This is a genomic window from Bradyrhizobium sp. UFLA05-109 (assembly GCF_054185165.1).
The window spans coordinates 1-57,671 of the sequence record NZ_JBBIAR010000031.1 but is presented as its reverse complement, the minus strand read 5'-3'; the positions used below and the strand labels follow the sequence as shown (position 1 = coordinate 57,671).

Here is a 57,671-nt window from a genome sequence, read left to right as displayed (position 1 = left end):
GTTAACGCGGCAGGCTTGCACATCAGACCTTGGTCGTAGAAAATATAAGGAATATCAGCCTCTTGGCGCGGCTGTCGATTTTCGGCAGGGGGCCTTCCGGGATCGGCACATGCCGCAAAGATCGGCATGCACCAATGCTGCCAGGCTCGTACACCTTGGGGCAAGACTGGTACTGCATCGGCCATTGGCCGACTGACGCCGGAGGGACGTTTGGTCTACCGCCACACCATCGATGCTACGACTTACGTTTTCGGCAATCTGCGCGACCTCCTGGCCAAGGCGACACCGCCGCGCTCCGGTGACCGGCTGGCCGGGATCGCGGCTAGCAGTGCCGAAGAGATGATCGCGGCGCGAATGGCGCTTGCCGACCTTCCGCTTGGCCAATTCCTTCAGGAGGCCGTGATCCCCTATGAGACCGATGAGATCACGCGCCTCGTCATCGACACCCACGATGCAAAGGCCTTCGCGCCGGTGGCTGCGCTCACCGTCGGCGGCTTCCGCGACTGGCTGCTGTCGGACGCGGCGACGACGGAAGGTTTGCGAAAGCTGGCCCATGGCATCACGCCGGAGATGGCGGCCGCGGTGTCGAAGCTCATGCGCAACCAGGACCTGATCCTGGCAGCGCGCAAATGTGAGGTGATCACATCGTTCCGCAACACCATCGGCCTGAAGGGGCGGATGAGCACACGCCTCCAGCCGAACCATCCCTTCGACGATGCCAGGGGCATCACCGCCTCGATCCTCGACGGCATCCTACTCGGCGCGGGCGATGCCTGCATCGGCATCAACCCAGCGAGCGACGACCCCGCGACGATCGGCCGGTTGCTGCGGCTGCTGGACGAGATCATCGCGCGGCTGAACATCCCGACCCAGAGCTGTGTGCTCACCCATGTGACGACGACGCTGTCGCTGATCGGGCAGGGCGTTCCGGTCGACCTGGTATTCCAGTCGGTCGCCGGGACCGAGGCTGCCAACCGTAGCTTCGGCATAGATCTCGCTTTGCTCCGGGAAGCGAACGAGGCCGGGCTGTCGCTTGGACGCGGCACGGTCGGGCAGAACGTGATGTATTTCGAGACCGGCCAAGGCTCGGCGTTGTCGGCCAACGCGCATCACAGCGTCGACCAGCAGACCTGCGAGGCGCGTGCCTATGCCGTCGCCCGCGCGTATCAACCCCTGCTGGTCAACAGCGTGGTCGGCTTCATTGGCCCGGAATATCTCTATGACGGCAAGGAGATCATCCGTGCTGGGCTCGAGGATCATTTCTGCGGCAAGCTGCTCGGCCTGCCGCTCGGGGTCGACATCTGCTACACAAACCATGCCGAAGCCGACCAGGACGACATGGACAATCTCCTGACGCTGCTCGCTGCCGCCGGCGTCACCTTCATCATGGGGGTGCCGGGCGCCGACGACGTCATGCTGAACTATCAGTCGACCTCCTTCCATGATGCGCTCTATATCCGCGACGTCTTCGGCCTGCACCGCGCGCCGGAGTTCGACGACTGGCTGGCGAAGAGCGGGATTGCGGGTGCCGATTTCCGGCTTGCTCGTGATGCGGGGCTGCTACCCGATTTTGCCTCGCGCTTGATCGCCTGAGGCCGGGCCAATTTCGCATGATCGCGCACGATCTGCGTGAACCGAGGAAACCATTGGTGCGTCTTATGAATTAGGCCCATGCCACAATATTGAGGAATTTCGGGCCCAGCGTTACGTTATGTGTCTTGATGCCTATTCTGCACGGTTTGTAGGAAGTCGTTGGGGGAAGTTCGATGCGCGCTGAAAGCAATGGAACGGTCCGGCACATTCTCTGCGTCTTTCCGCGCTACACGTCGTCTTTCGGCACATTCGAACATGCCTATCCCCTGACGGACGGCGTCAAGGCGTTCATGCCGCCGCAGGGACTGCTCCTGATCTCCGCCTATCTGCCCAGGGAATGGCAGGTGAAGTTCGTCGACGAGAACCTCCGTCCGACGACGAGAGAGGAGTTCGAATGGGCGGAAGCGGTCTTCGTCAGCGGCATGCACATCCAGCGCCAGCAGATGAACGACATCTGCCGCCGCGCCCATGAGTTTGACCTGCCGGTCGCGCTCGGCGGCCCCTCGGTCAGCGCCTGCCCGGATTACTATCCATCCTTCGACTATCTCCATGTCGGCGAGCTTGGCGACGCCACCAACGAGCTGATCGCGATATTGTCGCGCGACGTTTCCCGTCCTGAGCATCAAATCGTGCTGACGACCAACGACCGCGTCCCGATGACCGAGTTTCCGATTCCCGCCTACGAGCTTGCGGAGGTGAAGAAGTATTTCCTCGGCAGCATCCAGTATTCCAGCGGCTGTCCCTATCAGTGCGAGTTCTGCGACATCCCCGGCCTCTACGGCCGCAATCCGCGCATCAAGACACCGCAGCAGATCATCGCCGAGCTCAATCGCCTGCGCGAATGCGGCATGACCGACACGGTGTATTTCGTCGATGACAATTTCATCGGCAACCGCAAGGCGGCGATGGATCTGCTGCCGCACCTGATCGAGTGGCAGAAGAAGACCGGCTATGTGATGCGGCTCGCCTGCGAGGCAACGCTCAACATCGCCAAGCGCCCCGAGATCCTCGAGAAGATGCGCGAGGCCTATTTCATCACCATCTTCTGCGGCATCGAGACACCCGATCCGGACGCGCTGAAGGCGATGCACAAGGACCACAACATGATGGTCCCGATTCTGGAGGGCGTGCGCACCATCAATTCCTATGGCATGGAGGTTGTCTCGGGCATCATCATGGGGCTCGACACCGACAAGCCGAACACCTCGGACGCGCTGCTTGCCTTCGTCGATGAGTCCCGGATTCCGCTGCTCACGATCAACCTGCTGCAGGCGCTGCCGAAGACGCCGCTGTGGGACCGGCTGGAGCGTGAGGGACGCCTGATCGAAGACGACGGCCGCGATTCCAACGTCAACTTCCTGTTGCCCTATGACGAAGTCGTCGCATCCTGGAAGCACGCGATGGGAGTCGCTTACGAGCCCGAGAAGGTCTACGCACGCTTCCAGTATCAATGCGACCACGTCTATGTGCACCGCCTCAAGATCCCTGTGCCTGCCGAGATGAAGACCTGGCCCAACATCCGGCGCGGTCTCGTCATGCTGCGCAACATCTTCTGGAAGGTCGGCGTGCTCGGCGACTACAGGCGCGTGTTCTGGAAGTTTGCGCTGGGCCGGATCAGGCACGGCGATCTCGAAGGCCTGATCGGCTGCACCATGATCGCGCATCATCTCATCACCTTTGCGCGCGCGGCATCGAGCGGCCAGCAGAACGCGTCGAACTACTCGCTTCGGCTGCGTGAGGCGTCGGTTCCCGCCGAATGATGCGACATGTCTAGCCCATCCGTCCCGAACCGCCCGACCCTGGACCTGCGGACGCTAACGCCTGCACGCGTCGCGCTCGGGCGCAGCGGGGCGAGCCTGCCGACCAGGCCGTTGCTCGACTTCACGCTCGATCACGCGCGCGCCCGCGACGCCGTGCATGCCACTTTCGATGCCGAGCGGATGATCGGCGAACTCGCTGAGTTCGGCGCTCCCGTCCTTGCGACGAAGAGCCGCGCCGCCGACCGCGGCGATTACCTGCGGCGGCCGGATCTCGGACGCCAGCTCGAACCGACTTGCGCCAAGCATCTCGCGGCGTGCGCCGCTGATCCCGGCCGGCTTGCGATCGTGATCGGCGACGGATTGTCGCCGACGGCGGTGCATGCGCACGCGGTTGGGCTGTTGCGCGCGCTGCTGCCGGACCTCGCCGATGCGCCGCATGTCGCGATCGGCCATATCATTGTTGCCTCAGGCGCCCGTGTCGCGCTGGGCGACGAGGTCGGCGCCATTCTCGGGTCGCGCATGGTCGTGATGCTGATTGGCGAGCGGCCGGGATTGTCGGCTCCCGACAGCCTCGGGGCTTACCTGACCTTTGCGCCCAAGCCTGGCCGTACCGACGCCGAGCGCAATTGCGTCTCCAACATCCACCGGGCTGGTCTCAGTTATCGTGAGGCAGCCTTCAAGATCGCCTGGCTGGTCCGCGCAGGCCTCTCGCGGGGCGTGACCGGCGTGGCGTTGAAGGACGAGAGCGGCGATCTCCCGCCGCGAATCGGCACAGCGCTGCCGGAATGAGCCATCAAGGGCCGAAATTGCCGCATCTTGATCGATTTTGTTGCCCAGCGCGCGCTTGCGAGGGGGCAGGCCGACCTGCTAAACCCCTCGCGGCGATTTCCCGCGCTTTTTCAAAGAGCAAGCCTCCCATCTGTATGGCGTTTTCAGGCCGATATGCGGGGCGCATAAGCTCACTAACCGAGCCGATTTAGGAACTGGACAAGGCATGCTCGAAAAGCACAGCGAGAGTGAGGTTCATGTCGACAAGGTCGAGCAGGGACCCTCGTCCTCCATCGCTTTTGGACTTGAACGCATCGGGCTGATCGCCGTTCGCGCGCCGGTCCTGTCCTGCATCATCCTGATCGCGCTGATAGTCGGTGCCGTCTTCGGCATCCAGCGGATCAAGATCGACGATTCGCTGTCGCAGCTGTTCCGCTCCAACACCCGCGAATTCCACCAGTACGAGGAAGTCACCAAGAAGTTCCCAGCGGAAGAATTCGACGTCCTTGTCGTGATCGAGGGCAAGAACCTGCTCGCGCGCGACAACCTGATGAAGCTGCGCGACTTCATCACCGACATGCAGCTCGTCGAAGGCACGCGCGGGCTCGTCTCGCTGTTCTCCGCACGCCAGGCGCCGGCGCCGGGCAAGCTGCCGGCCGCGCTGTTCCCGGCCGAACTGCCCGAGGGCGCCGCCTACGACAAGTTCATCGAAACCGTCAAAAGCAACGAGATCATCCGCGGCAAGCTGTTGTCGGAGGACGGCACCCTCGCTCTGGTCGTGCTCTCCCTCGATCCGGAGGTGGTTGCCTCCAGCAAGCTCGGCAAGGTCGTCGGCGATATCCGCGCGCTGATGAAGGAGGACCTCGGCGACACCGGCCTCAGCGTGCAGCTCTCCGGCGTGCCGGTGATGCAGCTCGAGATCCGCAACGCGGTCGAGCGCGACGGGCTGACCTACAACATCCTCGGCATTCTCGCCGGCTGCGTCATCGCCATCATCTTCTTCCGAAAAATCTCCTTCATGGTTGTCGCGGCGTTCCCGCCGATGATCGCGATCCTGCTGGCGCTGGGCGCGCTCGGCTGGGCCAATTTCAATCTGAACATGTTCCTGAACGTGATGACGCCGCTCATCATGGTCATCAGCTTCTCCGACTCCATGCAGCTCACCTTCGCGGCGCGCGACCGGCTGATCGCAGGGCAGGACAAGTTCACCGCGTTCAGGAACGCGGTACTGGTGGTGGGGCCGGCCTGCGTGCTGACGCACGGCACCGCCGGCATTTCCTTCATTGCGCTGCAATTCTCCGACTCCGACCTGATCCGCAAATTCGGCGAGGCGGGCCTCGCCGCCACCATCATCGCGCTGGTCACGGTGCTTTCGCTGGTGCCGGTGTTCGGCGTGCTGTTCGTGCGCAACGAGAAGATCTTTGCCGTCAAATTCCAGAGCGCGGACGCCGGCGTGCAGGCGCTGCGCAATTTCTGCTACTGGATCGCGGTGCGCATGGTGGGCCGGCCGGGCCTGTTCAGCCTGATCGCGGTGCTGTTCGTGGCGAGCCTCGGGGTGATCTACGCCAACCTCCAGCCGCGCTACCGCCTTGCCGACCAGGTGCCCGACAAGCGGCAGGCCGTCGCGGCCAGCAACCGGCTCGACGCCAAGCTGACCGGCGCCAATCCCGTCAACGTCCTGATCACCTTCCCCAAGGGTGAATCGCTCTATTCGCCGGAAACGCTGCAGACCATCGCCGAAGTCCACGAAACGGTCGAAAAGGCTGCCGGCGTAGGTAACGTCTGGTCGCTGGAGACGCTGCGTCGCTGGCTGACGGAAAAGGCGGGCAGCTCGGACGTCGCGACGTTGAAGGAATATGTGAACGTCATCCCAGAGCATCTGGTGCGACGATTCATCGACGCCGAGCAGGACGCGGTCGTGGTCGCAGGCCGCGTGCCGGACAAGGATTCCAGCCAGCTCCTGCCGATCGTCGACAAGCTCGACCAGGAGCTCGACGCAGTTCGCAAGAAGCATCCCGGCTACGAGGTCGCAGTGACCGGTCTTGCGGCGATCGCCGCCCGCAACTCGGCCAGCATGATCGAGAAGCTGAACCGCGGGCTCACCGTCGAATTCGCGCTGGTCGCGATCTTCATTGGCCTCGCCTTCCGCTCCTGGGTGGTGATGTTCGCGTGCATCCTGCCGGGCATTTTCCCGGTGGTGATGTCGGGAACGGTGCTGTGGGCGATGGGCGAGGGGCTGCAATTCGCCAGCGTCGTGGCACTGACCGTCTCATTCGGCCTCGGCCTCTCCGCGACCATCCACTTCCTCAATCGCCTCAGGCTGGAGAGCAAGCCCGGGGTCTCCTCGGCGCTTGCGGTCGAGCGCGCCACCGTGCTGGTCGGCCCTGCGCTGATCCTGACCACGGTGGTGCTCGCTTGCGGCCTCGTCGTGACCGTGTTCTCCGACCTGCCGTCGCTGCGCCTGTTCGGCTGGCTCAGCGCCTTCTCGATGGTCGCAGCGCTGGTAGCCGACCTCTTCATCCTGCGCCCAACGGCGATGTGGCTGATCAACCTGCACGAGAAGCTGCAAGGACCCGACAAGCGCGCGATCTGAGCGAGAGCGGCTAGCGAGCCTCTGGCTCACGCCTCGATCCGGACGATCCCGTACGGATTGAACTTGAAATCGTCCTCGCGGAACTTCGTCTGGTGCGAGACTTTGAGTACCGGAGTGTCACCCGCGAGGCGGAATGCGGGGCGAGGAGGCCGACGGCCTTGAGTTCTGCGGATGTGGTCCCTCCTATGAAAAACCCCCGGCTCGCGAGAGCCAGGGGCCATGTCGTCCACTCATCGGGTGAGTGAAGCGTTCAGCTCTTCACCATGGTGATGTTGACGCCGCGGATCTCGCCCTTGGAGCTGATCTGCACGGTTTGCTTGTTGCCGTTGGTGCGCAGCGTTAGGTTGGCGGCAAAACCGTTGGCCTCGACGAATACGTCGATCTGGCCGCCGCCTGCGGTGCCCTGCAGATTGCCGAAGATGTTGCGGCTGGCTTCGCTCCAATTGCCCGAAATGCGGTCGCCCTGGCTCGTCACGTCGCTGGTGAGGTCGAACTTGTAGCTGTCGCTGGCGCAGTGCAGTGCCTGCTTCAAGCCCAGACCGCTGGCCGCGACCTTGTAGTCTGCCTTGCAGCGGATGCGCTCGGTGGAGCCGTCGGACAGCGCCACCGTGCCGGTGCCCGACCACGCGCCGTCGAAGCCTGCAAAGGGTCCGGACGACTGAGCGTGGCTCGCCGAAACCGAGAAGAACAGCGCGGCGCCAATGCCTGCCGCCTTGATCGACAGTCCAGACCGTCCAAAGAATTTCATGTTCGAATATCCCGTTTTCTGAATGACGTTCGCTCCTAATAGAACGTCTCGCCGCATCGAAAGTTTAGTGTCCCCACCCGCTGGCAGGTTCAAACCATACCCCTGTGAGGTGTCAGAGCCGCGAACGATTGCGACCGTTTTCAACGTTCCCCGCATGGGTTTCAGCTGTGCCTATTCGATGACATATGCAAGGGCTTGCGATGCATGTCTGCAACAGGTCCACGGCAAAACACCGGCTGCCTGAATAATCTCATAGTATCAAACTCTTACATCTGCCAATCAGAGCCCTGCGAAGGCGCGATGTGGTGGACTTGGTGCCAATTTGGCCGCATTTACCAGTGCTTGTGATGTCTCCACTGCTGCGTGCTCCGCGGCAACGCCATCAGAACAATCCGTTCCGGTCGTCCGCCCTGTGCTGTCCGGGAACGGAGAGATTCTGCCGTCAGAATGAAGGACTACAATGCGTAAATTTCTCCTCGCTCTCACCCTGCTGTCGGCATCCCTTTCGACCGCGGCGTTCGCACAGCAGCCCCAGCAGGGGCGCGGCACGGCCGAAGAGCAGAAGGCCTGCACGCGTGACGTGCAGAAGTTCTGCCGTCCGGTCATCGACCAGGGCGATTTCACGATTCTGGCCTGCCTGAAGGAGAACCGGGCCAAGATCTCGCAGGCTTGCGACCAGGTCCTGAAGACCCACAACCAGTAAGCTTGTGCGCGGCCCGTGAGCGGTCACGGGCCCGCCTTTGCGGCGGCCGTGCTTCGTGAGGGCAGGGGACCCGCGAGACAGGTTGGTTTTGCCGGCATATTCCCCTATATGGGGGCCGCGACGGCTCGGCCGCGCGCCGAAGAAAAAAGCCTTCCTGTTCAGACGATTGTTAACCAGTCCCCGATGACCTCTGCGAGCGAATTGCGATCCGGCAAGGGTGACCGCGACGAGAATTTTCCCGTCGCGTCGTGGATCATTCATCCGCGTCACCGCGCGCTGATCCTCGCCTTCTACAATTTCGTCCGCACGGCCGACGACATCGCCGACCATGCGACGTTGCCGCCTGAAGAGAAGCTCGCCTATCTCGACCTGCTCGAGGCCGAGCTCAACGGCAACGGCGACTCGCAGGCCGAGGCCGTCATTCTCCGCCGTGCGTTGGCCGAGCGCGGTATGTCGCCGCGCCATGCGCTGGACGTGCTGATCGCGTTCCGCATGGACGTGACTAAGCTGCGCTACGAGACCTGGGACGAGGTCATCCACTACTGCCGCTATTCGGCGATGCCGGTTGGCCGCTTCATGCTCGACGTGCACGGCGAGGCGACCTCGACCTGGGTCGCTTCGGATGCGCTCTGCGCGGCGCTCCAGATCAACAATCATCTCCAGGACTGCGGCAAGGATTTTCGCGCGCTCAACCGCGTCTACCTGCCGCGCGATGCGCTGGCTGCCAGCGGCGCCTCGGTCGAGCAGCTCGGCGGCGATCATTCGCCGCCGCAGATGCTGGCCTGCCTCCAGGCGCTCGCCGCGCGCAACGAAGAGCTCCTGAACGAGAGCAAGTCGCTTTCCGCCGAGGTGCGGGACTTCCGGCTGGGCGTCGATATCTCGGTGATCCAGGCCTATGCGGACCGCATCGTGCGCCTGCTCAAGGTGCGCGATCCCCTGCGCGAGCGCGTGCATCTGAACAAGCTCGAGCTCCTCACCTTCAGCCTCGCCGGCATCGCCGGTGAAATTGGTCGTCGCGCCTTCGGACGCAGGCCAATCTCCAATCCGGGGCCGGCCCATGACGCTTGAGGCGACCTCGCCCGGCGCCAATTATGGCTCGACTGCATCCGGCAGCTCGTTCTATGCCGCGATGCGCATCCTGCCGCGCGACCAGCGCGAGGCGATGTTCCAGATCTACAGCTTCTGCCGCCAGGTCGACGACATCGCCGATTCCAACGGCCCGCGTGATGAACGCCTCGCCGCGCTTCAGGAATGGCGCAACGACATCGACGCGCTCTATCAGGGCCATCCGCCGGCGCGGCTTGCCGACTACGTCGCTTCCGTGAAGACCTTCGGGCTGAAGCGGGAGGATTTCCTCGCCATCGTCGACGGCATGGAGATGGACGTGCCGCAGGACATCCGCGCGCCCGACATGGCGGTCCTCGATCTTTACTGCGATCGCGTCGCGAGTGCCGTTGGACGCCTGTCGGTGCGGGTGTTCGGCATGCCGGAAGAGGATGGCATCCTGCTCGCCCATCATCTCGGCCGCGCGCTCCAGCTCACCAACATCCTGCGCGACATCGACGAGGACGCTGGCCTCGGCCGGCTCTATCTGCCTCGCGAAGGCCTGCTGCATGCCGGCATCACCTCCAACGATCCGACCCGCGTGATTGTCGAGCGCGCGCTGCCGAAGGTGTGCCTGCCGCTCGCCCAGCGCGCGAAAGCGCATTTCGAGAAGTCGGACGAGATCATGGCGCGCAACAAGCGCCGCGCGGTTCGTGCGCCGCGGATCATGTCGAAATACTATCACGCCATTCTGGACCTCCTGCTCGAACGCGGCTTTGCCGCGCCCCGCGCGCCGGTGCGTGTGTCCAAGGTCGCACGTATCGCCATCCTTCTCCGCTACGCTTTTTTCTGATGCAAAAGACAGCTCACATCATCGGTGCCGGCATTTCCGGCCTCTCTGCCGCCGTGCGGCTCGCCAATGCCGGCTTCAAGGTTGCCGTGCACGAGGCGACGCAGCAGGCCGGCGGCCGCTGCCGCTCCTATTTCGACGGCGCGACCAATCTCGTCATCGACAATGGCAACCATCTCCTGTTGTCAGGCAACCGTCACGCGCTCGCCTATGCACGCTCGATAGGCACCGAGGCGGGGCTGGTGGGTCCGGCGCGCGCGCAGTTTCCCTTCGTTGATCTGAAGACCGGGCAGCGCTGGCAGCTCGATCTCGGCGACAGCCGCCTGCCGGGTTGGGTGTTCGACGAGAGCCGTCGTGTCCCCGACACGGGATTGACCGACTATCTCAAGCTCGCGCCGCTGATCTGGGCGTCGGAGGAGACGCTGGTTGGTAAGTCGATCCCCTGCGAGGGCGTGCTATATCATCGCCTGGTGCAGCCGCTGTTGCTCGCGGCGCTCAACGTCGATCCACCCGAGGGCTCGGCGGGGCTTGCCGGTGCGATCGTGCGCGAGACGCTGCTCGCCGGCGGCCAGGCCTGCCGCCCGCTGATTGCGCGCGACGGCCTGAGCGCGGTGCTGATCGAGCCCGCGGTGAAGTTCCTGGCCGAGCGCGGCCATTCCGTGCAGCTCGGCCATGAGCTGCGCTCGTACGCGACCACGGACGGCAAGGTCAGCGCGCTCAATTTCGGCGGTGAAGATGTCGTCGCGATCGGGCCCGAGGATGTGATTGTGATGGCCGTGCCACCGCGTGCTGCCGCTTCACTGCTGCCGGGCGTGAAAACGCCGACGCAATTCCGCGCCATCGTGAATGCGCATTTCCGCTTTGAGCCGCCGCCGGGCTCGGCCCCCATCCTGGGCGTGATCGGCGGTGTCGTGGAGTGGTTGTTCGCATTCCCCAACCGGCTGTCCGTCACCATCAGCAATGGCGACCGGCTGGTCGAGATGCCGCGCGAAGAACTCGCGCAGACGATCTGGAATGACGTCTGCAAGGCGGGCGGGGTTGCCGGCGAGCTGCCACCCTGGCAGATCGTGCGCGAGCGTCGCGCCACCTTTGCCGCCACGCCCGAGCAGAATTCCTTGCGTCCCGGGCCGGTCACCGCGCTGAAAAACCTGTTTCTTGCCGGCGACTGGACTGCTACGGGATTGCCAGCAACCATTGAGGGATCGGTCCGGTCCGGCGATCGCGCCGCCGATTTGGCCCTGGCCGCACAGCGGACCTGACGGGCGTTGGTCCCGGTCAATTTTCCCAGCAACTATCGGAGATATCGAGCGAGATGCATTCGGTGAACAAGAGCGCGAACGACCGCGAAGTCTTGGAATCGAGCATTGCGTCGGCCACGCAAGGGGTGCTCGGCTTTCAGCAATCGGACGGCCATTGGGTATTCGAGCTCGAGGCCGACTGCACCATTCCGGCCGAATATATCCTGTTGCGCCACCATCTCGCCGAGCCGGTCGACGCCGTGCTCGAGACCAAGATCGGCAACTATCTGCGCCGTGTGCAGGGCGCCCATGGCGGCTGGCCCTTGGTGCATGACGGTGAGTTCGACATGAGCGCGAGCGTGAAGGCTTACTTCGCGCTCAAGATCATCGGTGATTCCATCGACGCGCCGCATATGGTGCGGGCGCGCGAGGCGATCCGTTCGCGCGGCGGCGCGATTCACAGCAACGTCTTCACCCGCTTCACGCTGGCGATGTTCGGCGTCGTGACCTGGCGCGCGGTGCCGGTGCTGCCGGTCGAGATCGTGCTGTTGCCGTTCTGGTCGCCGTTCCACCTCAACAAGATCTCCTATTGGGCGCGCACCACGATGGTGCCGCTGATGGTGCTCGCGGCGCTCAAGCCGCGCGCGCGGAATCCAAAGGGCGTCGGCATCGACGAGCTGTTTCTCCAGGATCCGCGGTCGATCGGCATGACCGCCAAGGCGCCGCACCAGAGCATGGCCTGGTTCGTGCTGTTCCGCTCGCTCGATGCTATCTTGCGCTTCATCGAGCCGCTGTTTCCCAAGAGCCTGCGCAAGCGCGCGATCGACGCGGCGCTCGCCTTCACCGAGGAGCGGCTGAACGGCGAGGATGGCATGGGCGCGATCTATCCGCCGATGGCCAACATCGTCATGATGTACGACGCGCTCGGCAAGGACGAGAGCTATCCGCCGCGCGCGACCACGCGCCGGGGCATCGACAAGCTGCTCGTGATCAGGGACGACGAAGCCTATTGCCAGCCCTGCGTCTCGCCGATCTGGGATACGACGCTGACCGCCCACGCGCTGCTCGAGGCCGGCGGCACGCAAGCCATACCGGCTGCGAAGCAGGGCCTCGACTGGCTGATTCCAAAGCAGGAGCTCAATGTGAAGGGCGACTGGGCGGTGAAGCGGCCGGAGACGCGCCCCGGCGGCTGGGCCTTCCAGTATAACAACGCCCACTATCCCGATCTCGACGACACCGCCGTCGTGGTGATGTCGATGGACCGCATGCGCCGGGAGCATGGCGCGGCCGGCTATGACGCCGCGATCGACCGCGGCCGGGAGTGGATCGAAGGCATGCAGAGCGACGACGGCGGCTGGGCTGCCTTCGACGTGAACAACCTCGAATATTATTTGAACAACATTCCGTTCTCCGACCACGGCGCGCTGCTCGATCCGCCGACCGAGGACGTCACCGCGCGTTGCATTTCGATGCTGGCCCAGCTCGGCGAGACCGAGAAGACCAGCAAGCACGTGGCCGATGGGGTCGCCTATCTCCGGCGGACCCAGCACCCGGAGGGGTCCTGGTACGGCCGCTGGGGCATGAATTTCGTCTACGGAACCTGGTCGGTGCTGTGCGCGCTGAATGCGGCCGGGGTCGGCCACACCGACCCGATGATTCGCAAGGCCGCCGACTGGCTGGTCTCGATCCAGAACAAGGATGGCGGCTGGGGCGAGGACGCCGTCAGCTACCGGCTCGACTACAAGGGTTGGGAGGCCGCGCCCTCGACCGCCTCGCAAACGGCATGGGCCTTGCTTGCCCTTATGGCGGCCGGTGAGGTCGATCATCCGGCCGTCGCCCGCGGGGTGGAGTACCTGATTGCAACACAGAACCAAAAAGGGCTGTGGGACGAGCAGCGCTACACGGCGACGGGCTTTCCCCGCGTATTCTATCTACGGTATCATGGTTACCCGAAGTTCTTTCCGCTGTGGGCGCTGGCGCGGTATCGGAACTTGCGGAACACCAACAGCAGGGTGGTAGGGGTCGGAATGTGACTTTGGGGACGGGGGACGGGGGCTCCGCGGGGAATGCAATAGACCTGCGGCCGATACTTATTGTGACCGGTCTGGTTCAGGAGGCCCGCATCGCGGCGGGGCCTGGAATGGCCGTTATTTGCTCTTCGAGTAGCCCGACGCAGCTGCGGGCGCTTCTGACGGTGGTGGATTCCGAGAGCATCCGGGGCGTGATCTCCTTCGGCGTCGCTGGCGGGCTCGATCCCACGCTTCGCTCGGGCGACGTCGTGGTCGCAACCGAAGTGCTGGCGGGCGATGCCCGGTGGGCCGCCGGCCTGTCGCTCAGCGAAGACCTCATCGACAAGCTGACCTCCGGACGCCGCCGCGTCGTGCGTGGCAGCCTTGCCGGTGCCGAGGAAGTGGTCACGGGCAGCTCCTGCAAGGCGGCGCTCCACTCCGAGACCGGTGCGGCCGCCGTCGACATGGAGAGCCATATCGCGGCTGCCTACGCCGCCGAGGCAGGCCTTCCGTTCGCCGCACTCCGGGTCATCAGCGATCCCGCCCACCGCGCCTTGCCGGCGCTGGCGCGCGAGGCGATCAAGCCGAACGGCCAGATCGATGTGGCGACGATCTTGCGCGGCGTCGTGCGCAATCCGGGCACGCTGCGCGCGCTGGTCTCGACCGGCATCGACTTCAATCGCGCACTGCGCTCCCTGCGCGTCAGCCGCGACTTCCTGATCGGCAGCGAGGGGCTCGTCTCCGAGGCGATCTGAGCGGTTTCGAATCGCATAAACGAGACAAAAAGGCCCGATCGCAGCGCGATCGGGCCTTTGTCTTTTGATCTAGCGTAGCCCGGATGGAGCGAAGCGCAATCCGGGGCCGGTTGAACGCCTGATCCCGGATTTCGCTTCCGCTCCATCCGGGCTACAGGTCGAGAGTGTGCCTACGCGGCGGTCGAGGCCTTCTGCTCGGCAGCAAGCGCCTCGTCACGACGGATCTCGGAGAGCTTCTTCTGGACCTGCTCCGAGAAGATGTACTGCGCCGGACGCTGCTTGGAGAGGTCGATCTCCGGCGCCATCGGGCCCGACGTCCTGACGCCGCGCATCGCGACCCATGCGGCCTTGATCGGGTTCGTCAGCGCCGCCGTCGCCGCCGTCGGCTCGTAGCCGCAATGCGCCATGCAGTCGGCGCACTTCTCATACTTGCCGGTGCCGTAGGTATCCCAGTCGGTGGTCTCCATCAGCTCCTTGAAGGTCTTGGCATAGCCTTCGCCGAGCAGATAGCAGGGCTTCTGCCAGCCGAAGATGTTGCGCGCGGGCATGCCCCAGGGCGTGCACTCGTATTCCTGGTTGCCGGCGAGGAAGTCCAGGAACAGGCCGGAATGCATGAAGTTCCACTTCTTGCCCTTGCCCATCGCGAAGACGTCGCGGAACAGCTTCTTGGTCTTGGTGCGGTTGAGGAAGTGCTCCTGGTCCGGTGCACGCTCATAGGCGTAGCCCGGTGACATCGAAACGCCGACGCCGAGCTCGGTGGTGAAGTCCAGGAACTTCGCGATTTCTTCCGCCGGATGGCCGTCGAAGATGGTGGCGTTGACGTTGACCGTGAAGCCACGCGCCTTCGCTGCCTTGATCGCGGACACAGCGCGGTCGAACACGCCCTTCTGCGAGACGGCCTTGTCGTGGTGATCCTTCAAGCCGTCGAGATGCACCGAGAAGAACAGGTACGGGGAGGGCTCGAACAGGTCGAGCTTCTTCTCGAGCAGAAGCGCGTTGGTGCAGAGCGAGACGAACTTCTTGCGCGCCACGAGGCCGCGCACGATCTCGCCGATCTCCTTGTGGATCAGCGGCTCGCCGCCGGGGATTGCCACCATCGGCGCGCCGCATTCGTCGGCGGCGTCCCAGCACTCCTGCGCTGTCATGCGGCGGTTGAGGATTGCGTCCGGATAGTCGATCTTGCCGCAGCCGACGCAAGCGAGATTGCAGCGAAACAGCGGCTCCAGCATCAACACGAGCGGATAGCGTTTGCGGCCAAGCAGTTTCTGCTTGAGCAAATAGCCGCCGATACGCATTTCCTTGAAGAAGGGTATTGCCATCACACGTTTCTTTCTGGGCTTGAAATTCAGGTAGGTCAGCTTGCGGCGAGTTCCGCCGGAAGCCGGAATTCGATGTTTTCCTCGCGCCCGGGCAGAACCGAGACCGAGACCGGTCCGATCCGTCGCAGGGCTTCGATCACGTCATCCACGAGAACCTCAGGTGCCGAGGCGCCGGCTGTGATGCCGACGGTCTTGGCGTCTTTCAACCATGCCGGATTGAGCTCGCGGCCATCGGCGACCAGATAACTCGCCACGCCGGCCTCAGTGCCGATTTCGCGGAGCCGGTTCGAATTGGAACTATTGGCAGCGCCCACCACCAAGATCACGTCGACCAGCTTACTTAAGTCCCTTACCGCAGATTGGCGGTTCTGTGTCGCATAGCAGATATCCCGGATGTCGGGGCCTTGAATATCTGTAAATCGGGCCTGGAGGGCCGCGATAATGTCTCTGGTATCGTCCACCGACAGCGTGGTTTGGGTGATGTAGGCCACTGGCCTATCCACCGGCAGCGTCAGGGCCTCCACCTCTTCGACGCTCTGGACGAGCAGCACGGGGCCTGGAACCTGGCCCATGGTGCCCTCGACCTCGGGATGGCCGGCATGGCCGATCAGTATCAGGGTACGGCCCTTGGAGATGTAGCGCTTCCCCTGATTGTGAACTTTCGTGACCAGGGGACAGGTCGCATTCAGCACGGGAAGGTCGCGCGCAGCAGCCTCTTCCTCGACGCTGCGGGCCACGCCATGGGCGCTGAAAACGGTCATCGATTTCGCGGGAACCTCGGACAGCTCCTCGACGAAGATCGCGCCTTTCTTCTTCAGGCTTTCGACGACGTATTTGTTGTGCACGATCTCGTGGCGCACATAGACGGGCGGGCCATACTTCTCGAGCGCCCGCTCCACGATCTCGATGGCACGCACCACGCCGGCACAAAAGCCGCGCGGCTGCGCTAGATAAACTTCCATAGGTCGCCCATCACGCAAGTTGCACCAAATCCGTTCAGTTGTCCCCGGCCGCACCCCGATACTCACCAATAGTGCAATATCCGCACCATTGGTTCCGCATCAGCGGTAGCAGCCCACCCGTCCGTTTGGCCCCAAGCGCATGGAGGCACAGGGCCTTGTGTCAAAAAAACGGCCGCGAGGAAAGGCGGATCGCGTTCTCGGTTCCATTAACGGTATTATGATGCGGCAAGGTTAAGGCGGTCCCTCACCCCTTCGTCACTTTACCGCCTCAACTGGCCGTCTATACCCGCCCGCGCGGTCGTTGACCTTCGTCAATTCATCGAACCTCCCGATGGGTCAGACCGCCCAAAACAGCGATAGGTTTCGCTGGGGAACTCCGATAAAGAGCGGGCGTTTCCGGCAAGCTGTTTAAAAGCCAGAAAGAAAAGTTGTGCTGCAAAGTATAGTCGTTGCGATCGTCCGAGCCTGCACCCGATTTGCCACCCTCGTCGTTGTCGGCGGGCTCCTGCTGGCGGTTGGCGCGGGCTACTACGCGGCACGCCATTTCGCCATCAACACCGACATCAACTCGCTGATTTCGCAGAACCTCGACTGGCGGCAGCGCGACCAGCAGTTCGACCGCGCCTTCGATCGCGATGCGACGATCCTGGCTGTCGTCGAGGCTGCGACGCCCGAGATGACCACCGCCGCAGCAGATGCGCTCTACGCGAAGCTGAAGGACGACAAGACCAATTTCGTGTCGATGCAGCAGCTCGGCACCGGCGAATTCTTCGAGAAGAACGGGCTGCTGTTTCTGTCGACCGAAGAGGTCGGCAAGATCACCGGCCAGTTCGAATCTGCAGCCCCCCTGATCGAGATCATGGCGGGTGATCCCTCGATCCGCGGCCTCACCGGCGCGCTGGAGACCGGGCTTGCCGGTGTCAAGCGGGGCCAGGTGAAGCTCGACAACACCGAGCGTCCCTTCAACCTGATCGCACAGACGGTCGAGACCGTCCTGAACAAGGGCAACGCGATCTTCTCCTGGCGCGAGCTCGTCAGCGATCAGCCGCTGACCGACTCGGACAAGCGCGCCTTCATCGAGTTCAAACCGGTTCTCGACTACAATGCGCTCGAGCCCGGCAAGGACGCGACCGACGCCATCCGGAAGGCCGCGGCCGAACTGGATTTTCCAACCAAGTACCAGGCGCGGGTGCGCCTGACCGGCCCCGTCCCGATCGCCAACGAAGAATATGCGACGGTTCAGGAAGGCGCCGTGGTCAACGGCATCGGCACTGTCATCGTGGTGCTGTTCATCCTGTGGCTTGCACTGCATTCGGCGAAGATCATCTTCGCCGTGTTCGTCAATCTGTTCGTCGGGCTCGCAATCACGACGGCCGCAGGCCTGATGATGGTCGGCTCGCTCAACCTGCTGTCGATCGCCTTTGCCGTGCTGTTCGTCGGTCTCGGTGTCGATTTCGGCATCCAGTACAGCGTCCGCTATCGCTCGGAGCGCTACAAGGTCGATGATCTCACGTCTGCGCTCGTGCTGGGCGCCAAGCGCTCGGCGATCCCGCTCTCGCTGGCAGCGATGGCGACGGCGGCCGGCTTCCTCTGTTTCATCCCGACTGACTACAAGGGCATCGCCGAGCTCGGCCAGATCGCCGGCGTCGGCATGCTGGTGGCGTTCATTTCCTCGATCACCGTGCTGCCGGCGCTGTTGAAGCTCTTGAACCCGCCCGGTGAGAAGGAGCCCGTGGGCTACGCCTTCCTGGCACCGGTCGATCGCTTCCTGGAGACGCACCGCGTCGTGATCGTCGGTGGCACACTGCTGCTCGCGCTCGGCGGCCTGCCGCTGCTCTACTACATGAAGTTCGACTTCAACCCGATGAACCTGCGCAACCCCAGGGCGGAGTCGATCGCGACCTTTCTCGATCTGCGCAAGGATCCGAACACCGGCGCCAACGCCATCAACGTGTTGACCAATTCGGAAGAGCAGGCGAAGCAGATCGAGGCAAGGCTCGAGAAGCTGCCGGAAGTGCTGCGGGTGATGTCCCTCGACAGCTTCGTGCCGGAGGACCAGGCGCCGAAGCTGAAGCTGATCGCGCAGGGCGCCAAGGTGATCACCCCCGCGCTCAACCCGGACCAGGTCGACGCTGCGCCCTCGGACCAGGAAAATGTCGACTCGCTGAAATCCTCGGTCGACGCCTTGCGCAGGACCGCAGGCAACGACAAGGGGCCCGGCGCGGCCGCCTCGCGGCGGCTTGCGGACGCGCTCGACAAGCTCGCCAACGCGGACGAGGCGACCCGCAACAAGGCACAGGACGTCTTCATTACGCCGATGAAGATCGTGTTCGACCAGCTCAGGAACGCGATGCAGGCCGAGCCGGTCACGCTGAAGTCGCTGCCACCTGATTTGGTCAATGCCTGGAAGAGCAAGGACGGCGTGATCCGAGTCGAGGCGCTGCCGCGCGGCGACCCCAACGACAACGACACCTTGCGCAGGTTCGCCGCGGCCGTGCTCACGGCGGAGCCGACTGCGATCGGCGGTCCGGTGTCGATCCTGAAATCGGGCGATACCGTCGTGCGCGCCTTCATCATGGCCGGCATCTATGCGCTGGTCGTCATCAGCCTGCTGTTGTGGATCACCTTGCGGCGATTCACCGACGTGCTGATGACGCTGGTGCCGCTCCTGGTTGCGGGCGCGGTAACGCTCGAGATTTGCGTGTTGATCGGGTTGCCGCTCAACTTCGCCAATATCGTCGCGTTCCCGTTGCTGCTCGGCGTCGGCGTTGCCTTCAAGATCTACTATGTCGTGGCATGGCGGTCCGGCAGGACGAATCTGCTGCAGACCAGCCTGACGCGGGCGATCTTTTTCAGCGCGCTGACGACCGCCACCGCGTTCGGCAGCCTGTGGCTGTCGAGCCATCCCGGCACGTCCAGCATGGGCAAGCTGCTCGCGCTGTCGCTGGTGACGACGCTCGCAGCCGTGCTGCTGTTTCAGCCGGCCCTAATGGGCAAACCCCGCAATCTCAGGGAGTAGGCAGATGTCGCCGACGGGATCGGCGGCACCCTTCTGACCGGATTTTGCGCTCGCGCCGCTCTTGGGAGTGGCGGGCGCTGCGGTCGCCGCCGTCTTGGGCGCCGCGCCGGTGGTCTTCGGCGCGCTCTTGGCCATGCTGTTCGCGGGGCTCGACGGGATCGGCGGCCCGACCCGGGTCCAGGTCTCGCCGCCGCAGAGGAAGCCAAGCACGCAGCCCTTGATTTCGAGCTCGTCGGCGCCGGCGGGTGTGATGGTCGACGCGTAAAGCTGGCCGTCCTTGGCATTGTAGACTTGGCCCTCCCACTGGTCGGCGCCGGCTTTCTTCTTCATGTCGATCAGGATCGCCATGCCCAGGGTCGGCCTGCTCTTTTTTGAGACATCCGGGTTGTTCTCGTCGCGGCCGCCGGGGGTCTTCTCCCAGGATACCGCGCCCCACATGCTGCCATTGCATTGAGCCACGCGGATGTTGGCGACGCCGTCGGCGACCCGCCAGTCGCCGGTCGGATCGGCCGCGAAGGCCGGGTTCAAACAGCTGAAACCGCTAACCAGTATTATTCCGGAGTAAAGGGCCAAACGCATGATGGTTCCTTGGCAGTGCAACATGATTTAAAGCTGTGCTTGCGAAGATGGTCCGAAAAAGGGCAAAAGGCCGCAACGACCGTTTTCTGTTGACGACACAGCCATCAACCGAAGTATGTAGCGGATGCACACTCCAAATCCAAACATGGCTCAGCTCTTTGCTGACCGCGAGGCGCAACGCAGCTCCCTGCATACGCGTCACCTGAATGAGCAGTTCGTTCGGGTGCTCAAAACCATCGGCTACGATGTAGGTTTCCAGAAGGGGCAGGGGCAGTACCTCTACGACCGCGATGGCGCGCGCTATCTCGACCTGCTGTCCGGATTTGGTGTGTTCGCGATCGGCCGCAACCACCCGGTGATGCGCGAGGCGCTGAAGAGCGTGCTCGACGCCGATCTGCCCAATCTCGTTCAGTTCGATGTCTCGACGCTCGCCGGTGTGCTCGCCGAGCGGCTGCTCAAATACGTGCCCTATCTCGACAAGGCGTTCTTCGCCAATTCGGGCGCGGAGAGCGTCGAAGCGGCGATCAAGTTCGCGCGCGGTGCCACGGGACGTCCGGGTATCGTTTATTGCGCCCACGCCTATCACGGCCTGACCTACGGCGCGCTGTCGCTGACGGGGGACTCGAATTTCCGCAGCGGCTTCGAGCCGCTGCTGCCCGGCTGCACCTCGATCCCGTTCAACGATCTCGCGGCGCTGGAAAAGGCGTTGTCCTCGCGCGAGGTCGCAGGCTTCATCGTCGAGCCGATCCAGGGCAAGGGCGTCAACATGCCCACCGACGAGTTCCTGCCGGGCGCGGCTGCGCTCTGCAAGAAATACGGCACGCTGTTCATCGCCGACGAGATCCAGACCGGCATGGGACGCACCGGCCGCTTCCTCGCGGTCGAGCACTGGAACGTCGAGCCCGACATGGTGCTGCTGTCGAAGTCGCTCTCGGGCGGTCACGTTCCGGTCGGCGCGGTGCTGACGCGGAAAAGCATCTTCGACAAGATTTTCAACCAGATGGACCGTGCGGTGGTGCATGGCTCGACCTTCTCCAAGAACGACCTTGCGATGGCCGCCGGCATCGCCACGCTGGACGTGCTGGAATCCGAGAAGCTGATCGAGGCCGCCGCCAAGCGCGGTGCAGAGCTCCGCCTTGCGCTGACGCGCATGGTGCCCGGCTACGAACTGATGAAGGAAGTGCGCGGCAAGGGCCTCATGATCGGCGTCGAGTTCGGCCCGCCTAAATCGCTGCGCTTGAGGGCGTCCTGGAACGTGCTGGAGACAGCGAACAAGGGTCTGTTCTGCCAGCTCATCACCGTGCCACTGTTCAAGGACTACAAGATCCTGACGCAAGTTGCCGGCCACGGCAGCCACACCATCAAGCTGCTGCCGCCTCTCACCATCACCGAAGAAGACTGCGACTGGATCGAGAAGGCGTTCGACGACGTCATCGCCGGCAGCCACAAGGTCCCCGGCGCGATCTGGTCGCTGGGCAAGACGCTGGTGGACAATGCGGTGAGGCGGTCGGCATAGGCGCCGGCCGCGGCCCGGTGTCGCGACGTGCGACCTGCTGAAGCAGTCCACCTACCGAACCTTCAAAGTAGCATCTACTTTCCCCGCGTTGACCTGACCGGGAGAGGAGCGGGCGATGCGTGCCACTGGCGGCTGTCATTGCGGTGCGATCCGCTATGAGGTGAACGGCGACATGATGGTGCACGCGCTCTGCCATTGCGCGGATTGCCGTCGCCATTCCGGGGCACCGATGGTGGGTTGGGCGATGTATCCGCTCGAAGCGGTCAAAGTGGTGCGCGGCCAGCCGAAGATCTATCAATCGTCCGAGCATGGACGACGGCACTTCTGCGCCAATTGCGGCACCGGGCTCTTCTACATCAATGAAAACATGATGCCCGGCATCATCGACATCCAGAGCGGCACTTATGATGACCCCGATGCCGTTCCAGCCATGATGCACATCCAGGTCGCCGAGCGGATTCGCTGGATGGAGCGCGCCCACGAACTGCCCATCTTCGAGCGCTTTCCTCCGCAGGAGTAACAGCGTGCTCAGGCGCGTGCGATGACTGCTTGCCTACTGGCTACCCCTCCACATTCGCCTTCATCGCCGTCTCGAACTTGTCGACGAACTCGGCGAGCTCGTCGGCGCCGATATCGCTGACGGCCCAGAAGTTCAGGCCGCGGTCACCCCAGCGGCGGCAGTTGAAGCCCTGCATGGTCTGGGTCTTCGGCGCGCGGTGCTCGGTGCTTGCGGTCTGCGACACGAACAGGTTGATGATGTGCTGCCGGCGCCGATAGACCACCGCGCCGATCGCGCGGGCGTCTATGTAATCGAGCCGGCCGCCGAGTAGCGTGAAGCCCTGCGCGGTCAGGTCGATTACGGGCGGGGCGACATCGAGCTTGCCGTTGAACCACGGTTTTACCGTGTGCTGGTCAGTGGAGACGACGTCGGTCAAATGGCCGGCCTGAAGCGAGCGCAGATGCGCCGAGACAACTTCGGACAGGATACGTTGCTGGTCGTCCTGGCGCAGCACGATGGCGACGAGACCGGTGGCGGCGAGCGCCGAGACCGCTGAGCCCATCGCAAAGCCGCGCAGCACCGCGCGGCGGCTCTGCGGGCGCGGCCGCGGCAGCGAGGCCTCGATGCGCGCACGCAAAGCAGCCGGCGCGGTGTAACGCAGGCTCGCATCGGCGAGCACGCGCTTCATCTCGCGCTGTGCGGCGAGTTCGGTTGCGCAAGCCGGGCAGGTCGCGATGTGCGCCTCGACCTCGCTGGTATGACCGGCATCCAGCTCGCCGTCGATCAGTGCGTGAAGCAGAAGCTTTGCCTCGTCGCAGGTCATTTCGGTTGCTCCTCTTCCGCCATCCAGGCTGCGCGCAGCATGGCGCGGGCCCGGGCAAGGCGGGACATCACGGTACCGATCGGCGCCCCGACCGCTTCGGCGATTTCGCGATAGGACAGGTTGTTGATCTCCCGCAGCACAAAGGTTTCCTTGAATGGCTCGGCCAAAGCCTCGATGAGTTTTCTGATCGCCGTCGCGTCACGCGTGCGCAACATATCAGTTTCGGGATTCGCTTCGGTCTCGCGCCAGATCGGCGGCTGCTCGGACGCCTCGGGAATATCCTCGATCGCCGCGGGCGAATGCGCCCGACGTGCATATTCGGCGTTGCAGACGTTGCGCAGGATCGCGAACAGCCACGGCTTCATCGCCGGGCCGCGATAGCTGTCGAAATGCTTGAGGGCGCGCAGGTAACACTCCTGCACCGCGTCCTCCGCATCCGAGGCGTCACGCAACAGATAGCGCGCGAGCGTATAGACGTCGTCCAGATACGGCAGCGCCGCTTCACGGAAGCGCCGCGCCTTGTCGGGATCATCGCTGATGGAGGACATCGCCGTTCGCTTTGCCTTGTCGCCGGTGTCGGCTTTCGACGCGCGTGCCCGGCCAGCGTCAACCCACTGGCCGGGCAGAATGGTGATGCCTTGGTTTGAGCCGTTACTCAACCTTGATCAACCCCGTCATGTGCGGGTGCAGCGAACAAAAATACTTGTAATCGCCGGCCGCCGTGAAGGTGAACGAGAACTTGTCGTCGGTGTCGAGCGTCTTGGACCTGAACTTGCCGGCCGAGACGATGGTGTGGGGGATATCGTCCCGGTTGGTCCAGGTGATGGTGGTGCCGGTCTTCACCGTGAGCTCAGGCGGCTGGAAGGTGAAATTGTCGATATGCACCTCCATGTCGTCGGCACGGGCGTTGGTGATGGGCAGCAGCACGGCCGCGGCCACGCCGACACCGAAGTCGCGGCGATTGAGAGTCTTCATGGTCAGCTTCCGTTCAGCCCTGGAGCGGCGTGTCGATGATGGCGAGCGGCTGATCGCCTTGCTTGAAGTTGATGCTCGCGACCCCGAGCATCGAGCGGAGCCTTGCGTCCTCGACTTTCATCGGGCCGGGTGAGGGGGCAGCTCCGGGCGCGGGCTGCGGGAAGGCGGTAGAGCGCGCGGTGTGGAAGGTGACGTTGCCCTCGACCTTCTGCATCACCTGGTGGATGTGGCCGTTCAGTACGGTGACCGAGCCGAAGCCTTTGACGAATTCGAGCGCGCGTGCGCCGTCCTCGGTGCCCCAGCCCCATTGCGGATAGACGGTCCAGAGCGGGATGTGGGCGAACAGCACGACAGGCGTGGATTTCGATTTGCCGCGCAGATCGTCCTCCAGCCACGCAAGCTGCTCGGCGCCGAGATTGCCGAGCCCGCCGGCCTTGAGGTCGACCACGTTGACGAGGCCGACGAAGTGCACGCCACCGGCATCGAACGAATACCAGCCCTGGCCCTTTGTGCCGCGGCCATAGCGGTCGCGATAGAACTTCACCTCCTCGTCGAGGAAATCGTGCTCGCCCGGCACGTAGTGCACGTCCAGCTTGGTCTGCGAGATGATGCGCTCGGCATTGTCGAACTCGGCGGCCTTCGACAGGTGCGTGATGTCGCCGGTGTGGATCATGAAGGACGGCTTTGCCGGCATCGCGTTGATCTTGTTGACCGCCTCCTCCAGCGTGCCGAGCGCGTTGGGATTGGCCGGCTTGTCGAAGCCGACATGGCTGTCACTGATCTGGAGGAAAGTCATGCCGGGCGCTTCCGCGGCCTGGACGGAATCGACGATGCCGAGCGAGCGCGGCACGCCGCCCGTGATGGTCCAGAGCACCCCGGTGCCGGCCCAGGTCATGCATTCAAGCACCTTGCGGCGGTTGACGCCGTCGTTCCCGTGGTCGTGTCCGCTCATCACGCCTCTCCTTGCGCCCGGAATTGGGCTTCGGAGGATGTGATCGGGGAAGGGGCCGGTTTATTCCCGGATGGGATGACGATTTCGTGAGGTCGTTTCGCGCCGCGGACGACGCGGTGTAGCCCGGATGGAGCGCAGCGAAATCCGGGGTGAGGTGTGCGGCTGCTTCCCGGATTGCGCTGCGCTGCATCCGGGCTGCGTCTTCGTTACTTCGCATCCTCCAAAATCATCGTCGCGCCTTTCTCGGCAATCATCGCAGTCGGCGTGTTGGTATTGCCCGACGTGATCGTCGGCATGATGGAGGCATCGACGATGCGCAAGCCGCCGAGGCCATAGAAGCGCAGGCGTTCGTCGACGACCGCCATCGGATCGTTGGCCGTGCCCATCTTCGCCGTGCCGACGGGATGGAAGATGGTGGTGCCGATATCGCCGGCAGCTTTGGCCAGCGAGGCATCGTCGTCACCGACGGAAGGGCCGGGCAGATATTCGCTCGGACGATATTTTGCCAGCGCATTCTGCTGCATCAGGCGGCGCGTGGTGCGGATGGCGTCTGCGGCGACCTGGCGGTCGTCGGCGGTCGACAGGTAATTCGGCGCGATGATCGGTTTCTCGTCCGGCGCCGCGGCGCGTAAGCGAACGGTGCCGCGCGAGCTCGGTTGGAGATTGCAGGCGCTGACCGTGATCGCGGGGAAGCGGTGTAGGGGATCGCCGAACTTGTCGAGCGAGAGCGGCTGTACGTGGAATTGGATGTTGGCGCGCGAGCGCGTCGCATCCGAGCGGGTGAAGATGCCGAGTTGCGACGGCGCCATGGTGAGGGGACCGCGGCGACGGAAGGCATAGTCGAGCCCCATCAGGCCGCGGCGGAACAGATTGTAGTAGGTCTCGTTCAGCGTGCGCACGCCCTCGACCTTGTAGATCGCGCGCTGTTGCAGATGGTCCTGCAGATTGCGTCCCACGCCGGGCCGGTCCATCACGATGTCGATGCCGAGCGGCGAGAGCCAGTCGGCCGGCCCGATGCCGGTGCGATGCAGGACCTGGATCGAGCCGATCGCGCCGGCCGAGAGGACCACCTCGCGCCTGGCGCGTGCCTCGATGGTCTCGCCGTTCTGGGTGAAGCGCACGCCCACGGCGCGGCCCTGCTCGATGATCAGACGGTCGACCAACACGTGCTTCTCGAGCCGCAGATTGGGCCGCTTCAGCGCGGGCTTGAGGAAGCCGCGCGCCGAGGACCAGCGCCGGCCGCGCTTCTGGTTGACGTGGAAATAGCTCGTGCCCTCGTTGTCGCCGGTGTTGAAATCCGGGATGCGCTGGATGCCCATCTCCTCTGCGGCATCGCCGACGGCATCCAGAATCGTCCAGGACAGCCGCGGCGCCTCGATGCGCCAGCCGCCGCCGACACCGTGATGCTCGCTCGGCCCAAGAAAGTGGTCCTCCAGGTGCTTGAACATCGGCCGCACGTCATCATAGCCCCAGCCGGTGAGCCCGAGCTGGCGCCAATGGTCGTAGTCGGCGGCTTGTCCCCGCATCGAGATCATGGCGTTGATCGCCGAGCAGCCGCCGATCACCTTGCCGCGGGGATAGGCGAGCGCGCGGCCGTTCAGCCCGGGCTCGGCCTCAGTCTTGAACATCCAGTCCGAGCGCGGGTTGCCGATCGCAAAGAGATAGCCGACGGGGATGTGGAACCAGATCCAGTTGTCGTCGCCGCCGGCCTCCAGAATGAGGACGCGGTTCTTCGGATCAGCCGAGAGCCGGTTGGCGACGATGCAGCCCGCCGTGCCGGCGCCGACGACGATGTAGTCAAACTCACCCTCGAGCCGCCTTGGCATTCTGCTTCCACCCGGATGATCGTCATGCCCGGGAATCCGTCTTTGGCTCGTCCCGGAGCACCTGCTAATTGTCAGACGTGGATGGCCAAGACAAGTCAGCGGCAGGCCCAGCCATGACGTTTGGATCGAGATCGTCGGCCTCAAGGAGTTAGGTGGACCGCCGCTTGCATGGTAGACAGTCCTGTATTCCCAACTGAAAGCTCGAGATCCTCCATGCCCATCGTGAACCGCGTCGCCGACCTTCAACCTGACATCCAGGCCTGGCGGCGGGACATCCATCAGCACCCCGAGCTGCTGTATGACGTCCACCGCACCGCAGCATTCGTAGCGGACCGCCTGCGCGAATTCGGCTGCGATGAGGTCGTGACCGGCATGGGCCAGACCGGCGTGGTGGGGCTGATCAAGGGCAAGAAGCCGGCGGGCGAGGGCATCAAGACCCTCGGTCTGCGCGCCGATATGGATGCGCTGCCGATCGAGGAACAGACCAACCTGCCTTACGCCTCGAAGAATCCGGGCAAGATGCACGCCTGCGGCCATGACGGCCACACCGCGATGCTTCTGGGCGCCGCGCGCTACCTCGCCGAGACCCGCAACTTCGCCGGGGACGCGGTCGTGATTTTCCAGCCGGCCGAGGAGGGCGGCGCCGGCGGCGCAGCCATGGTCAAGGACGGGCTGATGGAGCGTTTTGCCATCGACCAGGTCTATGGCATGCACAACGGTCCGGGCATTCCGATCGGCTCGTTCGCGATCCGGCAGGGGCCGATCATGGCGGCGACCGACGAGGTCGACATCAAAATCGAGGGCCTTGGCGGCCACGCTGCGCGTCCGCACAAATGCGTCGATTCCGTTCTGGTCGGTGCGCAGGTGATCACCGCGCTGCAGTCGATCGTCGCGCGCAGCATCGATCCCCTGGATTCGGCCGTGATCTCGATCTGCGAATTCCACGCCGGCAACGCCCGCAACGTCATTCCGCAGACGGCGGAGCTGAAGGGCACGATCCGCACGCTGACGCCGGAGGTTCGCGCCCTCGTCGAGAAGCGCGTGCGCGAGGTGGTGGCAGGGGTAGCGCAGATCACCGGTGCGAAAATCGATCTGCAGTACAAGAGGAACTATCCCGTGGTGAACAATCACGCCGCGCAGACCGAGATTGCGCGGGCGGTGGCCAAACAGGTCGCGGGCGATACCAATGTGCATGAGATGCCGCCGCTGATGGGCGGCGAGGATTTTGCCTACATGCTGGAAGCGCGCCCCGGCGCCTTCATCTTCTGCGGCAACGGCGACAGCGCGGGTCTGCATCACCCCGCGTATAATTTCAATGACGAGGCGATCGTCTACGGCACGTCCTACTGGATCAAGCTGGTGGAGAACTCTCTGCCGACCTAAGTGCGACGTCATTCCGGGGCGATGCGAAGCATCGAGCCCGGAATCTCGCGATTCTCAGGTGCGCAATTGCGCACCATGGTTCGGTCCTTCGTGCCGCCCCGGAATGACGATCCAAATGAAAAAGGGCCCGCGCGATGCGCGGGCCCTTTGTCGTTGAGTGGCGTGATGATCAGAACACGTGCGAGAACACGTAGTAGAGCACGCCGGAGATGATCATCGCGGCGGGCAGGGTCAGCACCCAGGCCATCGCGATGTTGCGGATCGTCGCCCATTGCAGGCCGGAGCCGTTCGCCGCCATGGTGCCGGCGATGCCTGACGACAGCACGTGGGTGGTCGAAACCGGCAGGCCGTAGACGTCGGCGGCGGCAATGGTGGCCGCGGCGGTGATCTCGGCGCAGGCACCTTGCGCGTAGGTAAGGTGCGTCTTGCCGATCTTCTCGCCGACCGTGACGACGATGCGCTTCCAGCCGACCATGGTACCGAGCCCGAGCGCGATGGCGACCGCGATCTTCACCCAGCCGGGGATGAACTTCGTGGCGCTGTCGAGCGAGCCCTTGTAGGCGGTGAGCACGGCAACGTCGTTGGCGCTGAGCTCGGCCTCCTTGTCCTTCATCAGGAAGCGGATCGCTTCCGAGACGAGGTACATGTCGTTGCGGGTGTTGCCGACGACTTCCGCCGGCACCTTCGCCAGCGACCCGTAGGTGGTGACCTGCTTTGCGATGTCGCGCACCAGCACGGCGAGCGACGGGAACGTGCCGCCGTTGACCTCGTGTTGAGCGACGTAGTTGGTCACTGCGGGACGCGGGTTGCCGATCACGTTGTAACCGGCGGCCTTGGCCTCGATCACCTTGCTCGCGGCCTCCGAGTTCGCGACGAACGCCTCGATCTGGCTCGCCGGCAGCGCGCGGTTGAGCGCATAGGCCGTCGGCACGGTGCCGATCAGGATCAGCATGATGAGGCCCATGCCCTTCTGGCCGTCATTGGAGCCATGGAAGAAGCTCACCAGCGTGCAGGTGAGGATCAGGATGCCGCGGATCCACCACGGCGGCGGCTGATCGCCCTTCGGCTCGCCGAACAAAGCGGGCGTGGCGCGCAGCAGCACGGAGCGCAGGATGAACAGCAGGCCGGCGGCGAGTACGAAGCCAAACAGCGGCGACAGCAGCAGAGCCTTGCCGATATTGGTGGCCTGGGTCCAGTCGACGCCCGAGGTGCCGCTGCGGCCATGCAGGACCGCGTTCATGATGCCGACGCCCATGATCGAGCCGATCAGCGTGTGGGAGCTCGACGCCGGCAGGCCGAAATACCAGGTGCCGACGTTCCAGATGATCGCTGCGATCAGAAGCGCGAACACCATGGCAAAGCCGGCGCTGGAGCCGACCTGGAGGATCAATTCCACCGGCAGCAGCGAGACGATGCCGAACGCGACTGCTCCGCTCGAGAGCAGGACGCCGAACAGGTTGAACATGCCGGACCACACCACGGCGATGTGTGCGGGCAGCGAGCGGGTGTAGATGACGGTTGCGACCGCATTGGCGGTGTCGTGAAAGCCGTTCACGAACTCGAAGCCGAGCGCGATCAGCAGCGCGACGAAGAGCATGAGGAAGGGCGCAATGCTCTTGACCTGCGTGCCGGTCGCATCGACGTCGACCCAGATGCTGTAGGCGACGAAGAGCAGCGCGGCCGCGATGATCCCCATGTAGATAATGCCGGTCATCGGATGAAAACCGCGGTCGAGGTCGGGCCCCTTCCGCAACGCAGGCTCGATAGAGCCGGGTAAAGCAAGATCACTCATAAAAAACTCTCCTGTCCCTGTGCTCTGATTTTGCGCGCGGCATATGACAGGCAGTTGAAATGGCGGCAGTTCTCCACCGGTATCTGCTGCGGCGCAGCGTGTCTTATATCACGCTGCCCGTGCTGATTTTTCCCGGAATCCGGCTGCGATCTTCAGATCATCCACAAAGCGCTGATATTCCAGCTCTTTTGCCTTGGGGTCCGGCAGCCGCAGCAGATAGGACGGATGCACGGTCACCAGCGCCTTGCAACCGTCCGGCAGATCGATCAGTCGGCCACGGTTCTTGCCGATCGGGGTGATCTTGCCGAACACGCATTGCGCGGCGGTCGCCCCCATCGCCACGACGAGGCTGGGCCGGAGGGCCGCCAGCTCCCGCTCGTACCATTGCCGGCAGGCGCGGATCTCCGGTGTGTTCGGCTTCTGGTGCAGGCGGATTTTTCCGCGCGGCACGAATTTGAAGTGTTTCACGGCGTTTGTGACATACACCTTCCTGCGGTCGACGCCGGCCTCTTCCAGCGCGCGGTCGAGCATCTGCCCGGCTGGTCCCACGAAGGGATGACCAGCGATGTCTTCCTTGTCGCCGGGCTGCTCGCCGACCAGCATGATGGTTGCAGATTTCGGGCCTTCACCGAATACGGTCTGGGTTGCATCCTTGTAGAGAGGGCAGGCGCGGCAATGGGCGGCTTCCTCGTGCAGCGTTTCCAGATCATCGCCTGCGGGTTTGCGTGGCATGGCTGCCTCCGGGCGCGGGGTGATCCGTCCGCCGGTCCAGCGTTCGGCATCGGTGAGCAGCGGTTCAAGTATCGAGGCTTCCGGGAGGTTCCTGCCGCGCTGTTTGGGCGCTTCCGGTGCGATAGGCCGGTCCAGGTGGAAGTGGCGGCGCCAGGTTTCCTCCAATCGGTTTGGTGCAGGCATCTCCGTCTTGCTGATCCCCGGCGTGAACGAGATGACGTGGCCGTCCCAATGAGCGCAGATGTCGGGTGTGAGGATCGACCAGGGCATGTCGGCATAACGGCGCGCGAAGAAAGATGCGGCGAATTCGACGATGTGATGCTCCGGCACGAACCAGGCGGCATAGTGCGCCTTCTGCTCGCGTCCGATCTCGCGGAAACGGATGACATCGCGCATCCGCTGCACGTCGCGATGCACGCTATTTGCCATCGCCATGGCGAGCGCCACATCGGGATCGGTCATCATTGCCAATACGTCGTGATCGGCCTTCAATCGCCACAGCAAACGATAGAGCAGCGCAAAGCGTTCGCCGTCGCGATTGAGGATCGCGACGCGCGCAAGCTCGATGAAATTGGCCGGCACGCTGAAGGTGCTGTCGATTTCGATCGGTGGAAGGCTCGGCGCCTCGGACAGGCCGGGCGGCATCTGGTCTGTCGTTCGGCCTTGCACGGCCCATGCAACGTCCGCCGGCGGCACATGGTGGAGTGCCAGCGCACGTGCGGCTTTGCGCCAGCCGTCGAAATCAGTCTCATGATCGAGGGTGGTGAGGTACATGGCACTTGAATCCTCTTGATTCCGCTCATGAATCCGCGGGCGCGCCAATTCGATTGACTCCGACGGCGCTGTTAGCTTTATATTAGAACATATCATGAACAAATGAGCCAGCCGATCGTTTGTCTTTCTGACGATCCTGGCGACCATCACGAGAAGGAGCGGCGAGCAATGAGCGGCGCACGTAGAAGCGCGCTTGCGGTCTTGCGCGGCCAGATCGAGCGCATCGAGACGTCGGAGGTTGCGCATCATCGCGATCGCGTGGCGCTTGGCCACCCCCAGGCGGATCAGGCTTTGCAGGGTGGGCTGGCACGCGCCGCGATCCACGAAGTGTTTTGCGAGGGACGCCAGGGCACGGCCGCGACGGGCTTTGTCACTGGTCTCGCCGGCCGCGTGACCGCGCGCCGGCCGCTACTGTGGGTGCAGCAGGATTTTTCGGAGGTCGAGGCTGGTGCGCTGTCGATGAGCGGGCTTGCCGAGTTCGGTCTCGATCCGCGCCGTGTGGTGATGGTGCGCGCTGCCGATGTCGAGAGCGCGTTGCGGACGTCAGCCGATGCGCTTGCCTGCGACGCGCTGGGCGCCGTCGTGCTCGAGCTCTGGGGCGAGACGAAACAGTTCGATCTCGTGGCAAGCCGCAAGCTGACGCTTGCAGCCCAGGCTTCCGGCGTGACCGGGCTGCTGCTGCGGATGGCGGCAAACCCTCTGCCGTCGACCGCGGAAACCAGATGGATGTTGCGGGCGGCGCATTCGCCGCCTGGACCTGCGTGGAGCGCCTGGGGCGCGCCTTGCTTCGATGCCGAGCTCGTTCGCAATCGTCATGGCCCGGTCGGCCGGTGGATCATGGAATGGAAATGTGATGAGTGCCTGTTCAGTGAATCGTCGGCGTATCCTCAGCCTGTGGCTGCCGCGCCTGCCCATCGATCGCATCAAGCGGGTGCTTTCGGTGAGCAACGTCGCGCTGGGTAAAGACGAGCCGAGTATCGTCGTCGCCAAGGAAAACAACGCGCTTTCGATCTACGCGCTCGATGAAGCGGCCGGGCGCCTCGGCCTGCATATCGGCCAGCCGCTGGCGAATGCCCGCGCGATCTGTCCGGAATTAAAGGTGTTCGACGCCGATCTCGCGGCGGATGCCAAGACGCTCGAGGATATCGCCGACTGGTGCGACCGCTTCACGCCGCTGGTGGCGCTCGATCCCCCACATGGCCTCTTCCTCGACGTCACAGGCTGCGCGCATCTGTTCGGCGGCGAGGCCAATCTGTTGCAGGCGCTCGTCCGTGCGCTGGTGCGGCAGGGTTTTGCGGTCAGCGCGGCGATCGCCTCGACCTCGGTCTGCGCGCGTACGCTGACGCGGCAGGCACCTGGCACCATCGTTGCCGATGGCGCGGAAGCGGAAGCGATCAACCGCTTCCCGGTATCGGCGCTCGGCGCGGATGACGCCATCACCACGGGTCTGCGCCGCGCCGGCCTGAAGACCATTGGCGATGTTGCTTCGCGCAGCCCTCACGAGATCACTGCGCGCTTCGGTGCGCGCTTCTCGACGCTGCTTGCGCATGCGCTGGGGCAGGGCGATGCGCCGGTCAGCCCGCGAAAACCGCTGCCTGACTACATCGTGGAAAAACGCTTCGCCGAGCCGATCGCGACCGATGCCATGATCGCGATGACGCTGTCGCGGCTTGCGGATACGCTTGTTACCTCAATGGAGAAGCAAGGCAAGGGCGCGCGGCGGCTGGAGGCTTCCTTCTTCCGCACCGACGGCGCAGTGCGCGCGATCATGGTCGAAACGGGACGTCCGGTGACGCGAAGCGCAGTCGTCGATCGTCTCTTTCGCGAGCGGCTGGATGCGCTCGCCGATCCCCTCGATCCCGGTTTCGGCTTCGACATGGTCCGTCTCTCGGCGAGCCGCACCGAGATCGTGGTGCAGGAGCAGCGCGATCTCGATGCGCACGTCCATGACAATGACGAGCTCGCCGCGCTGATCGACCGCATCGCCGCGAGGATCGGCGGCAAGCGTGTCGTCGCGCACCTGCCGCAGGATACGCACATCCCGGAATGCGCCGTGCTGGCCGCGCCCGCGCAGCATCATCTCGCTGCTGCCGCGCAGGCTGAATGGCCCGCACGTGTCGCAAGCGAGCCGCCGCTGCGTCCCTTGCGGCTGTTCGATAAGCCGGAACCGATCAAGGTGCCGTTCGCGACCGTGCCGGACGGGCCGCCCCATCAATTCACCTGGCGGCGCGCGCTGCATGCGGTGGTGCGGGTGGAAGGGCCCGAGCGCATCGCGATGGAATGGTGGCGGCAGGACGGCAAGCAGCTCACACGGGACTACTTTCGTGTCGAGGATGCCGAAGGCCTGCGGTTCTGGATCTTTCGCGATGGTCTCTACGAGGGCGAGCTCGTGGACGAGGAAGGCACGTCCGTTCCTGCCAACTGGTATGTGCACGGTCTCTTCGCATGAATACGCCAGCCTATGCCGAGATCGGCATCACCACCAATTTCTCCTTCCTGCGCGGCGGCTCGGATCCGCGCGCCTATGTGCATCAGGCCAGCATTTTGGGCGTTCCCGCCATCGGCATTGCCGATCACAACACGCTTGCCGGCGTGGTGCGCGCCTACAAGGAGCTCGACAATGCCGAGGTGCTGCACAAGCCAAAGCTCCTGATCGGCGCGCGCATCGTCTTCATCGATGATACGCCCGACATCCTGGTCTATCCGAGCGACCGCGCGGCCTATGGCCGGCTCTGTCAGCTCCTCACCCGGGGCAAGCGCGGCGACGACATCACGCGGATCGAGAAGGGCGAATGCCATCTCAGCTTTGCTGATCTCCTGGAGTTTGCCGAAGGTCAGCTTCTGGTCCTGACACTGCCGCATCGCTTCGAGCCGGGACGAGCGCTGGATGTTCTCGGAAAACTGAAGGCAAGCCGTGCCGAGGGCGTGTGGCTGGCGGCGAGCCTGCTCTACCGCGGCGACGACCGGCGCCGCCTCGCGCGGCTCGATGATCTCGCGGTGAAGGCAAAGGTGGCGCTGCTTGCGACCAACGAGGTGCTCTATCACCATCCTGCGCGCCGCCCCTTGCAGGACGTGCTGACCTGTATCCGGGAAAAGACCACGATCGAGGCGATCGGGAAGAAGCTCGAGGCCAATGCCGAACGCTTTTTGAAGACGCCCCGAGAAATGGCACGGCTATTCCGCGACTTCCCCGCGGCGATCGTGGAGACCATGCGCTTTGCAGGCGCTATCGACTTCTCGCTCGACCAGCTCAAATACCAATATCCGGACGAGCCGGTGCCGCCGGGCAAGACCGCGCAAGGGCACCTGGAGGATCTGACCTGGGCCGGCGTGCAGACTTATTTCGGCGGCAAGATCGACGACAAGCTGCGCGCCACCCTGCACAAGGAGCTCACGCTGATCGCCGAACTGAAATACGCGCATTATTTTCTTACCGTGCACGACATCGTCCACTATGCGCGCAGCCAGAACATTCTGTGCCAGGGCCGCGGCTCAGCGGCGAATTCGGCCGTGTGCTACGTGCTCGGCATCACCTCGGTCGATCCGACCAAGGTCGATCTGTTGTTCGAGCGCTTCATCTCCAAGGAGCGGCTGGAGCCGCCTGATATCGACGTCGATTTCGAACATTCGCGGCGCGAGGAGGTGATGCAATATGTCTACCGCCGCTACGGCCGTCATCGCGCCGCGATCATCGCGACCGTCATCCACTACCGTCCACGCAGCGCCATCCGCGATGTCGGCAAGGCGCTGGGCCTGACGGAGGACGTCACCGCGGCGCTCGCCGACACCGTATGGGGGAGCTGGGGCAAGGGCCTCAACGACATGCAGGTCAAGCAGGCCGGGCTTGATCCCCAAAACCCCATGATCAGCCTCGCGGTCGAGCTTGCGACCGAGCTGATCGAATTCCCGCGCCATCTCTCGCAGCATGTCGGCGGCTATGTGCTGACCCAGGACCGGCTCGACACCTATGTGCCGATCGGCAATGCCGCGATGGACGACCGCACCTTCATCGAATGGGACAAGGACGACGTCGATGCGCTCAACATGATGAAGGTCGACGTGCTGGCGCTGGGCATGCTGACCTGTATCCGCAAGAGCTTCGATCTGATCGACCAGCACAAGGGAAAACGCTTCGTGCTGGCGAGCGTCCCGCAGGACGATCCCAAAGTCTACGACATGCTGTGCCTCGGAGAATCGCTCGGCGTGTTCCAGGTCGAGAGCCGTGCGCAGATGAACATGCTGCCGCGCCTGAGGCCGCGGACCTTCTACGATCTCGTCATCGAGGTCGCGATCGTGCGTCCGGGGCCGATCCAGGGCGATATGGTGCATCCTTACTTGCGGCGGCGGAACGGCCAGGAAAAAGTGAGCTATCCCTCTCCATCATCAGAACATGGCGACAAGGATGAGCTCTACAAGGTGCTGCACAAGACGATGGGCGTGCCCCTGTTCCAGGAACAGGCGATGCGCATCGCGATCGAGGCGGCAAAATTCACCTCCGAGGAAGCGAACGGCCTGCGCCGCTCGATGGCAACCTTCCGCAATGTCGGCACCATCGGCAAGTACGAGGACAAGCTGATCGGCAACATGGTCGCGCGCGGCTATGACCCCGACTTCGCCCGGAGCTGCTTCGACCAGATCAAGGGTTTTGGCTCCTATGGCTTTCCGGAGAGCCATGCCGCGAGCTTCGCCCAGCTCGTCTATATCTCGTCCTGGCTGAAGCATTATCACCCCGATGCGTTCTGCTGCGCGCTATTGAATTCGCAGCCGATGGGCTTTTATGCCCCTGCGCAAATCGTCGGCGATGCCCGCAAGAACGGAGTCGAGGTGCGCGAGATCGACGTGTCCTACAGCTTCGCGCAGAACACGCTGGAGAACACCGACGGCAAATATTGCGCCGTGCGCTTGGGCTTCCGCCAGATCGACGGATTTCATTGGCTGGATGAGGATGAGGAGAGGCTGAAACGAATTCAGTCGTCATTCCACATTGCGCAAGTGCGCAATGGGGGCGCGCGAAGCGCGAGCCACAACGGGACTGCGCTCCCTCTCCCGCTTGCGGGGGAGGGCTGGGGTGGGGGTGTCTCCACGATTCACGCTCCCCAAGAGGAGAGAGCCCCCACCCGGATCGCATCTGACGATGCGATCCGACCTCCCCCGCAAGCGGGAGAGGTAAAGGAAGACTGGGCCGACCGCATCGTCGCCGCGCGCAACCGCCGGTCCTTCACTTCGCTCGAGGACTTCGCCCGTGACACCGGTCTGCCCAAGCGCGCGCTGATCCTGCTCGCCGATGCGGACGCGTTCCGCTCGCTCGGGCTCGATCGCCGCGAGGCGCTGTGGCAGGTGCGGCGCCTGCCCGACGACGTGCCGCTGCCGCTGTTCGAGGCGGCGACCGCGCGCGAGCAGCCGGACGAGGACGCCAAGCCGTTGCCGGTGATGCCGCGTCCCGAGCAGGTCGTCGCCGACTATCAGACCATCCGCCTGTCGCTGAAGGGGCATCCGATGGAGTTCCTGCGCGAGATGTTCACGCGCGAGCGCGTCATCGCCTGCAAGGACGTCTGTCATGAGAACGAGCGGCGCCGCGTCCGTTGTGCCGGCGTGGTGCTGGTCCGGCAGCGGCCGGGCAGCGCCAGCGGCGTGGTGTTCATGACGCTGGAGGACGAAACCGGCATCGCCAATGTCGTGGTGTGGCCCAAGATCATGGAGCAATACCGCAAGGAGGTGATGGGCGCGCGCCTCATCCTGGTCGAGGGCTATATCCAGAGCAGCCCCGAGAAGGTGACGCACCTCATCGCCCAGCGCATGGTCGACCGCTCGCACGATCTGGTCGGGCTTGCCAATGACGCGCTGAGCCGCAAGCACCCGGTGCCAGCAGGCGCTGCCCTGATCGAGCCCCTCAACGACGACCGCCGCGATCACGTCGACAGCCCGGCGCAAAAACTCCGCCACCCGCGCGACGTGAGGATTCTGCCGCCGTCACGGGATTTTCATTGAGGTAGCCGTGGGGCATCAACACACTCGAAGTCATACCCCGCGAAAACGGGGTATCCAGTACGCCGCGGCCTCTCGGCTCTATCACTACTGTCTCTGGAATACTGGATCATCCGCTTTCGCGGATGATGACAGCTCGTGAGATGGCCAACACATTCACGCGCTGCGGCTTCTGCCCTCACTCCGGCGCCGCGCCCACTGGCGGGCCGCCGGGCGGGCGGTGCAGGAAGGTCAGCGACGCATAGGCGCCGATCCAGGAGCCGATCGCGGCGAAGGCGACGTAAGTGGCGTTCTCGGTGTAGCTGATCACGGCGTAGGAGGAGAGCAGGTACCAGATCGCGCTCCAGGTCGCCGCCGGCACGCGCTTGCGCGCCACGACCGCCGAGGTGAACATCACGTAGACCGCGTCGGTAGCGGCGGTCGCGAGCAACACGGCACCCGCGGTCAGGGGATCGATGGCAGCCATTGCAGTCCTTTCCGTGCTAATGCGATGCTGCTGAAATTATCGGGAGAGCAATGGCCATGCAAAGCCCCGCTGACATTCTCAGGGACATCTGGACCTCAGCGGGCGGCGATGCCGCCGCGCTCGAGCGCGTGCGGCTGAGCGGCGCGGAGCCGCAAATCCCGTCTTCATTCCGCGTCGCGGCGGCAGGCCAGGTCAGCATCGCCGCGGCAGGCCTTGCGGCAGCCGAAATCTGGCGGCAGCGCACGGGCGAAGCGCAGGATGTCGCCGTGGACATGCGCCATGCGGTCGTCGAATGCCGCTCCGAACGTTACTTGCGTGTCGACGACAAGCCGCCGCCACCGGCCTGGGACGCGATCGCAGGTGTCTACAAGACCGGCGACGGCCGCTTCGTCCGCTGCCACACCAATTTCCCTCACCATCGCGACGCCGTCTGCAAGGTGCTTAGCTGCGAGCCGGAGCGCGAAAAGGTGCAGGCCGCGTTGATGCAGTGGAAAGGTGAGGACTTCGAGACCGCGGCCTATGCGGTGGGCGGCGTCGTTGCCTTGATGCGCTCTTATGACGAATGGATGGCGCTATCGCAGGCGCGTGCGCTGGCCGAACTGCCGCTCGTTTCGATCGAGAAGATCGGTGAGGCGCCGCCCAAGCCATGGCCAAAAGGCGGTCGTCCGCTCTCAGGCCTGCGCGTGCTTGATCTGTCTCGCGTCATCGCAGGGCCCGTTGCTGGCCGTACGCTCGCCGTCCACGGCGCCGATGTGCTGCTCATCTCCGGTCCCGAGCTTCCCGCCATTCCCTGGCTCACCATCGACACCGGACGCGGCAAGCTCACGACCTTTATCGAGCTGAAGAGCGATGCGGGCCGCAAGCAGCTTTGCGCTCTGCTCAAGGAAGCCGACATCTTCTCGCAAGGCTATCGTCCGCGCTCGCTCGCCGCGCTCGGCTTCGCACCGGAAGATGCCGCACAGATCAATCCCGGCATCGTCTACGTCACGCTGTCGGCCTATAGCCATGCCGGTCCCTGGGCGGAGCGGCGCGGCTTCGATTCGCTGGTGCAGACTGCGACCGGCTTCAACCACGCGGAGGGGCAGGCCGCGGGCGTCGAAGGACCGAAGGAATTGCCGGCGCAGATGCTCGACCATGCCACGGGCTACCTGATGGCCTTCGGCGCGATGATGGCGAAGGCACGTCAGGCCCGCGAGGGCGGCAGCTGGCACGTGCGCGTGTCGCTGGCACAAACCGGGCGCTGGTTGTGGAATCTCGGCCGGCTCGCGGACGGCCTGAAGACCCCGGATATTCCGGGGGCGGCTGTACATCCTGGGTTCATAAAGGCCATGCCATCGGGTTTCGGAACGTTGAAAGCGGTCAGCCATTCGGCGATGCTGTCGAAAACCCCGGCCGATTGGCTGCGTCCGGCGATGCCGCTCGGCAGCCACCCGCCGGTATGGCCGAGCCGTGCCTGACACGAAGCTGACATAGAACTGACGTCGCAAAATTTTAACGCAAACCGAAAGGCGACCTGCGTTTTTTAGGTTGTCTGAAATCTCAATTCGGCACTATTAGCGCGATCGATGAGGCAGTCATTTTGCTGAAATCATCGCGAGAATGACCAGGCCCCATGTTAGTCAAAAATACCAAGCAATCGCAGGTATTTACCAAGCAACGGCTGATTGCATCCGTAGTTTTACTGGTGCTCGCCGGCGGTGGCGCCTATGCTTACCTCTACGCCGGGGGCAAGGAAAAGAACCATTCGGAGGTCTCCAGCCAGTCGCGCAAGAACGCGCAGAACTTCACGCCGACGCCGTCCGAATGGGCGACGCTGTCGATCGAGCCGGTGAAGCAGAAGACCTTCCGCGCCGAATATGTCACCGAAGGTAAGGTCGCGGTCGACGAGGACCGTTCGACGCCGGTGTTCTCGCCCTATGCGGGCCGGGTCACCAAGCTGCTCGTGAAGCCCGGCGAGAGCGTCAAGCAGGGCCAGCCGCTATTCCTGATCGAGGCCGCCGACACCGTGCAGGCCCAGAACGATTTCATCACGGCGATCACGTCGCAGAACAAGGCAAAGTCGGCGCTCGAACTCGCCGACATCCAGTTCAAGCGCGCCAAGGATCTCTATGAAGGCCACGCCGTTCCGCTGAAGGACTATCAGCAGGCGGAAGCGACGCAAGTGCAGGCGCAGAACGACATGCGCTCATCGGTGACGGCGCTGGAAGCCGCGCGCAACAAGCTGCACATCCTCGGCTTCACCGACGAATCGATCAAGGCGTTTCAGGACAAGGGCAGCATCAATCCGGAGATCACGATCTACGCGCCGATCGCCGGCACGGTCGTGCAGCGCAAGATCGGCCCCGGGCAGTATGTCAGCGCCGGCGCCAGCGATCCGGTGTTCGTGATCGGCGATCTCTCGACCGTGTGGCTCACGGCGTTCGTGCGCGAAAGCGATGCCGCGTCCGTCTCCGTCGGGCAGGACATCACCGTCAACGTGATGGCGCTGCCGGGCCGCCCCTTCACCGCCAAGATCAACTACGTCGCCGCCGCGATCGATCCCAACACCCGCCGTCTCCTGGTCCGCGCCACCATCGACAACAAGGAAGGCCTGCTGAAGCCGGAGATGTTCGCCAACGTGACGATCTATTCGGCCGGCGACCGCGCTGCTGCACCGGGGGTACCGAAGCAGGCGCTGATCTATGAAGGCGACCAGGTCCGCATCTGGGTCGCGCGCGAGGACAAGTCGGTCGAGCTGCGCCAGATCAAGATCGGGCTCGTCAACGGCGATCTCGTCGAAGTCACAAGCAATCTGAAACCGGGCGAGCAGATTGTAACCAAGGGCAGCCTGTTCATCGATCGCGCGGCCTCTGGCAGCTAGCGCATGCTCATGCGCCATCAAAACTGCCGTTAAAAAAACTGACCTGTAATGGATCGTCTCGTCGCCCTTGCCGTTAATCGCCGCTACCTGATGGTCGGCATGTTCGTCGCCGTGCTGATCGGCGGCCTGATCGCATTCAACCAGCTCAACATCGAGGCCTATCCCGACCCGACCCCGCCGATGGTCGACATCGTGACACAGAGTCCGGGCCTGTCGGCGGAGGAGATCGAGCGCTACATCACGATCCCGATCGAGACCCAGGTCGCAGGCCTGAAGAACCTGACGACGATCCGCACCATCTCGCTCTACGGCCTCTCCGACGTCAAACTCCAGTTCTCCTTCGCCTACACCTATGACGAGGCGCTCCAGCAGGTCTTGAACCGCCTGGCGCAGCTCGCGCCGCTCCCCGGCAACGTGCAGCCGCAGATTTCGCCGCTCAGCCCGATCGGCGAAATCTTCCGCTACCGCCTGGTCGGCCCGCCGAACTACAGCGTGCTCGACCTGAAGACGATCCAGGACTGGATCCTCCAGCGCCGCTTCCGCTCCGTGCCCGGCGTGATCGACGTCACGGGCTGGGGTGGCAAGACCAAGACCTACGAGCTCCAGGTCGACTTCAACAAGCTGATGGCCAATGGCCTGACGCTGCCGCAATTGCTCCAGGCGGTGAGCAATTCCAACGTCAATGTCGGCGGCAACACCGTCAATATCGGCTCGCAATCCGCCGTGGTGCGCGGCGTCGGCCTAATCCGCTCGATCGACGACCTCGCCAACACCATGGTGGCGCAGACCGGCGGCAATCCGGTGCTGGTCAAGGACGTCGCGACCGTCACCGTCGGCGAGAAGCCGCGGCTCGGCATCGCCGGCCTCGACGATAGCGACGACATCGTGCAGGGCATCGTGCTGATGCGCCGCGGCGAGCAGAGCACGCCGACCATCAAGCGCGTCGAGCAGCTCGTCGCCCAGATCAACAACTCGACCATACTGCCGCCCGGCGTGCGGATCGAGCGCATCTACGACCGCAAGGACCTGATCGACCTCACCACCCACACCGTGCTTCACAACATGGTGGTCGGCATTTTGCTGATCGTGCTGTTGCAGTGGATATTCCTGGGGGATTTACGCAGCGCATTGATCGTCGGCGCCACGATTCCGTTTGCGCTGTTCTTTGCCGTGATCATCCTGGTGCTGCGCGGGGAGTCCGCCAATCTGCTGTCGGTCGGCGCCATCGATTTCGGCCTGATCGTGGACGCCACCGTCATCATGGTGGAGGCGATCTTCCGCCGCCTGACGCAGACGACGCCGCTCTCCGAGCTCGAGCACGCTTCGCCCGAGACGCTGTTTGGCATGAAGAGCCATGCCATCCTGTCGGCCGCGGCCGACGTGTCGCGCTCGATCTTCTTTGCCGCCGCCATCATCATCGCGGCGTTCCTGCCGCTGTTCACGCTGTCCGGCGTCGAAGGCAACATTTTCGGCCCGATGGCACGTACCTATGCCTATGCGCTCGCCGGCGGCCTGCTTGCGACCTTTACGGTAACGCCAGCGTTGTCGGCGATCATTCTGCCTGCGCATGTCGAGGAGACCGAGACCAGGGTCATGCTGCTCCTGCACCGGATCTATACGCCGGTGCTGCATTGGGCGGTCAGCAACCGCAAAATCGTGCTGGGCGGTGCCATCGGCCTCGTCGTCATGACGCTGGCGCTCGGCCGGCTGCTCGGTCTCGAATTCCTGCCCAAGCTGGAAGAGGGCAATCTCTGGATCCGCGCGACGCTGCCGCCGACCATCTCCCTCCAGGAGGGCAACACCTACGTCAACGAGATGCGGAAGCTGATCCGCGCCCGGCCGGAGGTCGAGTCCGTCGTGTCGCAGCATGGCCGCCCCGACGACGGCACCGACGCGGCCGGCTTCTTCAACGCCGAGTTCTTCGCGCCGCTCAAGCCTGCGAGCGAGTGGCCGGGTACTCACGACAAGGAAGAGCTGACCGCGCAACTCCTCAAGGAACTCGACGACCACTTCCCGGGCGTCGAGTTCAACTTCTCGCAATATCTCCAGGACAACGTCTCCGAAGCCGTCTCGGGCGTGAAGGGCGAGAACTCGATCAAGCTGTTCGGCAGCGACCTCAAGGCGCTGACCGACACGGCCAACAAGATCAAGTCGGTGCTGTCGACGGTGCAGGGCGTCACCGACCTTGCGGTGTTCACCTCGCTCGGACAGCCGACGATCCAGATCGATATCGACCGCGCCAAGGCCGCGCGCTATGGCCTTGCGCCCGGCGATATCAATGCCACCATCAAGGTCGCGATCGGCGGCGACACTGCGGGCGATCTCTATGAGCCGGGCTCCGACCGCCATTTCCCGATCATCGTCCGCCTGGCGCCGGAATACCGTAAGAGCGCCGAGGCGATCCAGAATCTGCGCATCGGCGCGACCGGACCGAACGGCAACATCACGCAGATTCCCTTGAGTGAGGTTGCCACGATCAGCCTCGTCTCGGGTGCTGCCTATATCTATCGCGAGCAGCAGGAGCGCTATTTGCCGATCAAGTTCTCGGTGCGCGAGCGCGACCTCGGCAGCGCGATCCGCGAGGCGCAGCAGAAGATCGCCGAGCAGGTGCAGCTGCCGCCGGGCTCGCACATGGAATGGGTCGGCGAGTACGGCAACCTCCAGGACGCGATCCGGCGCTTGTCGATCGTGGTGCCGATTTCGCTGGCGCTGATCGGCATCCTGCTCTGGTTCAATTTCGGCTCGATGACCGACACGATGCTCGCCATGAGCGTGATCCCGATGGCGATCTTTGGCGGCGTGCTCGGGCTCGTCATCACTGGCATTCCCTTCAGCGTCTCCGCTGCGATCGGTTTCATAGCACTGTTCGGCATCGCCGTGATGGACGGCATCATCATCATCTCGCAGTTCAACCAGCTCATCGAGGAAGGCCTCGACCGGATGACCGCCGTGGTGCGTACCGGCGAGTTGCAGCTCCGCCCGGTGCTGATGACCTGCGTGGTCGCCGGCGTCGGTCTGTTGCCGGCTGCGATGTCGCAGGGCATCGGCTCGCAGGTGCAAAAACCGCTCGCGATCGTCGTCGTCACCGGCATGATGCTGGCGCCTGTGGTGATCCTTGTAACGCTGCCGGTCCTGATCTCCTTCTTCTCGCGCCGCGCCCGCTGATCCCCTGTGGGCACACGCCCACACATCCTGCCCACTCGATTTGTGGTTGACGAACTCCCCCGGCGTTCCTTGATTAGAGGCAAGGGTACCCGCGGGAGAGACCAGCCATGCGGATGGAGGAACAGGCGGGCAGGGGGGCCGCCACGGCGGAGCAGATCCTGGGCGAGATCCGGGATTACTGCCGTGCGACCCGGACGGCGGAATCGACCTTCGGCCGGCTCGTCGTCAACGACGGCAAGCTGGTGTCGCGCCTGCGCGACGGCGCCAGAATCACGACGGGCACGCTCGACAAGGTGCGCGCCTATCTCAGCGAGCACCGGCCGGAGCCATCAGGCAGCTCCGCGACCGTCGCGGTGAAAGCGGCCAATGGCGTGGCTCCCGTGGTCGAGGCCGCGCCGGCCGGCTTCCGCTTCTTCGACAACCGGCAGAAATATCTCCTGTTCGTCTCGACCTGTAGCGAGAAGACCGAGGTCGCCAACCGCATCTCGCTGGAGATCTCCAATCTCCAGCCGGCTCCGCCGGCACTCAGGCTGTTCGACGCCGGCTCCGGCGACGGCACCGTGCTGTCGCGGGTGATGCGCGCGCTGCATGCGCGCTTCCCCGCAATGCCGCTTTATGTCGTGGCCAAGGAGATCTCCTACGAAGACGTCCGCATGATGCTGGAGAAGATGGCAGACCGCTTGTTCGAGCATCCCGCAACCGTGCTCGTCGTGACCAACCTCTATTACGGCGAGGCGCCCTGGCTGACCCCGCGCTCGGCGACCGCGGCGCAAGGCTTGCTCTGGAAGGACGTCGCGCTCTCCGGCAACACCGCGCACGGCTTTGCCGAGCAGATCGGCGAACTCGAGCCGTTCCTCGCCGAGAACTGGCGCGCCGGCATCAGCACGAAGACCGGCAATCCGGTGTATAGGCGGCCGGTGATCCTGACGCTCAGGCGCGAGGACCATTCCTTCCTGCTCGATCCGATCATGCCGCGTCCGGGTCGCGTGATGGCGGACTATGATCTCGTCATCGCCTCACAGCCCTACCGGGCGCGAGCCAGCGTTGAATTCAAGGCCTCGAAGGTGGTGACGCCGCTGGTGCGGTCGTTGCGTCCCGGCGGCCGGCTGATCGGCATCCATTCCCACGGCCGCGATCCCGGCATGGAGATCATCGACCAGGTCTGGCCCGGCGATGATCCCTTTGGCACCGATCGTTACGCAATCCTGCGCGAGGTCAAGCGCGAGCTCGGCTCGGCGGCGCGGCACTACAATTTCAATGCGTCGTCGGATGCACGCGCGATCTTCCGCTACCGCATGCACACCCTGCCGGATGAGGTGTCCGGCCCGATCGGCACCTCGACGCTGTTCGCGGCCTGGAACGCGGCGATCTATGTCGCGCAGATCGAGGACGACAGGCTGTCCGAGGTGGTGCGCGACGGCCGCTATCTCGAGGCGACCGATCGCGTGGTGCGCAAGCATGGCGGGCTCTGGTTCAACGACGAGACCTATGTGATCTCGCGTCGCCGGGCGCCGGCGTAAACGATCGGAGCGCGCGATGACGATGACGCTCGAACAGTCCCTCTCCGGCGATCTCGCCGCATTGCTGCCGAAGGCGTCGGTGGAAATCTCCTCGCGCGGGCATCAGATCGACGAGCTGCACGAGCATTTTGCGACTGATATCGATGTCAGCATCACCTTCCTCCCCGGGGACCACTACCAGCACAATGTCGAAACCGCGGCAGCGCTGCGCTGCGCCGGCTTCAACCCGGTTCCCCACATCGCGGCGCGCGAGATCGCCTCGCGCGAAGCGCTGGACGATTTCTTCCGCCGGCTGCGCGGCGAGGCGAACGTCCACCGCATCCTCCTGATTGCCGGCGACCTCGCCATCGCCAAAGGGCCGTTCAAGTCGAGCCGCGATGTGGCCGCAAGCGGCCTGATCGAGACGCACGGCTTCTCGCACGTCAGCATCGCCGGCCACCCCGAAGGGCATCCTTACCTGGACACGGTACAGGCGATGAAGTCGCTTGCGGCGTGGCGCGACTGGGGCAGGGAGCGGCAGATCGCGCTCGATATCGTCACGCAGTTCTGCTTCGAGGCCGTACCGATCGTGAACTGGCTGGGCGAGCTTCGCATCGCGGCTATCGATCTTCCCGTGGTCATCGGCCTCGCGGGTCCCGCAAGTCCGGCCACGCTGATGAAGTTCGCGCTTCGCTGCGGCGTCGGCAATTCGATCCGCGCAGTGCGCAACCAGATCGGCCGTTACGGCCGGCTACTCACCGAGACCGGGCCGGACGAGGTGGTGCGCGGGCTCGAGACCGCAGCGAAGGCTGCGACCTCGCCGATCAGCGGCTTCCATTTGTTCCCGTTCGGCGGTCTTCGCAAATCCGCGCGCTGGCTGAAGGAGCACGCGAGCGCTCGTCAAAAACCGTAGAGCCGTGCCGGATTGTCGACCAGGATCCTCTTGCGGATGGCTGCATCCGGTGCCCAGACCGGGAGCTGGTTGAGCAGGCGCCCGTCGTCGATCTGATGGAGCGGAGCGATGTCGGTGGCCTTTCGTCCCTCGACATGGCCTGAGTCCGGGTGCGGCCAGTCGGTGCCCCAGACGATACGGTCGGCATTCGCCGCGATCAGCGCGCGGGCGAACGGCACCATGTCCTGATAGTCGGGCGCGAGCATTGACGAGCGATAGGCGCCCGAGATTTTTACATAGGCCTTGCCCGATTTCACGAGTTCGAGGAGGTCAGAAAATCCGGGCTGCTCCAGCCCTAGCGATGCCTCCAGGCCGCCGAAATGATCGAACACCGCCGGCACCGGCGCGGCCGTCACGAGGTCCTTGATCGCGGAGATCATCGGCAGTGTGGTGTAGAGCTGCACATGCCAGCCGCGCGACTTCATGCGTTCGACGGCGGCCGTGAAGCGTGCGCGCCCGACATTGGGATCGCTGATGCCGCCGGTTGCCAGATTAATGCGGATGCCGCGGAAGCCGTCCTCTCCCATTGCATCGAGCTGGGCTTCCGTCGTCTTGTCGTCGATTACGGCCACCCCGCGTGCGGTCGCGCCGCGGGCCTTCATACCGAACAGGGTGGACGAGTTGTCGGTGCCGTAGACGCTCGGCGTCACGATTACCACGCGCTCGATATGCAGCGCCTTGTGCAGCGCCGCCATCTCCTCCGGCGACGCCGGCTCCGGTGTATAGACGCGGCCCGCGAAGAAGGGGAATTTCTCGGGATCGCCGTGGATGTGGGTGTGGCAGTCGCAGGCTTGGGCAGGGACGTCGAAATTGACGGGCGTCGACGGCTGCGACGCCCCAGCGTGGGCTTTGCTGGTCATGGTGACTCCGGCGGCTGGGACGACGATATCACATCAGTCTGGCAGTCGCCGCACGTCGCCGCATAGCTGTTCGACGAGTTCTGCAACCGGCCGCGCGCCATCGACGCGCACGACCGGGCAGGGCAGGCCCGCAAGCCACGCCTCATGCTTTGCGAGATTGCGGCCTTCGCGGCCGCCGGCCTCGTAATGCGCGGCCCATTCGATGAAGGCTTCGGTCTCCTCATGGCGCCAGCCGCCCGGCGCGACGGCATCCATGCCGAAATGCGTGGCCTCGCGGGCGCGCAGACGCGTCAGCCGCACCTCGCGCGGCGTGATCACGAAGACGACGAGATCGAAATGCGCGACGAGCTCGTCGCCCCAGCCGGTGACCGATCCGCTCAGCACCCAATCGCGGCGCGGCAGGAACATTTCGCGCATGAGGCGCAGGCGCTCGGGGATGGGACGAAGCGTCTGGTAGGGCGGTGCCGTCGGCAGCCAGAAATAGTCGTCGCTGTCGTGATGCGGCAGCGCAAGCCGGTCCGCCAGTGCGCGGCCGAGCGTCGTCACTCCGGAGCCTGATGCTCCCGTCAGATGAATGCGGCAGCTTTTCATGGTCGTCCCTGGAAACTGGCTGATGGCTTGAACCGACCGGCCGCCGGTTTGACTAATGATCCGCGCTCCCGGATCATCGCCCTCCCACCGGAATCACTTTATGCAAAAATCTTTTGGCAAATTCAAAGCAGGCGTCTCGGCCGCCGCGGTCCTCGTTGCGCTGTTCGGTGTTTATGGCTTCCGCAAGCTCCAGGCCCTGGCGGCCGATCCGACCGGTCCGAAGGACTGCCGGGCTGCGGACGACATCGGCGAGCAGGGCAAGATCGATCTCGATAAGGTGAGGGCGATTGCGCCGCTTCAGGGCGTGAAGTGGTCACAGCTCGGCGGCAGCATCAATGATGCGAGCTGTCTCAACCGCACCGAGATTTTTGGCGTGGTCGAGGTGCATAGCGTCGATGATATCGCCAGGACGCTGGCATTCGCCCGCGCCAACAAGCTGCCGGTGACGACGGCCGGCGTGCGCCACTCCATGGGCGGCCAGGCCTTCCGCAAGGGCGGTATCGTGCTGGACATGCGCAACTTCAACCGTATCACGCTCAACGAGGCGGCGCGCAGCGTCACCGTACAGCCGGGTGCGACATGGCATGACATCCAGATCGCGCTGCATCCGCGCTTTGCGGTGCGCGCCATGCAGTCGACCGACATCTTCAGCGTCGGCGGTTCGATCTCGGTCAATGCCCACGGCATGGACCACCAGGCTGGCGCGCTGGCCCGCTCGATCAAGACGATGAAGGTGATGCTGGCAGACGGCTCGCTCCAAAGCGTCTCGCCGACCGAGAACCAGGAGCTGTTCAACCTCGTGGTCGGCGGCTACGGCCTGTTCGGCGTGATCGTCGAGGCCGAGCTCGATATCGCCGACAACACGGTCTACCAGACCGGACGGCGCGTGCTCGACTACAAGGCCTTCCCGGCGCTGTTCGCAGGCGAGATCGAGAAGGACACCAATATCGGCCTGATGTACGGCCATCTTTCGACCGCGCCGAGCAGCTTCTTGCAGGAAATGCTGCTCTACACCTACACCAAGGTCGACGGCACCGATTTCGCGATCGAGGAGCTCGGCGAGGTCAGCAGCACGAAGCTCAGGCGGCTCACGATCAACCTCTCCAAGCAGGGGCCATTCTTCCAGGAGCTGAAGTGGCTGTCGGAGAAGCACATCGAGCACCGGATGGAGACCTGCACGGTCACCCGCGCCAAGGCGATCGCCTCGGGCGAAGCCTGCCTCGTCAGCCGCAACAATCCCATGCACGATTCCGTGCCGTACTTGCGCAATGCCTTGCAGGACGAGGCCGACATCCTCCACGAATACTTCATCCCGCGCAGAAACTTCGTCGCCTTCGTCGATGGCATGCGCAGGATCATGCTCGACAACAAGACCAATCTCCTGAACGCGTCGGTCCGCGTCGTGCACAAGGAAGAGAATTTCCTGACCTATTCGCCGGAGCCTGCGTTCTCATTGGTGCTCTACATCAACCAGCCGACGGACGATGAGGGCAACCGCCGCATGAAGAAGGTGACGGAAGAGCTGATCGATCTCACCATCGCCAACCAGGGGCGCTTCTTCCTGCCGTACCAGCTCTATTACTCGCGCGACCAGCTCGAGAAATCGTACCCGCAGATCGATGACTTCTTCGCGGCCAAGCGCAAGTACGACCCGGCCGGTCTCTTCACCAACACGATGTATCAGAAGTACGCTTCGTAAAGCATGATCCGGAAAAGTGTGCAGCGGCTTTCCCTCGCGACAAACGCGGAACGCGTTTGCGCGGAGATCATACTCAACAAATAAAGCCTAGGCCGTGTACCCATAACCGTCGGCGGCGAAGGCTACTGCCCGGTTAGCACCAAGTTCGTGCGGCAGCGCAATATGTCGCCAAGGGCCATAAGCGATCATTCGATCACCCTGTCGGCCCGCTGCAGAATCGACTCTGGAATAGTGAGTCCGAGCCCCTTGGCGGTCTTGAGATTGATCACGAATGAGAACTCAGTCGGCTGCTCTATAGGCAGGTCGGCCGGCTTTTCGCCTTTGAGGATGCGGTCAACGTAATTGGCTGCGTGCCTTTGGAGATTAGGAATGTTTGGATCATAGGCCATTAGTCCACCGCCGTTCGTGACTTGCATCGAAAAAGGATATATCGCGGGCAATCTGTAGCGGGCCGCGAGTTCACTAACTCGCGCACGGTGAACAAGGAATATGCTCTCGGCACCGACGATGAGCCCTTCGGCACTTTCTTTGGCTCCCGCGTCGAACGCGGCTGGAAGGTCGTCGGCGGTCTGGATGTCATGAACGTGCAGCGTCAAGCCCAACAAGGGGGCTGCTTCCTTCAGTGCCTTCACCTGTAAGGCTGCAATCGGGTCGGCGGAGTAGGTCAGTACGAGTACCCGCGAGATTTTGGGCGCGGCCTCCTTCAACAAGGCAAGACGCTTGGCCGAAAGCTCGGAAACCATCATTGAACTTCCGGTGACGTTTGCCCCGGGGCGGGCGACGCTGTCTACAAGCCCGGCCGCTACCGGATCAGCGAGTGCGAGCATGACGATTGGGATCGTGTGGGTCGCGTTCATGGCGACCTGAGTGGCTGGGGTGGTGCTCGCGACGATGATATCCGCCTTGAGGCGCAGACACTCTGCAGCGAGAATGGGGAACCGATCGCCGCGGTCATCGGCAGAGAGATAGTCAATTGCGATTGTCCGCCCGTCAACATAACCCAAGTCGCGCAGACCCTGAAAAAACGCACCAAATCGTGTCGACCGCGATGCGTCAGGATCGAATGTAAGGAAGCACAGCCGCGGGATCTTTTTGGGCTGCTGTGCATACCCAGCTAAGGGGCATGCCACACCCAGGAAGGCAGCGATGAACTCGCGCCGTCTCATAGCCAGCAGCTTCGCACAGCGTCAAGCATAGCACATCTCTGATGTGTGCGTGGGCGAACCAAAATCACACCCCGATGTTTCGAATGCAAGAGGCTTCTTCTGCGCATGTCCGTTCAGGGGCATTCGCGACTGAGCCGGGCGGTGCTCGCTACTAATCGATGTCCGCTTCGGTCCCGATAGTGCCCGGATTTGTGCAGAAGCAGCAAATGACGCGAGGGGCCAAAAGGCGAAATCGTAGGCTTGGCTTGATAGGGAGGCAGCCAACTGAGGCGGGAAACCTGTTAAGCCATACGTTGAAGTTGAAGGCCGTTTCGCCCAAGATCCACATTAAGCCGACAAGCCGCTCGGTAGCAAAATCGGAGATGCGACACATCATGTTGAGTAACTCATTGGTGAGCCTCGCCCGGGTCTTGGTCGCAGTCACATTGATGCTCTTGATCAGCGCCATCCTACACGATCCACTCAACGCCGCAGAAGCCATTAGCGTCGCCGAAAGCGCTCCGCCGATCCTGAGCAAGGTCTCGGAACAAAGCGTTCATTTCGACGTGGACGGGCAGAAGGTAGTTGGTACGCTGACACTGCCGACTGACGTCAAGTCTCCGCCGACGATCCTGATATTGCACGGCTTTGCGCCTCTGCGCGATGGACTCCCGGTTAGCGGCACTCAGGAAGGCTTTTTCTCTCGCCCGGCACGCCTGTGGGCGGAGCGCGGATACGCAAGCCTGCGGATCAGCACGCGTGGGGCAGGTGGATCGGATGGAAAACTTGAAGATATGACGCTTGAGGGCCGCATCGCGGAAACGCTCGCGGCCTTGCGATGGCTCGCGGAGCAACCCGATATTGATCACGACCGCATCGGAATCGTTGGTTACAATCAAGGAGCGATCATGGCCACGGCTGCGGCCGGCCGCCTCAGCGCGACAGGCCAGGTAAAATCAATCGTCCTTTGGCTACCAATCGCCAATCCGATCTACCAATACACAGCACGCGCCGGCACGGAAAAGTTCGAAACTGGGCTAGAAAGGCATGGCGGCGAACTTGTCGAGGTCAAAACGCATTCTGGCGCAATCAGGCCCTTGAAACAGGCCTTCTACAAAGACGTCTGGACGCTGAGCCCGGCCGCGGAAATAGTGCCCTACAAAGGTGCCATGCTCGTGGTGATGAGCAGTCGTTATAGGGATGCTCCACTTGAACTCGGGCAAAGCCTCCTTCGATATCACTCCGGCAAGCACGAATTGCTCAGCATCAATATCGATCAAGGCCTTGGTGCGTCTCAAGGCCCAACCGCCCTAGACGATTTGGCGCTTCGCACGCTTTCGTGGTTCACTAAAACAGTCGTCGATTGACTCCATAGCGCCGCGGCGGGATCGCCGTCACCGCACAGCGTCGTTGCAAGATTTCTGCTGTTCTAGCCGGCATGGGGCGGGGGGAGAGGTCCGCTTCGGGTCACAAGCGGCGGTCGAGGCAGGCACAACCCGTCGTCCGGTTTACCGCCGACAGCCGACATCACAACGGCTTAAGCGCTGTTCGGCTTGGGGCCGGCAACTGCCATTGAAACATGACGGCACGATTTTGTATTCGATCCCGACCTGGTCTCTTCCTGATGCCCCAAAGTCTATTCTGGTTGAAGAAGACGCGAGAGGCAGCGAAATGCTATCGGAACCAATTGCCTATTGTTTTTACCGTTATCGCGGGCTCTACGCGCGGCACTGGCGGTTTCACGGGTGGTACGTTTGGGCACGAACCGACGCCGGAAGTGCGGACGTGGAAATCGACTGAACATAATACTGACCTCGCCGCCGCGTTTGGCCTTCTTGCGATCCGTACAGGCGATTCGCGCTGGCGCGATAAGGCAACGGTTGCTGAGTACTTCGTAAATACGATGTGGGATCCGGCATGCGCGTGTTTCGCCGCAGGTACCGCTGAAGACGGTGTCACGCACAATCCGATTTTGGCTCTGGATGCCCAGGTCTGGCCTTTAACGGCGCTCCCCGGAGCGGCCGGGAAATTTGCACCGGCAATGACGACCGCCGAACGGCGAATGAGTGTCGGCGAGGGCTTTTCCTACGGTGAAGACCGGGACGGCGTGTGGACCGAAGGGACGAGCCAAGTGGCCCTCTTGATGAAATTGCTCGGCAGGACTGAGAGGGCAGAGTCGTTGATCGCTGTCATCGAATCCCAGAGGTCGCCGGATAGCGGGTTCTATGCCACAACTGTCCGCGAGTTACCGACCGGGTTCGTGCTGGACACCGATCCGACCAAGCCGCGACTCTATTTCCGATTGTCACATCTTGGCGCAGCTTCGTGGGCTGCCCTCGCGGAACGTGGGTTCAATCCGTTTACGCTGACAAAAGGACTTCCGTAGTTGAGCCGCAGTGCTTCTCGTCTCGGCCGTTTCGGTCTGTTTTGATTTCGATATGTCCGCAAAGGGTCATTCGCGACTAAGCTAGGCAATGCTCGCTTCCAATCGATGTCCGCTTCGGTCTCGATAGCGACCGCTTTTGAGCAGACGCAGCAAATGACGCGAAGGGCCAATAGGCGACATCATTCGATCACCCGTGGGCGCGCGAGCAGCATCGGTGTCCACCGGGAGGCCAAGCGCGTTGGCCATTTTGAATTTGACAGGCAGTTGGACCGGCAGATCGGCAAGATTGGCACCCCCGAGGATGCGGTCGATGTATCCTGTCGCCTATTGAAAATTGTTCGAACTACGACCCAGGTCGGACTACTGAACGTCGCGACCGGCTTCCTCACGCGGCGCCAATGGAATGTTCCAGGGAAGTCTTTCGATATTTCCGAGCGGTGTAGTTTGATTCGAGAGGAATATCACAGCGCGCAATCCGTCAGTGTAATAGGGATCGCCGGTGAGGTTCGTGCGCGGTGCGGAAGCCGGGGCTGCACCAACGCCATCGACGTAACCGTATCGTTCGACAAATCCGGACAGCAACATGTCCTGCAGCATATAAGCGCGGTCAAAATCGACGTCGGGCGCGACTTTATGCGTGGTCAAATTCCATGTCTGAGTAGTGAGGCGCACTCCGATATCCCTGCTTACCTGCCCGATCCATACTCTTCGTCCCTCAAACGTGTACGGCGTAAGCCAAAACCGTGCATGAACGCGTTCATTTATTGTCGATCGGGCCTTTTGCAGAACGAAGTCTTCCCTGCGATTGAAGACGTACAGCGGACTCACTGGAGAAGTCAGAAACTGATCTCGGAAAATGAAGGCCCGCGCAGTTTCCATGTCACTTGCGAAATCGAGTTGCCTAGCGAGATGCCAGCCACGGGAGATGAAAGGAACAATCGGACTTTGCCGGTTTTCGACAATGACGAGATTGAGCGGATCGCCGTTGCGCGTGCCGTCAGCGTTGGTTGTGCAGCAGGCCTGCTTCGCAAACGTCGTTCTCAATGACTCAAGATCGAGATCGTTGATCTTCTTGCCAGGATAGATGATATCAGTGCCAATGTCGGTACCGACAAACTTTGGTCCCGGGACGGGCAACGCAAACTCAAAGGTCTCAACACGTTTCGGCCCGGCTATGACGATATGGGCATATTTGATGCCAGCGTCCAGGATGCAATACATAAAACCGGTCGTTTTCGAGTGGGCCGGGAGGACGTTTGCAATTTGGTGGCTCAGAAAGAACTCGTTGCGCGCACGATTGGCGGCAAAGGACATCAGGCCGCGAAATCGATAAGCAACCTCGTATGGTGAATAGTAATCTGGGTCCGTCGCGACGGGAATGAAGGTGAGTTGGTCATCGGTCTGGTTCTCGATGGATAGCCAGACGGGTTGAATGTTACGTCTGGCAAGATTTTCGCCAAAGAACTGGCGACTTTCGCTCTCGCCGAGTGCGCTGGCATCCACCTTGATTCCAGAGGCAGACTTCTGCTGCGCTCGAGCCATGAAAGTCGAGGTGTCACTTGGATCTGGGGTAAACCCGAATGAGTTGACAACGGCGAGCATCGCCGCCAACGCAATCACCAGGATAGCAGCGACAAGGATTTTTCGCGTCCGAGAGTTCTTCATAGCCAGCTTCCGCAATCGCAGCTCCAGAATATCCGTTTAGCAATGCAAGCCTCGTTTTCTCGAACTGTCTTCGATTCCTGGCGCGCGGACTCTCAGGAAAAATCGAGCGTCCCGCGCTCTAAGCCTCTAAAGAACTCCTAAACGCACCAAAACGAGAGTATCGAGATAGCGGCAGGCAGAGCATGGCCGCAGATGCCGCACCTTTAAGATATCAAATCATGGTGCTCGGGCATGATGGAGACAGAGTGTCACGCTTCCATGTTGAGCTAGATCAATGAGGGCCGCTAAGGGTCATCCGCGACTCAACCGGGCAGTGCTCGCTACCAATCGAAGTCCGCTTCGGTCCCGATAGCGCCCGCATTTGTGCTGAAGCAGCAAATGACGCGAGGGGCCATATCCAGACTCATGCCGCGCGGCACCATACGCAGCCCAATCAACCGGCCTCAGAGCATTGGGGTGCAGTAGGGATAGTGACGTGAAAAGCAGCGCCATGAGGAACGTTCGCAGTCGCCCAAATCCGCCCGCCGTGGGCTTCGATGATCGAACGACAGATCGACAGTCCCATCCCCATTCCGCCGGGCTTAGTTGTATAGAATGCATCGAAAAGACGCTCGAGGTTTTCTGGGCTTATGCCTGGCCCCGAATCTCGCACAGAGACGAGCACACCATCTGGCCCACTTATCGAAGTACTGATTGCCAATTCACGCGGACCTTTGCCGCCGTCACTGAGCGCTTGGACGGCGTTGATGATCAAGTTAAGAACCACTTGTTGGAGCTGAATCCTATCCGCCTTAACGACAGGCAACCCCTCAGCGAAGTGCGTCTGCACCGAGATGCTGCTCTTCATTGCCTCGCCACGCGTAAGCTCAATCACCTCACCGATCACCCCGTTGATTTCCATGCGCTCCATCCGCGGTGGCACTTTTTTTGTGAGATCACGGATTCGGCCGACAACATTGTTCGCTCGTTGGCCATCCTTGATGATCCTAGCAAGCAACTGTTGGCACTCATCCAAACGCGGCGGCTGGCGAGCAAGCCAGCGCAGCGTCGCCTCCGCGTTGCCGATCGTCGCGGTGATCGGCTGATTGACCTCATGGGCGATCGAGGCCGTAAGTTGCCCCATGGTCGCGACACGGTTCGCATGCGCCAGTTGCATCTGCAACTCGCGAAGCTGCCTCTCTCGGTGAGTGATCTCAAGGGCAATAGCAGTCTCCGCGGCAAAGTCCGTAACCAGCACAATCTCGTTCTTCGTAAAGGGCTCTATGCGGTACCGCACAAGGCCAAGTGTTCCGATTTGCTCGTTGTTTCTGAGCATCGGTACGAAAAGGCACGTCCCAACGTCCAATTTGGTTAGGGATACGGGTCGGTCAGCCTCCCCCAAACGACGAAATTCAGCCGCAAGGTCGGGAATGTGGACGGGCGACTTGCTTGCGAAGAGGCGACCTATAAAGCTGTCCTGTCTCTGAAGCATAGGCGGCGAAACTAACTCTGAAAACGTCGGGCTTACTTTGTAGGCAACTAGACGAAAGCCTATTTCCTCGGAAAGACGGAAGGAGCCCCACTCTGCACGGCAGAGATGCACTGCTCTGTCGAGGATGGTGTCGAATATGGGCTGCAAGTCGTGTGGTGAATTGGCGATAGCGCGCAGTACTGCCGAGACGGCCGCCCGTTGCCGACGAACCTCGGCCAGCTCCTTTTCAAAATCCGAACGGCTGTCGGGCCCTTCGCCGCTCTCGGGCTGATTCATCGCCGCTACTCCCCGATCTAACGTTGCGACCTGAGATGCTATCGCTCCAGCCAGCCCTCGGATAGCTCCCGTGGAACCCTGAGCCCGCAAGAGCGTCCGAGGTCTGCTCTGGGTCATCCGCGACTGAGCCGCGCAGTGCTCGCTACCAATCGAAGTCCGCTTCGGTCCCGATAGCGCCCGCATTTGTGCAGAAGCAGCAAATGACGCGAGGGGCCAAGAGGCGACGTAGCGCGCCTGGGCCAGCTCCGATCGACTGGCGGGTTGTGGAACTTGGTTTAGTGCCGCCGCCAGACCTGAGTGTGCAAAAACAGCTCGGTCGTTACCCATGTAACGCAATTCCGGATGGCTGAAATTTTTGTGTAGAGCAACCTGCCCATCATCGCCGCCTGCCCCTAGCCGAGCGAGCGGCGGATCTGATTCAGCGCGGCATTCAGCTCCAATGCATCGGAAACCCTGAGGTACCGGCAAACCTCAATCGCAACTAAAATCAAAACGGAGGAGAACATGAAATCCAACACCGCTGGAACGCAAGTTCTACGCACGGGCGACCACCGCATGGCAGAGAACAGCAACCGCGTCGTTCTCGCCGGGCCGGCCGACATAGAACCGCTGATCAACGTCATGGTCCTGGCGTTCGCAGCGGACCCAGTGGCGCGTTGGATGTATCGCGATCCACAGCAATATCTCGCTTACTTCGGGCGGTTCATCCGGGCATTCGCAGGCAAGGCTTTTTCAACCGGCACGGCGTGGTGCATCGAGGGCAATCTGGGGGCTGCGCTCTGGCTTGCGCCAGGTGTGAAGCCCGCCGAGGATGCCATCGCTAGTATCCTTCACGAGAGCGTGTCACTGCGCGTAATGGCCGATGTGAACGCCATGTTCGGCGAAATGGCGGCCTACCACCCACGCAATCCGCACTGGTATCTGCCGACGATCGGCACGGAGCCCGACCTCCGCGGCAGGGGCATCGGATCCGCGCTCATGAGGGAAGCGCTCAGTCGTTGCGACCAGGAGCACATGCCGGCCTACCTAGAGTCTAGCAACCCTGCCAACGCTGCGTTCTACCAGGGGCTCGGTTTCGAGGCGCTGGGTGTCATACGCGCGGGAGATTCGCCGCCTATGGTGCCGATGCTGCGGCCCGCCCGCTGAGGCCACCCTTCGAATAGGCCGATGGCGGCGCCGGATGGCGACGTTGTCCCGGACATGCGCAGAGTCCGGTCAGGGTCATGTGTGGACGACGCCCGCGTTGCAAGAAGAATCTGGCGTTCGGCTTGCGGTCGGGTGCAAGTCATGTGTCCGGCCTGTTTGCGCGGCACCATGACCGCTGGCCCTGATGTAGTCCGCGGATCGGGTCCCAATCATTTTCACGGGCTTTGACGCCCATGACCCAGAAGCGGGTTGTCCCAATCGACGGCTCGACCGTTTCGCATCACACCATCATC

General features: G+C 63.1%; 43 protein-coding genes. 26 read left to right on the top strand and 17 right to left on the bottom strand.

Annotated elements, in window-relative coordinates; translation table 11 throughout:
* Positions 1 to 210: 210 nt before the first annotated feature.
* From Q3C01_RS22925 to Q3C01_RS22910, 4 genes are all read left to right on the top strand, one after another.
* Positions 211 to 1,593 (top strand): ethanolamine ammonia-lyase subunit EutB, encoded by a 1,383-nt coding sequence (locus tag Q3C01_RS22925; protein ID WP_458147570.1) that lies wholly within the window; start codon positions 211 to 213, stop codon positions 1,591 to 1,593.
* Positions 1,594 to 1,766: 173 nt separating this feature from the next.
* Entirely contained in the window at positions 1,767 to 3,353 is a 1,587-nt protein-coding gene (locus tag Q3C01_RS22920; RefSeq protein WP_458147569.1) for a B12-binding domain-containing radical SAM protein, read from the top strand.
* 6 nt (positions 3,354 to 3,359) lie between these two features.
* On the top strand, positions 3,360 to 4,142 hold the full coding sequence (gene eutC / locus Q3C01_RS22915; protein WP_458147568.1) for an ethanolamine ammonia-lyase subunit EutC: 783 nt from the start codon (positions 3,360 to 3,362) through the stop codon (positions 4,140 to 4,142).
* Between the two features lie 205 nt (positions 4,143 to 4,347).
* A complete protein-coding gene (locus tag Q3C01_RS22910) occupies positions 4,348 to 6,714 on the top strand; it encodes an efflux RND transporter permease subunit (protein ID WP_458147567.1) in 2,367 nt (788 codons plus the stop codon).
* 250 nt (positions 6,715 to 6,964) lie between these two features.
* Here the strand turns inward: Q3C01_RS22910 and Q3C01_RS22905 are convergent, their stop codons facing one another.
* Positions 6,965 to 7,462 (bottom strand): hypothetical protein, encoded by a 498-nt coding sequence (locus Q3C01_RS22905; RefSeq protein ID WP_458147566.1) that lies wholly within the window; start codon positions 7,460 to 7,462, stop codon positions 6,965 to 6,967.
* Between the two features lie 460 nt (positions 7,463 to 7,922).
* Here Q3C01_RS22905 and Q3C01_RS22900 point away from each other — a divergent pair, with 460 nt between their 5' ends.
* From Q3C01_RS22900 to Q3C01_RS22875, 6 genes are all read left to right on the top strand, one after another.
* Positions 7,923 to 8,165 carry a hypothetical protein gene (locus Q3C01_RS22900; protein ID WP_284267304.1) on the top strand — a complete coding sequence of 81 codons (243 nt, stop codon included), beginning with the start codon at positions 7,923 to 7,925 and terminating at the stop codon, positions 8,163 to 8,165.
* Between the two features lie 183 nt (positions 8,166 to 8,348).
* Complete coding sequence (gene hpnC / locus Q3C01_RS22895) at positions 8,349 to 9,233, top strand: squalene synthase HpnC (RefSeq protein WP_458147565.1); 885 nt, start codon at positions 8,349 to 8,351, stop codon at positions 9,231 to 9,233.
* A complete protein-coding gene (gene hpnD / locus Q3C01_RS22890) occupies positions 9,223 to 10,062 on the top strand; it encodes a presqualene diphosphate synthase HpnD (protein ID WP_458147564.1) in 840 nt (279 codons plus the stop codon). The genes hpnC and hpnD overlap by 11 nt, the downstream gene beginning before the upstream one ends.
* Positions 10,062 to 11,318: a hydroxysqualene dehydroxylase HpnE gene (gene hpnE / locus Q3C01_RS22885; RefSeq protein ID WP_458147563.1), complete on the top strand. Its 1,257-nt coding sequence runs from the start codon at positions 10,062 to 10,064 to the stop codon at positions 11,316 to 11,318. The genes hpnD and hpnE overlap by 1 nt, the downstream gene beginning before the upstream one ends.
* Before the next feature lie 53 nt (positions 11,319 to 11,371).
* Positions 11,372 to 13,330 (top strand): squalene--hopene cyclase, encoded by a 1,959-nt coding sequence (shc, locus tag Q3C01_RS22880; RefSeq protein WP_458147562.1) that lies wholly within the window; start codon positions 11,372 to 11,374, stop codon positions 13,328 to 13,330.
* Positions 13,327 to 14,061 carry a phosphorylase gene (locus Q3C01_RS22875; protein ID WP_458147561.1) on the top strand — a complete coding sequence of 245 codons (735 nt, stop codon included), beginning with the start codon at positions 13,327 to 13,329 and terminating at the stop codon, positions 14,059 to 14,061. The genes shc and Q3C01_RS22875 overlap by 4 nt, the downstream gene beginning before the upstream one ends.
* A 170-nt stretch (positions 14,062 to 14,231) precedes the next feature.
* On the opposite strand, the gene hpnH is transcribed toward Q3C01_RS22875, so the two are convergent.
* Both hpnH and ispH read right to left on the bottom strand, forming a co-directional pair.
* Positions 14,232 to 15,380, bottom strand: a complete 1,149-nt coding sequence (hpnH, locus tag Q3C01_RS22870) for an adenosyl-hopene transferase HpnH (RefSeq protein WP_458147560.1) — start codon at positions 15,378 to 15,380, stop codon at positions 14,232 to 14,234.
* Between the two features lie 35 nt (positions 15,381 to 15,415).
* Positions 15,416 to 16,342 (bottom strand): 4-hydroxy-3-methylbut-2-enyl diphosphate reductase, encoded by a 927-nt coding sequence (ispH, locus tag Q3C01_RS22865; protein WP_458147559.1) that lies wholly within the window; start codon positions 16,340 to 16,342, stop codon positions 15,416 to 15,418.
* 430 nt (positions 16,343 to 16,772) lie between these two features.
* Here ispH and hpnN point away from each other — a divergent pair, with 430 nt between their 5' ends.
* Positions 16,773 to 19,361 carry a hopanoid transporter HpnN gene (gene hpnN / locus Q3C01_RS22860; RefSeq protein WP_458147558.1) on the top strand — a complete coding sequence of 863 codons (2,589 nt, stop codon included), beginning with the start codon at positions 16,773 to 16,775 and terminating at the stop codon, positions 19,359 to 19,361.
* Here hpnN and Q3C01_RS22855 read toward each other — a convergent pair.
* Positions 19,329 to 19,940: a DUF2147 domain-containing protein gene (locus Q3C01_RS22855; RefSeq protein ID WP_458147557.1), complete on the bottom strand. Its 612-nt coding sequence runs from the start codon at positions 19,938 to 19,940 to the stop codon at positions 19,329 to 19,331. The genes hpnN and Q3C01_RS22855 overlap by 33 nt on opposite strands.
* Before the next feature lie 124 nt (positions 19,941 to 20,064).
* On the opposite strand from Q3C01_RS22855, the gene hpnO reads away from it, so the two are divergent.
* On the top strand, positions 20,065 to 21,456 hold the full coding sequence (gene hpnO, locus Q3C01_RS22850; protein WP_458147556.1) for an aminobacteriohopanetriol synthase HpnO: 1,392 nt from the start codon (positions 20,065 to 20,067) through the stop codon (positions 21,454 to 21,456).
* A gap of 115 nt (positions 21,457 to 21,571) precedes the next feature.
* Entirely contained in the window at positions 21,572 to 21,976 is a 405-nt protein-coding gene (locus tag Q3C01_RS22845) for a GFA family protein (protein ID WP_458147555.1), read from the top strand.
* A 40-nt stretch (positions 21,977 to 22,016) separates the two neighbouring features.
* Here Q3C01_RS22845 and Q3C01_RS22840 read toward each other — a convergent pair whose 3' ends face one another.
* The 5 genes from Q3C01_RS22840 to Q3C01_RS22820 form a co-directional block, all read right to left on the bottom strand.
* Complete coding sequence (locus tag Q3C01_RS22840) at positions 22,017 to 22,778, bottom strand: anti-sigma factor family protein (protein ID WP_458147554.1); 762 nt, start codon at positions 22,776 to 22,778, stop codon at positions 22,017 to 22,019.
* Complete coding sequence (locus tag Q3C01_RS22835; RefSeq protein WP_458147609.1) at positions 22,775 to 23,326, bottom strand: sigma-70 family RNA polymerase sigma factor; 552 nt, start codon at positions 23,324 to 23,326, stop codon at positions 22,775 to 22,777. Before Q3C01_RS22835 ends, Q3C01_RS22840 begins: the two co-directional genes overlap by 4 nt.
* Before the next feature lie 103 nt (positions 23,327 to 23,429).
* A complete protein-coding gene (locus Q3C01_RS22830) occupies positions 23,430 to 23,753 on the bottom strand; it encodes a cupredoxin domain-containing protein (RefSeq protein WP_458147553.1) in 324 nt (107 codons plus the stop codon).
* Between the two features lie 13 nt (positions 23,754 to 23,766).
* Positions 23,767 to 24,705 carry a metallophosphoesterase family protein gene (locus Q3C01_RS22825; protein WP_458147552.1) on the bottom strand — a complete coding sequence of 313 codons (939 nt, stop codon included), beginning with the start codon at positions 24,703 to 24,705 and terminating at the stop codon, positions 23,767 to 23,769.
* 206 nt (positions 24,706 to 24,911) lie between these two features.
* Positions 24,912 to 26,531 carry a GMC family oxidoreductase gene (locus tag Q3C01_RS22820; protein ID WP_458147551.1) on the bottom strand — a complete coding sequence of 540 codons (1,620 nt, stop codon included), beginning with the start codon at positions 26,529 to 26,531 and terminating at the stop codon, positions 24,912 to 24,914.
* Positions 26,532 to 26,744: 213 nt separating this feature from the next.
* Here Q3C01_RS22820 and Q3C01_RS22815 point away from each other — a divergent pair, with 213 nt between their 5' ends.
* On the top strand, positions 26,745 to 27,914 hold the full coding sequence (locus Q3C01_RS22815; RefSeq protein WP_458147550.1) for a M20 aminoacylase family protein: 1,170 nt from the start codon (positions 26,745 to 26,747) through the stop codon (positions 27,912 to 27,914).
* A gap of 169 nt (positions 27,915 to 28,083) precedes the next feature.
* Here Q3C01_RS22815 and Q3C01_RS22810 read toward each other — a convergent pair whose 3' ends face one another.
* Together Q3C01_RS22810 and Q3C01_RS22805 are read right to left on the bottom strand one after the other, a co-directional pair.
* A complete protein-coding gene (locus Q3C01_RS22810) occupies positions 28,084 to 29,706 on the bottom strand; it encodes an inorganic phosphate transporter (RefSeq protein ID WP_458147549.1) in 1,623 nt (540 codons plus the stop codon).
* A gap of 108 nt (positions 29,707 to 29,814) precedes the next feature.
* Positions 29,815 to 31,212 (bottom strand): UdgX family uracil-DNA binding protein, encoded by a 1,398-nt coding sequence (locus Q3C01_RS22805; protein ID WP_458147608.1) that lies wholly within the window; start codon positions 31,210 to 31,212, stop codon positions 29,815 to 29,817.
* A gap of 168 nt (positions 31,213 to 31,380) precedes the next feature.
* On the opposite strand from Q3C01_RS22805, the gene Q3C01_RS22800 reads away from it, so the two are divergent.
* Genes Q3C01_RS22800 through Q3C01_RS22790 form a run of 3 tightly spaced genes read left to right on the top strand, consistent with a single transcriptional unit; the run spans position 31,381 to position 37,200 of the window.
* A complete protein-coding gene (locus Q3C01_RS22800; protein ID WP_458147548.1) occupies positions 31,381 to 32,175 on the top strand; it encodes an ImuA family protein in 795 nt (264 codons plus the stop codon).
* The gene (locus Q3C01_RS22795; RefSeq protein ID WP_458147547.1) at positions 32,066 to 33,661 is read left to right on the top strand and encodes a Y-family DNA polymerase; all 1,596 of its coding nucleotides are present in this window, start codon (positions 32,066 to 32,068) and stop codon (positions 33,659 to 33,661) included. The genes Q3C01_RS22800 and Q3C01_RS22795 overlap by 110 nt, the downstream gene beginning before the upstream one ends.
* The gene (locus Q3C01_RS22790; RefSeq protein ID WP_458147546.1) at positions 33,658 to 37,200 is read left to right on the top strand and encodes an error-prone DNA polymerase; all 3,543 of its coding nucleotides are present in this window, start codon (positions 33,658 to 33,660) and stop codon (positions 37,198 to 37,200) included. Before Q3C01_RS22795 ends, Q3C01_RS22790 begins: the two co-directional genes overlap by 4 nt.
* 175 nt (positions 37,201 to 37,375) lie before the next feature.
* Here the strand turns inward: Q3C01_RS22790 and Q3C01_RS22785 are convergent, their stop codons facing one another.
* Positions 37,376 to 37,663 (bottom strand): hypothetical protein, encoded by a 288-nt coding sequence (locus Q3C01_RS22785; protein WP_254096314.1) that lies wholly within the window; start codon positions 37,661 to 37,663, stop codon positions 37,376 to 37,378.
* A gap of 56 nt (positions 37,664 to 37,719) precedes the next feature.
* On the opposite strand from Q3C01_RS22785, the gene Q3C01_RS22780 reads away from it, so the two are divergent.
* The 5 genes from Q3C01_RS22780 (at position 37,720) to Q3C01_RS22760 (ending at position 46,100) form a co-directional block, all read left to right on the top strand.
* A complete protein-coding gene (locus Q3C01_RS22780) occupies positions 37,720 to 39,120 on the top strand; it encodes a CoA transferase (RefSeq protein ID WP_458147545.1) in 1,401 nt (466 codons plus the stop codon).
* 155 nt (positions 39,121 to 39,275) lie between these two features.
* Positions 39,276 to 40,523: an efflux RND transporter periplasmic adaptor subunit gene (locus tag Q3C01_RS22775; protein ID WP_458147544.1), complete on the top strand. Its 1,248-nt coding sequence runs from the start codon at positions 39,276 to 39,278 to the stop codon at positions 40,521 to 40,523.
* A 48-nt stretch (positions 40,524 to 40,571) separates the two neighbouring features.
* Positions 40,572 to 43,688, top strand: a complete 3,117-nt coding sequence (locus tag Q3C01_RS22770; protein WP_458147543.1) for an efflux RND transporter permease subunit — start codon at positions 40,572 to 40,574, stop codon at positions 43,686 to 43,688.
* Positions 43,689 to 43,795: 107 nt separating this feature from the next.
* Positions 43,796 to 45,208, top strand: a complete 1,413-nt coding sequence (locus Q3C01_RS22765; RefSeq protein ID WP_458147542.1) for a hypothetical protein — start codon at positions 43,796 to 43,798, stop codon at positions 45,206 to 45,208.
* A 16-nt stretch (positions 45,209 to 45,224) separates the two neighbouring features.
* Positions 45,225 to 46,100 carry a methylenetetrahydrofolate reductase gene (locus Q3C01_RS22760; protein WP_458147541.1) on the top strand — a complete coding sequence of 292 codons (876 nt, stop codon included), beginning with the start codon at positions 45,225 to 45,227 and terminating at the stop codon, positions 46,098 to 46,100.
* Here the strand turns inward: Q3C01_RS22760 and Q3C01_RS22755 are convergent.
* Together Q3C01_RS22755 and Q3C01_RS22750 are read right to left on the bottom strand one after the other, a co-directional pair.
* The gene (locus tag Q3C01_RS22755) at positions 46,088 to 46,999 is read right to left on the bottom strand and encodes an amidohydrolase family protein (RefSeq protein WP_458147540.1); all 912 of its coding nucleotides are present in this window, start codon (positions 46,997 to 46,999) and stop codon (positions 46,088 to 46,090) included. The genes Q3C01_RS22760 and Q3C01_RS22755 overlap by 13 nt on opposite strands.
* A gap of 33 nt (positions 47,000 to 47,032) precedes the next feature.
* Positions 47,033 to 47,590: an ATP-binding protein gene (locus tag Q3C01_RS22750; protein ID WP_458147539.1), complete on the bottom strand. Its 558-nt coding sequence runs from the start codon at positions 47,588 to 47,590 to the stop codon at positions 47,033 to 47,035.
* A gap of 100 nt (positions 47,591 to 47,690) precedes the next feature.
* Here Q3C01_RS22750 and Q3C01_RS22745 point away from each other — a divergent pair, with 100 nt between their 5' ends.
* Positions 47,691 to 49,289 (top strand): FAD-binding oxidoreductase, encoded by a 1,599-nt coding sequence (locus tag Q3C01_RS22745; RefSeq protein WP_458147538.1) that lies wholly within the window; start codon positions 47,691 to 47,693, stop codon positions 49,287 to 49,289.
* A 185-nt stretch (positions 49,290 to 49,474) separates the two neighbouring features.
* Here the strand turns inward: Q3C01_RS22745 and Q3C01_RS22740 are convergent, their stop codons facing one another.
* Positions 49,475 to 50,455 (bottom strand): ABC transporter substrate-binding protein, encoded by a 981-nt coding sequence (locus tag Q3C01_RS22740; protein WP_458147537.1) that lies wholly within the window; start codon positions 50,453 to 50,455, stop codon positions 49,475 to 49,477.
* Between the two features lie 293 nt (positions 50,456 to 50,748).
* Between Q3C01_RS22740 and Q3C01_RS22735 the strand changes: the two genes are divergently transcribed.
* Positions 50,749 to 51,801, top strand: coding sequence for an alpha/beta hydrolase family protein (locus Q3C01_RS22735; RefSeq protein WP_458147536.1), 1,053 nt, complete (start codon positions 50,749 to 50,751; stop codon positions 51,799 to 51,801).
* 278 nt (positions 51,802 to 52,079) lie between these two features.
* Entirely contained in the window at positions 52,080 to 52,820 is a 741-nt protein-coding gene (locus Q3C01_RS22730; protein WP_458147535.1) for a hypothetical protein, read from the top strand.
* A 360-nt stretch (positions 52,821 to 53,180) separates the two neighbouring features.
* Here Q3C01_RS22730 and Q3C01_RS22725 read toward each other — a convergent pair whose 3' ends face one another.
* Complete coding sequence (locus Q3C01_RS22725) at positions 53,181 to 54,500, bottom strand: LssY C-terminal domain-containing protein (protein WP_458147534.1); 1,320 nt, start codon at positions 54,498 to 54,500, stop codon at positions 53,181 to 53,183.
* A 418-nt stretch (positions 54,501 to 54,918) separates the two neighbouring features.
* The gene (locus Q3C01_RS22720; RefSeq protein WP_458147533.1) at positions 54,919 to 56,232 is read right to left on the bottom strand and encodes a sensor histidine kinase; all 1,314 of its coding nucleotides are present in this window, start codon (positions 56,230 to 56,232) and stop codon (positions 54,919 to 54,921) included.
* Positions 56,233 to 56,736: 504 nt separating this feature from the next.
* On the opposite strand from Q3C01_RS22720, the gene Q3C01_RS22715 reads away from it, so the two are divergent.
* Positions 56,737 to 57,378: a GNAT family N-acetyltransferase gene (locus Q3C01_RS22715; protein WP_458147532.1), complete on the top strand. Its 642-nt coding sequence runs from the start codon at positions 56,737 to 56,739 to the stop codon at positions 57,376 to 57,378.
* The last annotated feature ends 293 nt before the right edge of the window (positions 57,379 to 57,671 follow it).

Coding starts and splice junctions, on each gene's coding strand:
- Q3C01_RS22920 (WP_458147569.1), top strand. CDS start 1,767: ATGCGCGCTGAAAGCAATGGAACGGTCCGGCACATTCTCTGCGTCTTT.
- eutC (WP_458147568.1), top strand. CDS start 3,360: ATGTCTAGCCCATCCGTCCCGAACCGCCCGACCCTGGACCTGCGGACG.
- Q3C01_RS22910 (WP_458147567.1), top strand. CDS start 4,348: ATGCTCGAAAAGCACAGCGAGAGTGAGGTTCATGTCGACAAGGTCGAG.
- Q3C01_RS22905 (WP_458147566.1), bottom strand. CDS start 7,462: ATGAAATTCTTTGGACGGTCTGGACTGTCGATCAAGGCGGCAGGCATT.
- Q3C01_RS22900 (WP_284267304.1), top strand. CDS start 7,923: ATGCGTAAATTTCTCCTCGCTCTCACCCTGCTGTCGGCATCCCTTTCG.
- hpnC (WP_458147565.1), top strand. CDS start 8,349: ATGACCTCTGCGAGCGAATTGCGATCCGGCAAGGGTGACCGCGACGAG.
- hpnD (WP_458147564.1), top strand. CDS start 9,223: ATGACGCTTGAGGCGACCTCGCCCGGCGCCAATTATGGCTCGACTGCA.
- hpnE (WP_458147563.1), top strand. CDS start 10,062: ATGCAAAAGACAGCTCACATCATCGGTGCCGGCATTTCCGGCCTCTCT.
- shc (WP_458147562.1), top strand. CDS start 11,372: ATGCATTCGGTGAACAAGAGCGCGAACGACCGCGAAGTCTTGGAATCG.
- hpnH (WP_458147560.1), bottom strand. CDS start 15,380: ATGGCAATACCCTTCTTCAAGGAAATGCGTATCGGCGGCTATTTGCTC.
- ispH (WP_458147559.1), bottom strand. CDS start 16,342: ATGGAAGTTTATCTAGCGCAGCCGCGCGGCTTTTGTGCCGGCGTGGTG.
- Q3C01_RS22855 (WP_458147557.1), bottom strand. CDS start 19,940: ATGCGTTTGGCCCTTTACTCCGGAATAATACTGGTTAGCGGTTTCAGC.
- hpnO (WP_458147556.1), top strand. CDS start 20,065: ATGCACACTCCAAATCCAAACATGGCTCAGCTCTTTGCTGACCGCGAG.
- Q3C01_RS22845 (WP_458147555.1), top strand. CDS start 21,572: ATGCGTGCCACTGGCGGCTGTCATTGCGGTGCGATCCGCTATGAGGTG.
- Q3C01_RS22840 (WP_458147554.1), bottom strand. CDS start 22,778: ATGACCTGCGACGAGGCAAAGCTTCTGCTTCACGCACTGATCGACGGC.
- Q3C01_RS22835 (WP_458147609.1), bottom strand. CDS start 23,326: ATGTCCTCCATCAGCGATGATCCCGACAAGGCGCGGCGCTTCCGTGAA.
- Q3C01_RS22830 (WP_458147553.1), bottom strand. CDS start 23,753: ATGAAGACTCTCAATCGCCGCGACTTCGGTGTCGGCGTGGCCGCGGCC.
- Q3C01_RS22825 (WP_458147552.1), bottom strand. CDS start 24,705: ATGAGCGGACACGACCACGGGAACGACGGCGTCAACCGCCGCAAGGTG.
- Q3C01_RS22820 (WP_458147551.1), bottom strand. CDS start 26,531: ATGCCAAGGCGGCTCGAGGGTGAGTTTGACTACATCGTCGTCGGCGCC.
- Q3C01_RS22815 (WP_458147550.1), top strand. CDS start 26,745: ATGCCCATCGTGAACCGCGTCGCCGACCTTCAACCTGACATCCAGGCC.
- Q3C01_RS22810 (WP_458147549.1), bottom strand. CDS start 29,706: ATGAGTGATCTTGCTTTACCCGGCTCTATCGAGCCTGCGTTGCGGAAG.
- Q3C01_RS22805 (WP_458147608.1), bottom strand. CDS start 31,212: ATGTACCTCACCACCCTCGATCATGAGACTGATTTCGACGGCTGGCGC.
- Q3C01_RS22800 (WP_458147548.1), top strand. CDS start 31,381: ATGAGCGGCGCACGTAGAAGCGCGCTTGCGGTCTTGCGCGGCCAGATC.
- Q3C01_RS22795 (WP_458147547.1), top strand. CDS start 32,066: ATGAGTGCCTGTTCAGTGAATCGTCGGCGTATCCTCAGCCTGTGGCTG.
- Q3C01_RS22790 (WP_458147546.1), top strand. CDS start 33,658: ATGAATACGCCAGCCTATGCCGAGATCGGCATCACCACCAATTTCTCC.
- Q3C01_RS22785 (WP_254096314.1), bottom strand. CDS start 37,663: ATGGCTGCCATCGATCCCCTGACCGCGGGTGCCGTGTTGCTCGCGACC.
- Q3C01_RS22780 (WP_458147545.1), top strand. CDS start 37,720: ATGCAAAGCCCCGCTGACATTCTCAGGGACATCTGGACCTCAGCGGGC.
- Q3C01_RS22775 (WP_458147544.1), top strand. CDS start 39,276: ATGTTAGTCAAAAATACCAAGCAATCGCAGGTATTTACCAAGCAACGG.
- Q3C01_RS22770 (WP_458147543.1), top strand. CDS start 40,572: ATGGATCGTCTCGTCGCCCTTGCCGTTAATCGCCGCTACCTGATGGTC.
- Q3C01_RS22765 (WP_458147542.1), top strand. CDS start 43,796: ATGCGGATGGAGGAACAGGCGGGCAGGGGGGCCGCCACGGCGGAGCAG.
- Q3C01_RS22760 (WP_458147541.1), top strand. CDS start 45,225: ATGACGATGACGCTCGAACAGTCCCTCTCCGGCGATCTCGCCGCATTG.
- Q3C01_RS22755 (WP_458147540.1), bottom strand. CDS start 46,999: ATGACCAGCAAAGCCCACGCTGGGGCGTCGCAGCCGTCGACGCCCGTC.
- Q3C01_RS22750 (WP_458147539.1), bottom strand. CDS start 47,590: ATGAAAAGCTGCCGCATTCATCTGACGGGAGCATCAGGCTCCGGAGTG.
- Q3C01_RS22745 (WP_458147538.1), top strand. CDS start 47,691: ATGCAAAAATCTTTTGGCAAATTCAAAGCAGGCGTCTCGGCCGCCGCG.
- Q3C01_RS22740 (WP_458147537.1), bottom strand. CDS start 50,455: ATGAGACGGCGCGAGTTCATCGCTGCCTTCCTGGGTGTGGCATGCCCC.
- Q3C01_RS22720 (WP_458147533.1), bottom strand. CDS start 56,232: ATGAATCAGCCCGAGAGCGGCGAAGGGCCCGACAGCCGTTCGGATTTT.
- Q3C01_RS22715 (WP_458147532.1), top strand. CDS start 56,737: ATGAAATCCAACACCGCTGGAACGCAAGTTCTACGCACGGGCGACCAC.